General features: G+C 29.0%; 27 protein-coding genes, 1 tRNA gene and 1 riboswitch. Of the genes, 6 read left to right on the top strand and 22 right to left on the bottom strand.

The genetic code is table 11. The features are described from left to right. Nucleotides 1-884 precede the first annotated feature (884 nt). From E6771_RS10720 to E6771_RS10790, 15 genes are all read right to left on the bottom strand, one after another. The gene (locus E6771_RS10720) at nt 885-2000 is read right to left on the bottom strand and encodes an ABC transporter permease (RefSeq protein WP_316091324.1); all 1116 of its coding nucleotides are present in this window, start codon (nt 1998-2000) and stop codon (nt 885-887) included. Nucleotides 2001-2011: 11 nt separating this feature from the next. Then, entirely contained in the window at nt 2012-3139 is a 1128-nt protein-coding gene (locus E6771_RS10725; RefSeq protein WP_316091325.1) for an ABC transporter permease, read from the bottom strand. 23 nt (nt 3140-3162) lie between these two features. Continuing rightward, entirely contained in the window at nt 3163-4914 is a 1752-nt protein-coding gene (locus tag E6771_RS10730; RefSeq protein ID WP_316091326.1) for an ATP-binding cassette domain-containing protein, read from the bottom strand. A 5-nt stretch (nt 4915-4919) separates the two neighbouring features. Beyond that, nucleotides 4920-5957 carry an efflux RND transporter periplasmic adaptor subunit gene (locus tag E6771_RS10735; protein WP_316091327.1) on the bottom strand — a complete coding sequence of 346 codons (1038 nt, stop codon included), beginning with the start codon at nt 5955-5957 and terminating at the stop codon, nt 4920-4922. A gap of 35 nt (nt 5958-5992) precedes the next feature. After that, nucleotides 5993-7459: a TolC family protein gene (locus tag E6771_RS10740; protein ID WP_316091328.1), complete on the bottom strand. Its 1467-nt coding sequence runs from the start codon at nt 7457-7459 to the stop codon at nt 5993-5995. A gap of 780 nt (nt 7460-8239) precedes the next feature. Next, nucleotides 8240-9484: a glutamate-5-semialdehyde dehydrogenase gene (locus E6771_RS10745; RefSeq protein WP_316091329.1), complete on the bottom strand. Its 1245-nt coding sequence runs from the start codon at nt 9482-9484 to the stop codon at nt 8240-8242. 11 nt (nt 9485-9495) lie between these two features. Then, a complete protein-coding gene (gene proB / locus E6771_RS10750; protein ID WP_316091330.1) occupies nt 9496-10299 on the bottom strand; it encodes a glutamate 5-kinase in 804 nt (267 codons plus the stop codon). 166 nt (nt 10300-10465) lie between these two features. Then, nucleotides 10466-10551: transfer RNA gene (locus E6771_RS10755), tRNA-Leu, on the bottom strand. Nucleotides 10552-10654: 103 nt separating this feature from the next. Beyond that, complete coding sequence (hpf, locus tag E6771_RS10760) at nt 10655-11206, bottom strand: ribosome hibernation-promoting factor, HPF/YfiA family (protein ID WP_316091331.1); 552 nt, start codon at nt 11204-11206, stop codon at nt 10655-10657. 105 nt (nt 11207-11311) lie between these two features. Beyond that, nucleotides 11312-12004 carry an ABC transporter ATP-binding protein gene (locus E6771_RS10765; RefSeq protein ID WP_316091332.1) on the bottom strand — a complete coding sequence of 231 codons (693 nt, stop codon included), beginning with the start codon at nt 12002-12004 and terminating at the stop codon, nt 11312-11314. After that, nucleotides 11997-13160, bottom strand: coding sequence for an ABC transporter permease (locus tag E6771_RS10770; protein WP_316091333.1), 1164 nt, complete (start codon nt 13158-13160; stop codon nt 11997-11999). Before E6771_RS10770 ends, E6771_RS10765 begins: the two co-directional genes overlap by 8 nt. A 1-nt stretch (nt 13161) precedes the next feature. Further along, nucleotides 13162-15438 carry a penicillin-binding protein 1C gene (gene pbpC / locus E6771_RS10775; RefSeq protein WP_316091334.1) on the bottom strand — a complete coding sequence of 759 codons (2277 nt, stop codon included), beginning with the start codon at nt 15436-15438 and terminating at the stop codon, nt 13162-13164. Further along, nucleotides 15438-20297 carry an alpha-2-macroglobulin family protein gene (locus E6771_RS10780; RefSeq protein WP_316091335.1) on the bottom strand — a complete coding sequence of 1620 codons (4860 nt, stop codon included), beginning with the start codon at nt 20295-20297 and terminating at the stop codon, nt 15438-15440. The genes pbpC and E6771_RS10780 overlap by 1 nt, the downstream gene beginning before the upstream one ends. Before the next feature lie 18 nt (nt 20298-20315). Beyond that, nucleotides 20316-22232, bottom strand: coding sequence for a DNA helicase RecQ (gene recQ / locus E6771_RS10785; protein ID WP_316091336.1), 1917 nt, complete (start codon nt 22230-22232; stop codon nt 20316-20318). A 508-nt stretch (nt 22233-22740) separates the two neighbouring features. Continuing rightward, entirely contained in the window at nt 22741-25002 is a 2262-nt protein-coding gene (locus E6771_RS10790; RefSeq protein WP_316091337.1) for an adenosylcobalamin-dependent ribonucleoside-diphosphate reductase, read from the bottom strand. 311 nt (nt 25003-25313) lie between these two features. Here E6771_RS10790 and mnmH point away from each other — a divergent pair, with 311 nt between their 5' ends. Further along, nucleotides 25314-26342 carry a tRNA 2-selenouridine(34) synthase MnmH gene (mnmH, locus tag E6771_RS10795; protein WP_316091338.1) on the top strand — a complete coding sequence of 343 codons (1029 nt, stop codon included), beginning with the start codon at nt 25314-25316 and terminating at the stop codon, nt 26340-26342. 88 nt (nt 26343-26430) lie between these two features. On the opposite strand, the gene E6771_RS10800 is transcribed toward mnmH, so the two are convergent. Further along, the gene (locus E6771_RS10800; RefSeq protein ID WP_316091339.1) at nt 26431-27666 is read right to left on the bottom strand and encodes an aminopeptidase; all 1236 of its coding nucleotides are present in this window, start codon (nt 27664-27666) and stop codon (nt 26431-26433) included. Between the two features lie 14 nt (nt 27667-27680). Next, nucleotides 27681-28322: an alpha/beta hydrolase gene (locus E6771_RS10805; protein ID WP_316091340.1), complete on the bottom strand. Its 642-nt coding sequence runs from the start codon at nt 28320-28322 to the stop codon at nt 27681-27683. A gap of 160 nt (nt 28323-28482) precedes the next feature. Between E6771_RS10805 and E6771_RS10810 the strand changes: the two genes are divergently transcribed. From E6771_RS10810 to E6771_RS10820, 3 genes are read left to right on the top strand one after another with little or no spacing between them, the layout of a single operon-like run. Continuing rightward, the gene (locus E6771_RS10810) at nt 28483-31245 is read left to right on the top strand and encodes a M16 family metallopeptidase (protein ID WP_316091341.1); all 2763 of its coding nucleotides are present in this window, start codon (nt 28483-28485) and stop codon (nt 31243-31245) included. A 20-nt stretch (nt 31246-31265) separates the two neighbouring features. Next, a complete protein-coding gene (locus E6771_RS10815; RefSeq protein ID WP_316091343.1) occupies nt 31266-31595 on the top strand; it encodes a DUF1904 domain-containing protein in 330 nt (109 codons plus the stop codon). Then, nucleotides 31595-32335, top strand: coding sequence for a YaaA family protein (locus tag E6771_RS10820; protein WP_316091344.1), 741 nt, complete (start codon nt 31595-31597; stop codon nt 32333-32335). Before E6771_RS10815 ends, E6771_RS10820 begins: the two co-directional genes overlap by 1 nt. Nucleotides 32336-32487: 152 nt before the next feature. Here E6771_RS10820 and mgtA read toward each other — a convergent pair whose 3' ends face one another. The 3 genes from mgtA to recA all read right to left on the bottom strand — a co-directional run bounded on the left by mgtA (nt 32488) and on the right by recA (nt 38237). Beyond that, entirely contained in the window at nt 32488-35235 is a 2748-nt protein-coding gene (gene mgtA, locus E6771_RS10825) for a magnesium-translocating P-type ATPase (RefSeq protein WP_316091345.1), read from the bottom strand. A gap of 275 nt (nt 35236-35510) precedes the next feature. After that, nucleotides 35511-35672, bottom strand: a riboswitch (M-box (ykoK) riboswitch). 129 nt (nt 35673-35801) lie between these two features. Then, nucleotides 35802-36947 (bottom strand): N-acetylglucosamine-6-phosphate deacetylase, encoded by a 1146-nt coding sequence (nagA, locus tag E6771_RS10830; protein WP_316091346.1) that lies wholly within the window; start codon nt 36945-36947, stop codon nt 35802-35804. A 201-nt stretch (nt 36948-37148) separates the two neighbouring features. Next, nucleotides 37149-38237 (bottom strand): recombinase RecA, encoded by a 1089-nt coding sequence (gene recA / locus E6771_RS10835; protein ID WP_316091353.1) that lies wholly within the window; start codon nt 38235-38237, stop codon nt 37149-37151. Nucleotides 38238-38392: 155 nt separating this feature from the next. On the opposite strand from recA, the gene E6771_RS10840 reads away from it, so the two are divergent. Continuing rightward, nucleotides 38393-39802, top strand: coding sequence for an HTH domain-containing protein (locus tag E6771_RS10840; protein ID WP_316091347.1), 1410 nt, complete (start codon nt 38393-38395; stop codon nt 39800-39802). 18 nt (nt 39803-39820) lie between these two features. Continuing rightward, nucleotides 39821-40195, top strand: a complete 375-nt coding sequence (locus tag E6771_RS10845; RefSeq protein ID WP_316091348.1) for a hypothetical protein — start codon at nt 39821-39823, stop codon at nt 40193-40195. A 60-nt stretch (nt 40196-40255) separates the two neighbouring features. Here the strand turns inward: E6771_RS10845 and E6771_RS10850 are convergent, their stop codons facing one another. Together E6771_RS10850 and E6771_RS10855 are read right to left on the bottom strand one after the other, a co-directional pair. After that, nucleotides 40256-40765: a hypothetical protein gene (locus E6771_RS10850; protein ID WP_316091350.1), complete on the bottom strand. Its 510-nt coding sequence runs from the start codon at nt 40763-40765 to the stop codon at nt 40256-40258. 574 nt (nt 40766-41339) lie between these two features. Next, nucleotides 41340-41582, bottom strand: coding sequence for a hypothetical protein (locus tag E6771_RS10855; protein ID WP_316091351.1), 243 nt, complete (start codon nt 41580-41582; stop codon nt 41340-41342). Nucleotides 41583-42337 lie beyond the last annotated feature (755 nt).

Raw genomic sequence — 42337 nt, forward strand, 5'->3', positions numbered from 1 at the left:
AGCATCTTCAATGGCTTTTTGTTTAGCTTTTTCTTCAGCCTGTATTTCTCTTCTTATCTGTTCAAGAACTTTTTTTCCCTCTTTTTCACTTATTTCCTGCGAATAAAGTACTGTTGTCAAACAAGATAGAAAAAGAAATATCCCCAAAATTTTCTTCATACTTCTTTCCTCCTTAAAAATAAACTTTATTTTTTAATATTATAGTTTTATAAAGCTAAGATATAATCTACCTCCTTTTTTTATAATATGACAAACAAATATTTTAAAAACTTGATTTAAATATCACAATAGTTTATGTTTTTAAAAAATAATTAGTTGACATATTGTGTATTTAATCAAATTATATCACAATTATTTTTTACATACAAATTAAAAATAAATATATAATTTTTAATTGTTAACATACAATTAAAAAAATACCAAATATATCTTTAATCTTAAACTGTCTCTTTTTATATGATTTAAGACAGTAATAATTTATTAAATTTTTATATTCTTTAAATTATATTATATAAAAAAACGTAAAATAAATTTTTATATACAGTAAAAAATTTATAAAAAATTATCTTAAAGATATCAATTACAATACTAAGAAGTAATTGAAACAATTTTAATATAATTGATACATTAATAGTAACTGAAAATATTAAATAAATCATTGAAAAAAATTAAAGAATAGTAATGACTCTATGATAACTTGTTTGTAAATCAAATAAAAAAGAAGCTGCTCTTATTAGAACTGCTTCTTCCATATTAAAATGACAATCTATAAACAATCATATTTGTTTTAATCCCTTTGCATATTTATATTTTGCTATTGATTCTACCTTGATGTCAATAATTAACATTTTTTTCTTTGTATATAATCTTCTTACTTTATAAAATTAAACTAATCTATTTCTAAATAGCCATATGGCAAGAGGTAAAGTTAATACTGCAACTATTATCATAGGTATAAAGTTATGAGCAATTTGAGCTAAACTGCTGCCCTCTAAATAAATTCTTCTTATTGCTTCCACACCAAAACGTAATGGATTGGCATAAGTAGCAATTTGAAGAATTTTAGGCATATTATCTATAGGAGTTGCTAAACCAGATAATAAAACCATTGGCATTATAAGAACAAAAGTATATACCATAACCTGCTGCATATTTGTCGAAACAGCAGAAATAGATAATCCTATTCCAATACAGCTAGTCATAAATATAAAAACAGTAAAGTACAGGGTAAATAATGAACCACTCATAGGTATTTTAAACCAGAACATACAAACAAGTACAATAAAAGTTACTTGCAGGGTTCCTATAATCATTGGAGGAACAGCTTTCCCTATTAAAATTTCAATTGAAGAGAGTGGAGTAACTAGTAATTGATCAAATGTTCCTTGTTCTCTTTCTCTAGCAACAGATAAACCTGCAAGCATAAGTGTTTGTATCAAACTTAAAGCTGCTATCATTCCAGGGAGAAAACTCCATCTTGTTATAAGATTAGGATTATACCATGCTCTTGTTTTTATATTTATCAGTTGTTTGCCTCCATTTCTTTCACTATTGAATTCTCCAACAATATCATTGATATATCCCAATGCTACAGCTGCTGTCATAGTATTACGTCCATCTGTAATTACTTGAACTGAAGCTGTTTCCCCTTTTATTAACTTTTTTTCAAAATCTGAATCTATACTTATGACCATCATTGCCTTATCTGAATCTATACTTTGAGCTATTTCATTAGCATTCATTAATGTTTGTACCCGTTTAAAAACATTTGTTCCTTCAAGTTTTGAAATAAATTCAACAGAAGTTTTACTTTTACTATTATCAAGATAAGCATAAGGAACTTTATCAAGATTATATGTTGCCGCATATCCAAATAAAATACTTTGTATAATAACTGGAATAAAAAGTACTGTTCTTGTAGCTGGATCTTTAAAAGTACTCAAAAGTTCCTTTTTACATATACTTTTTAATTTTAATAAAAATGTCATAAAGTTATTCATATCATCTACTCCTATTCAAGACTTTTTTTAGTTACTTTCAGTGCTAAAGAAATAAAAAATATCGCATAAAAGAATAATATCAAACAATTCTTATAAATTAAATGCCAGTTATTTCCTGCAAGAAAAAGAGACTTAAGCAGTTCTAAATAATATGTTGCAGGTAATATTTGTCCAATATTACGAATAAAAGCAGGAATACTACGTAAATCAAAAAGAAAACCTGTCAGCATCATAGCAGGTAAAAAACTTACAAGTAAAGCTAGCTGACTAGCCAAAAATTGATTTTTGGTAATAGAGGATATAGTAAGTCCCATTCCTAAAGTTACAAATAAATAGAGCATAGAACACAATATTATAATAATCAATGAGCCATAGATAGGAACTTTATATAGAAAACGTGCTGCAATAAGACAAAAAATAAATCCAATCATAGCTACACTGAAGTATGGAACCATTTTTGATAATAATATTTCCAATGGTTTTACAGGAGAAACAAACAAAGATTCCAATGTTCCACGTTCCCATTCTCTCGCCATAACAAGAGAAGTTAAAAAGACTCCAACAATAGTTATTATAAGTACTATGAGTCCAGGAATGAAATACCAGATACTTGAATTTGCATCATTGAACCACATCCTATTTTCGACAGTTACATTTCCAACAGCAGAATCGTTTATAAATTTAGATTTATTTAAAGCCTCCCATTGTTTTATAGAACCTTCAATATATCCTTTTACAATTGTGGCAGTACTTGAATCTACTCCATATAGAATTAGTTGTATTGAACTTTCTTGTCTGTATAAACTTTCTGAAAAATCAGAAGGAATTCTTATAATTGCCTCAACATTTCGTCCATCTATCATCTTTTCTGCTTCATGCATAGATGTTACATAAGTTGGTGAAAAATATTCTGAACCATTTAAAAAACTTAAAACATCATAGGTTGTTGGTGAAGTATCTTCAAGAACTACTGCTATTGGAACTCTTTTTACATCAAGCGATACTCCATAACCTATAATAAATATTAGAAGAATAGGCAAAAATATTCCAATTAAAATACTACTGTTATCACGAACCAATTGGCGAAATTCTTTAGTTACCATTGCTGTAAGGCGTTTTATAAAATCATTTTTACTCATAACTTTCTCCTTAATTAATCTATTTACTCTTTTGAACGATTTTGTTCAACTATCTCAATAAAAGCTTGATTCATTGTTTTTATATTTTCTCCAGCACTTTCTCGCACCTCTTTTGGAGTTCCAATTATCAGCATTTTTCCCTGATCTTGTATCATAATCCGATCACAATATTCTGCTTCTTCCAAAAAATGTGTAGTGATAATTATTGTAGTTCCTCCAGCAGCTAAAGCTGTTATCTGCCGCCAAAAAGTACGTCTTGCTAAAGGATCTATTCCACTTGTAGGTTCATCAAGAAAAAGAATTTTAGGTTCATGTAAAAGTGCTACTGCCATTGACAAACGTTGTTTAAATCCACCTGGAAGTTCTCCACTGGTTTTAGTTTCTTGACCTATAAGATCAAATTGCTTTTTTACTTCCTCAATTCTATTTTTTAATTTGTCTCCTTTTAAACCATAAACACCACCAAAAAACATTAAATTTTCTTCCACAGTTAAATTTGAATATAAAGAAAATTTTTGAGCAACATATCCAATATTTGTTCTAGCATAAGTTCTTGAGTTTCGGAGATTGACTCCTGCTACAGATAAAAATCCACTTGTAGAAGGCAATAAACCGCATAACATTCTGAATGTAGTTGTTTTCCCTGCTCCATTCGGACCTAATAATCCGAATATTTCTCCTTTATATACCTGAAAAGAAGTGTTGCTGACAGCTGTGAAATCTCCAAATTTTCGTACAAGATTTTTAACTTCTATATCAACCTGTTTCGATATTTCAAATTTATCTGAAAATTTTATAGGAAATTTTTTTTTTTCTGTTTTTGTATGTTTACTTTCATATTCACGTAATAAAATCATAAACCCATCTTCTAAAGTAGAATCAACTTTTTGTATTTGCAGATTAGAATCAATTTCTTTTATATTATTAAAAGCTTCATCTAAATAAGTAATAAACCTTACTTCATCTCCTTCTGGAACAGCATCAATGATATTCTGTTTATCATCAAGTAATTTTGTTTGCAGAATACGAGAAGGCATTCCACTTGGTGGCTGAATCTTAAAACATCTGTCATCTCCTATTAAAGATAATTCTTTAGGTGTTCCTGTAGCCAATATAGTGCTTTTATGTATTACTATTACCTTATGACAAAGCTCTGCTTCATCCATATAAGCTGTGTTTACTAAAACTGTAATATTTTCTTCTTTAACAAGCTTTTGCAGGATTTCCCATAATTCTCTTCTAGAAAGAGGATCAACACCTACTGTTGGTTCATCTAATAATAAAAGTTCTGGTGAACGAACTAATGTACATATTAATCCTAATTTTTGTTTCATTCCCCCAGATAATTTTCCTGTTTGTCTTTCAGTAAAATCTTCCAATCCTGTCATTTTTAAAAGGCGTTCAAAACGTTCATTACGTATTTCTTTAGGAACTCCATATAGATCAGCATAAAGATTAAGATTCTCTTGAATACTTAAATCTTCATAAAGTCCAAAACGTTGAGGCATATAGCTTATTCTATTTTGAATCTCCTGTGGATTTTCTTTTGTATTTATTCCAAGCACTGTTATATTTCCTTCACTTGGCATCATAAGTCCACATACTAAACGCATAAAAGTTGTCTTCCCTGCTCCATCAGGACCAATTAATGCAGTAAGTTTTCCAACTGGAATTTCTATATTAATGTTTGTAAGTGCTTCTACTTTCTTATTTCCTGGTTTAACAATAAAATATTTATATAAGTTTTCTGCAATAACTACATTTTCATTATTCATAAAAATTACTCCTTGGTATTTGTTCTGCTGTCATCAATTTTTATTGTAGCTGGCATACCCATACGTAATATATCTTCACTATCATTTACATAAATTCTGATTTCATATAACAAAGATGTTCTCAGCTCTTCTGTTTGAACTGCTTTAGGTGTAAATTCAGCAACTGAAGAAATAAAACCAACTTGCCCATTTATTGTTTTGTCTGGATAACTGTCAATAGAAACAGCTACATCCATTCCAGGTTTAACAAAACCAAGATGCGATTCCTGAATATATGCCCGTATCCATTTTTTATCATTTAAAGCTAAGAGATAAGTCGCACGCTGAGGAGATGCCATATCCCCTGGTTCTTGCAAACGTGAACGTATAACTGCATCACTTGGTGCCATTAATTGAGTTTGACTTAATAAATATTCCTGTATTGCTAATTCTGCTTTTAATCCTTTAAGTTGAGCCTCTGCTTCTGCAATATCTTCTTCACGAGGTCCAATATTCGCTAATTGATATCCTTCATATGCTTCTTTTACTTGTGCTGCAGTTATTTTAACTTTTGATTCTGCTTCATCTTTTTCTTGTTTACTTATTGAACGTCCAGCAGAGTTACTATAAGCCTTTTGAATTCTTTGTAATTGCATTTTGGCATTTTTTGCTTCTGCTTCTGCTGCATTTAATTGTGCCAATTTCTGTGATATTTCTTCAGGTCTTGAACCATTCTTTAACCGTAATACCACATTTTCCTGTGTTTCTATTTCTGCTTTGTTTTTTTCTATCTGTAGTTTTAAACTTTTTGTATCTAAAGTTGCTAATAACTCTCCTTTTTTTACTTCATCTCCTTCTTCGAAATACATTTCTTCTATTCTTTCACTGGCATTAAAAGCTAAAGCTACTTGCCTAATATCAACATTTCCATACAATACTATGCTTTCATCTTTATTTATTTTATTATATATACATCCTCCACTAAAAATAATTGCAATTATAATTATCAATAAAATTATTTTATATCTACTTTTTAAACTTGAAAGAATCTTCTCTTTATTCATTCTTTATCCTCCTGATAAAAACTTCTATATTTAAGTTATTTTATTGCTGTTTGTTCTTGAGTTAATGGTTTCCACCCACCACCTAAAGCTTTAAATAAACCAACTAAATTTGAAATTTTCTGTCCTTTACTTATTGCATATTGATCTTCCAATGAAAGTAATGCTCTCTGTGCATCAAGAACATTTTGAAAATCAACCAATCCATTATCATATTTTTCTTGTGCTATCTCTAAAGCAAGAGATGCTGTTTGAACACCTTCTTTTAAAGAAATATTTTTTTCTGTTTCTTGACTTATTGCTGTTAATGCATTTCTTACTTCAGCTACAGCATTCAAAATTGTATTTTCATAAACAGCAAGATATTGTTCTTCTTTTGCAGATTGTACATTAATATTTTTTCTTATGGCACCTGCATGAAAAATTGGTAAAGTAATCTGTGGACCAATTGAAAAGCCTTTACTTCCAGCTGACAACAATGACCCACTGCTGATACTTTCTAAACCTATTGACCCAAATAATATTAATTTGGGTTTTAAATCAGCTTTTGCTGACTTTGTACGGGCAATTTGAGCTTCCAGCTGATACTCAGCTGCTTGTATATCAGGTCTTTGCCTTAAAGTTTCAGCAGGAATTCCTACATAAATCATTTCATTTATATTTGGGAGATCTTTTTTCTCCATTAGAATTTTTTCAAGACTTCCTGGCAACTGGCCTGTAAGTACTGCTAAATTATTTAATGTTTCTTCTATGCTTATTTTAATAGTAGGAATAGTAGACCTAGTCTGGCTTGCTGTATACTTAGCTTGATTTAGTCCCAATCCATCTATTAATCCGTTATCATATTTTGATTGTAATAACTGAACTGTATTCTCTTGTAAAGCTAGATTGGATTCAGCTATTAATAATCGTTCTTGTAAAGTTCTTAAAGATAAATAATTAATTGCAACTTCTGATGTTAAAGTTACCCATGCTGAATGAAACTGAGCATGTTGTGTTTGTAAATCAGCTGTTGCAGCTTCTACTTTATATTGATTTCCACCAAAAATATCAATTTCCCATGAAGCATCTATTCCTAGTCTATATACATTGGCTATTCCACTTTGATTTGGAGAATTATCAGATACTTTTTTTCTTTCCCAACTGTTATTGTTATCAAGCCATGGGAGTAATTCTGCTTGACTTACTCCTAATGCAGCTCTTGCTTCTTTAACTTTTGCTCTCACTTCTTGTAAATTTCTATTATTTTTTAAAGATAAATTTATAAGCTGTGTAAGAGTTTCATCTTCTAAAATTACCCACCAGTTAGCCAATACATCTAAGGAAATAGGTTTTTGAATCCCATTATCTAAATATGAATTTTCATATTTAGAAGATAATTCTGTCCATTTATATTGATTTAATTCTGATTGCCTTTTTGATACGGCAGTTTGAGAATTACTACAAGAAACAGCTAGTAAAATTATTGATACACAGTAAAGAGTTTTATTGTATAGTTTTTTCATAAATCCACCTTCCATTTTTCATTTTAAAACGTTTTTAAAATTTTTTTCCTTTCTGCAAAATAGTTTTAAATTTTATTTATAAGCCATTAAAATTTATTTTCATTTTATACTACCATATTACTCCTATTTATAATTTCATTTCAATATTTTTTTATAAATTAATTTTTGTATTCATACGTATATATAAATTTTTTTTAAAATCTTTAAAATAACTAGCACTTATTTCAAAATATCATAATATTTGAAAAAAGTAGATAAAATTAAAAATATCAATATTAATTTTTTCTTCTTTTGTTGATAGAATCCTTTTTAATAAGCTATTTTTCCTCACAATTTACTATATAATTTTATTATTTAAGTTAGAAAATATAAAATACATATTTCCTGTAATCCTTTCTTTTAGTGAATAAATTTTCTATCTTTTTTATTTATAATAAAATTCAATGGCAAAGGTTTAAAAGTTTCTTTTTATAATTTTATCTATAAGCTTCTATTCTTTGTATAATTGTTAATTTATAGTCATAAAAAAACTGCACTCTCTATCTTAAGTTTGTCTAAGATTTTGAGTGCAGCATAATTTCAAATGGTCTTCTTTCTTATTCATTTGATCTATTTTCACATTTTATTCATGTATTTTTTCTAGAAATTCATCTTTATTCTTTAATTTTAGATATTTATTTTTTTATTCTTGAAAATTTTTATCATCTCTTTTATGCTTTTTTCTATTTTTTGAAGAAAAAAGTTCTCTTTATTAATATTTTATTTTTAGTATTATTAAATCTATTTTCTAATCTGCCCATTACCAAATATTACATATTTAGTAGTAGTTAATTCTTTAAGCCCCATTGGTCCTCTTGCATGAAGTTTTTGAGTGCTGATGCCTATTTCAGCACCAAATCCAAATTGTCCTCCATCTGTAAATCTTGTAGAAGCGTTAACATATACAGCTGCTGCATCTATTTCATTTAAAAATCTCTGAGCATTTGAATAATCTTCTGTTATTATAGATTCAGAATGTTTAGTTCCATATTTTCCTATATGTTCTATTACCTCATCTAAAGTTTTTACAGTTTTTACAGCAAGTATATAGTCTTCATACTCTGTAGCCCAATCCTCTTCAGTAGCTTTTTTAGATTCGGTAATATACTTATTTACAGTTTCATCTCCTCTTATCTCTACATTTCTATCAATCAGCTCTTTTCCCATTACAGGAAGTAATTCTGCTGCTATATCCTCATGTACCAGTATAGTTTCTACTGCATTACACACTCCTGGTCTTTGAGTTTTAGCATTGATTATTATATCTACAGCTTTTTTCAAATCGCCAGTTTTATCTACATATATATGACAGTTCCCTATTCCAGTCTGAATGCAAGGTATAGTGCTGTTGTTGATAACAGTATTTATTAATCTAGCACTTCCCCTAGGAATAAGTACATCTATATATTCGTTAGCTTTCATAAGCTCCATAGCTTTCTCATGGCTTGTATCTTCCAATATTTGTACTGTATCTTCTGAAAGTCCAGATTCTCTCAATACTTCTTTAAATACACTCACAATAGCTATATTTGTTTTTATTGCTTCTTTTCCTCCTCTTAAGATAACAGCATTGCCGCTTTTTAAACAAAGTCCAAAAGCATCTGCTGTTACATTAGGACGTGATTCAAATATTATAGCCACCACTCCTAAAGGAACTCTTTTCTGCTGAATTATCAAACCATTCGGAAGTGTTTTTCCATATATATATTCCCCAACAGGATCATTGAGCATAGCTATATTTCTCAAACCTGCTGCCATATCTTCTATTCTTTTCTCTGTTAATGTAAGTCTGTCTATAAAAGATTGTTTTACTCCATTCTTTACAGCATTTTTTACATCCTCTTTATTTATTTCAATTATCCTTTCTTTATTTCTTATTAAAGCATCAGCTGATTTTTGAAGTATATCATTTTTTATCCCAGTAGAAAGCTGAGCCGTTCTTATGGAAGCCTTTTTTGCAGCTTCTCCTATTTTTGATATTTCCATTATATTTCCTCCTAAGCTATACAATCAAAAATTGTTCCTACATCTTCTCCTGATATCAATCTTTCTATCAGCAGAGGATTAGAACCATCTAATATAGCCATCACTACTTCATTATCACAACACTCTCTTGCTGCCAGAAGTTTTGTTTCCATTCCTCCAACACTGAATTCGCTTCCCTTTTCTCCACCCATTTCCATTATTTCATCAGTAACTTTCTCTACATATGCTATTCTTTGAGCATTAGGATTAGTTTTAGGATTAGAATCATAAAGTGCATCTATATCTGTAAGTATAATCAAAAGATCAGCCTTTAATAAAGAAGCTACACTTGCAGAAAGTCTGTCATTATCACTGAATTCTATTTCAAATGTAGATATAGTATCATTCGCATTGACTATTGGAATAACTCCATATTCTAATAATGTTTCAAATGTATTATTAGTATTAGTTTTTCTTTCTCCTTCTTTAAAATCATCTTTTGTCAAAAGTATTTGAGCTGTTTTCTGGCTGTATTCACTAAAAAAGTTTTGATATATATGCATAAGCTCAGCCTGACCCACTGCTGCTGCTGCTTGTTTTTCTCTAGTTTCCTTAGGTCTTGTTTTAAAATTAAGCTTTTTAGACCCTACTCCTATAGCTCCTGATGTTACAAGTACTACATCTCTTCCTTGGTTTCTCAAGTCGCTAAGTCCCCATACAAGCTTATTTAAAAGACTCAAATTAAGATTTCCATTTGTGTAGGTCAATGTAGATGTTCCTACTTTAATTACTATTCTTTTAGCATTTTTTATTCTTTCTTTTATATCTCTGTCCATTTCAGCTATCACCCCTCTTTAGCATTTCATTTAATGATATTATTATACTAAATATTTACAGATTTTGCACATTTATTTTTATTTTTCTTTTAAGATGATAATTTTTTTTTAAAATTCAAAAAATAAAAAAACAATATCAAAAGATACTGCATACTGACAAAAATAATGGTGCAGAAGAAGAGATTTGAACTCTCACGGGGGCACCCCCACTGCCGTCTGAAGACAGCGCGTCTACCATTCCGCCACTTCTGCACAACTACTGGTAGTATATACCTATTAATATAAAAATTCAAGTGTTTTTTCTAAAAATTTAAAACCCCTTTCATCTCTGAAAGGGGTAATAAGGATTATTTAATTATTTTTTAATCGCTGGTTCTACATGAGCATAGTCTCCATCTTTTCTCTTATAAACTATATTCATTTCTCCAGTTTCACAGTTAGTAAATGGATAAAATGCTCTATTCAACAATTCAAGTTGAAGTATTGCTTCTTCTATATCCATTGGTTTTGGTGGAAGATAAACTTTAACCACATTTACTGCTGCTTCTTTTTCAACTGTATTAGTTTCAGGATCATATTTTATTTTTTTTACCCTTGGAACCTGTCCGTAATTCATTGCTCTTTTCTCTTTGTGTTTTTTAAGTTGTGCCTCTATAATATCAGAAACTTGGTCAATAGCTGCATACAAGTCAGTATCTGTACAAGAAGCTTTTAAAGTACTTCCACTCAGATATGCTAATACTTCAGCTGTATGGCTGCTTCCAGTTTTAGTTCTCACTGCTGATAAGCTAACATCTAATTCTATAATACTATCGTGATACTTTTCAACCCTCCCTAGTTTAGTTTCCGCATACTTTTTGATTGCATCAGTTACAACTAATTGTTTTCCATGGATAGACATTTTCATAATACCACTTCCTTTTAAGTCCGCAAGTTCTCTTTGCTTTGTATAATATTATACTTCCTTTTCAATAAATTTCCTTTTTTTCTATAAAAAAATTTAAAAATTTTTTTAATTATCATCTGTTAAATGTAAAATACCTTTTTTAAGATACAATTTTTTATCTGAAATTTTTGCTAAATCTTTTGAATGTGTAACTACTATTATAGTCTGTTTTCTATTTTTATTAATATCCCTTAATATATCAAAAATTGTTTCACTTGTTTCTTCATCCAAATTTCCTGTAGGTTCATCTGCAAGGAGTATCTTAGGAGAATTAATAAGAGCTCTGGCTATTGCCACTCTTTGCTTTTCTCCACCAGACAATTGTGATGGCTTATGTTTTACCCTGTCTTTTAACCCCACTGCTTCTAATATCTCCATAGCTCTTTTTTCTACTTCTTTTCTGTTTTTAAATTCATTCACCAGAGCTGGGAGCATTACATTTTCTAAAGCAGTAAATTCTGGTAAAAGATAATGAAATTGAAATACAAATCCAAGCATACTATTTTTCAGTATATCTTTTTTTTCATCAGAAAGTTTCTCCACTTCCTGTCCACCAATATATATTTTTCCATTATCTATTTTATCCAATAAACCAATTATATTTAAAAGAGTAGATTTTCCTGATCCTGACCTTCCAAGTATTGAAATAAATTCTCCTTCTTCTACTGTTAAACTTAAATTTCTTATAATATGAAGCTTATCTATGTTACCACTATAATATTTTTCTATATTTTCTAATTTTAATATCTCTCTATTCATGTCTCAACGCCTCCACAGTTTCCATTCTAGCTGCTCTGTATGCTGGAAAGACGCTTGATACAAAAATTATTCCAATATTAGCTCCAATTATTACTCCTATTTCTTTAACTGATATTTCAACAGGTATCTTTGTTAGATAATATATAGAAGTTATAAAAGCTAATGTATAATTCTTTATATACCATAAGAAACATAGAGCAATGATTGTACCTATTATTATTCCTGCTATTCCCAAAAGCATTCCTTGAATAAGAAAAATTTTCATTATGCTTTTTCTAGAAAATCCCATTGATCTCATTATTCCAATATCTTTTATTTTTTCCCTGACCAACATATTCAAAGTTACCCATACTACAAATCCTGCTATTATTACTATTAAAGAAAATACCATTACCATAACGGTTTTTTCAAGTGACAAAGCAGAAAGAAGATTTCTATTAAGATCTCCCCATGTTCTAGAAAATATCTTTGTGTCAGCCATTATTTTATCAGCAATTTCAGGTGCTTTATATGGATCATTTAATGTTACATCTATCTTATTTACTGTGTCACCACTATATACAAGATATTGAGCAGCCTTCAAAGGAATTATTATCATATTTATATCATAATCATAATATCCACTTTGAAATACTCCCTCTATTTTAAATTTTATCTCTTTATTTTCTGATGATATTATAGTTACTTCATCTCCAAGAGAAGCTCCAATATTTTTAAATAGTTCTTTTCCTATAAGAACCCCATCCATTTTATCAGGAGAAATGCTTCCTTCTACAATTTTTTTATCTAAATCCATAGCTTTCTTAGCACTTTCTAAGTCAAAACCTTCTATTTTTACCCCTGATATATATCCTCCATATATTCCATTATATTTAAATATACCTTGAGTTTCTATACTGGGAACAGCTCCTTTTACTCCAGAGATTTTTTCTATTCTATCTTTTAACTCATTATAATCTGATAATTTATCTCCATTTTCTACCAAGACATGGCTTGTCATAGAAAGAATGCTGCTTATCATATTTTTATCTAATCCATTGGCTATTCCAATAGAGACTATTAAAACTATTATTCCAATTGCTATTCCTAAAGTTGAAATCAGACTTTGTCTTTTCCTTTCAAATATATGTTTCTTTGCTATAAAAAACTCTACCATTTTACTTCCTTCCTGCTCTATTTTTCACTATTTCAAATTTTACTTTTTCTGTTTCTCCATTTTCAGCTACTATTGTCAATTCATATTCTCCTTCTTTTAAAGAGAGACTTTTTTCTCTATCTTTATCTCTTCCTATATATTCTCTGTTTATATACCAATAAAGATTTTGCTTTTTTACATTTGCTACCTTTACTATAACACTTTTTTCTCCATCAAAGTCTTTTGGTATAACTATTTTTAATTTATTTATTGGATATATGAATTTTACACTTTTTTCTTTGATTTTGCTACTAAAAATATTTGAAACATCCATATTCTGTCTTATGAAATAGTTTATTATCTCAATAGGATAGTTAAGTACTACCTTTTCTTGTTTTTCAGTAAAGTCTTCACTTCTTGAATCTATTTCTTCTCCATCTTTGTTTAAAAAAACTTTCTTATAATATGGTGAAAATTTCAGTGGTTTAGCTCCCTTAGGATAAAGTATTTCTTTTGATGGCACATCAAATTTCATTCTATATCCTGTTTCTTTATCTACTTCTAATATTTCAAAGTCTTCTTGTGGAAGATTAAATAAAGCTGTTTTCTTTGGCAGGGTATTGAATACATTAAATAAAAGCTTTCCTGCACTGACTACCCCTGATAAATTGCTGTTGCTTTCCCCTGTAAAGTTTCCTACCCATACTACCACTGTCCAATCAGGAGTAACACCAGCTGCCCATCCATCTCTTCTTCCATAACTTGTTCCAGTTTTCCATGAAACAGGATTTTTTTCTCGATACATACTTTCAAGTCCTGGTCTTTCTAACTGCCTTATAGTATCCAATGTAAGATAAGCTGACCCTCTTGATATCAACTGATTTCCCTTTTCTTCCTGTTCTAGCCTTATATATCTCAATTCTTTAAAATTACCATAATTTCCCAGCCCAGTATATAGTTTAGCTATATTTTCCACACTGAGTTCCTTAGTTCCAAGTATAAGTGAAAGTCCATATCTTGAAGGATTATTATCTTTAAAATCTAAAACTTCTTTCAAAAAATAGAAAAATTTCTCATCTTTATATTCCTTCAATAAAGATACAAATGGAATATTTAATGATTTTATAAGGGCTTCTCTCATTTCAATCAAACCATAATATTTTTTGTTAGCATTCTGAGGACTGAAGTTTGAAAAATATAATGGAATATCAGGTATTTTTGATTCTGGAGCAGCTATTCCTTCATCTATTGCCAAAGCATAAAGAAATGGCTTTAAAACAGATCCTGGTGATCTTTTAGCTGTTATTCCATCAACTTGTCCATTGGTAGAAAAATCATAAAAATTTTGAGATCCTATGTATACCTTCACTTCATAAGTTTTATTATCTACTACCAATACAGCTGCATTTCCGATTCCTTCACTTTTTAAATATTCAGAATAGTCTTTTACAACCTTTTCTATTTTTTCTTGAAGTTGACTATTAATAGTACTCTTGATTATTTTTTCACTACTTTCTTGTGTTAATCTTCTTGTAAGATGAGGGGCAAGAGATTTAAATCTATATCTTTTTTCAGGAATAGGTTCCATTTTTGATAAAGCATACTGCCTTTCATCAATAACTCCTCTTTCAAGTAATTTTTTTAAAAGAGCATTCCTTTTATTTATAAGCCTATCTCTATTCCTCTCTACATGCATAAGTCCAGGCGAATTAGGGAGCACTGCTAACAGTGCTCCCTCTGCCCAAGTAAGTTCATTTGGATTTTTTTGAAAGTATAGAAGTGACGCTGTTTTATAACCTACAATATTTCCTCCATAAGGAGCATTATTCAAATACATTGATAAAATCTCATCCTTAGTGAATTCTCTTTCTATTTTCACTGCATGAATTATCTCTCTATATTTATTAAAATAGCTCCTTTTTTTTGGTTCAAGAACTTTTGCCACCTGCATAGTTACAGTACTTGCTCCTGTTCTTCTTCTTTGAAATACATTGTCTCTTACAGCTCTGACTATTGCTTTCATATCTACTCCTTTGTGAGAGTAAAAATTTTTATCCTCATAATTCAAAACTGCTTCTCTTAATTTTTCAGGTATTTTATCTGTACTTTTCAAATGCCATTGTTCATTTTTATTGAGATAGGCTCCTAGGATATCATCTTTGTCATCTAATATTACCTGACTGTATCTATCTTCAAATGTGCTCTCTATCTTTTTAGTATCATATTTCAAATATGTCCATGAAGTAAATAAAATTCCACTTAGAAGAATCCCTGAAAATACCAGATATCTTTTTTTCATTATTTAACCTCTACTTCAAATCCTTTCAGATAAGCTTCATAATTTTTATCATACATAGCCTCTGCCATAGTTCCTGGGAATTTATATTTTCCTACTGTTACAGTATTTACTTTGATAAAGAAGCTGTTTCCAGTTCTGCTGTAATTATTGAAATCAAAGAACCACATCACTCTGTCATCTCTGATATCTTCATAATCTATACTAGTATTTGCCATTCTAGTTTTTACCCATTCTGGATATTGTTGTTTCAATGCTCTTACATTTTCTATTTCCCATCCTGTAGGAAGAACTTGTGTCAATGCCACTTCATTGATATAAAAATATCCTCTTATATTGTCAGCAGGAAGCACTTTCACCTCTAACCAGAATGTTGTTCCTGAAGTTAAAGACTTAGGATCCAATTCTACTCCATTTATATCATAGAATTTTCTTTCTATTTGAATATTTTTAGCAATATTCTCTCCTTCATAATTTACAGGAACTCCTTCCCAATAATAATTAACAAACATATCTTTTGAATTACCAGAAACTATTTTGATATCTTTCACTTTATCAGAAATTGATTCTGTGTAAGTACCATTCTTAGTAGTAAATCTTTTTAACTGTCCATCTATTTCAATAGTTCCAGATACTTCCTCTTTAGCTCCTGATTTTACCATTTCAGCTATAGTCATCAAAGAGTATCCTGTACTTTGAGTAGACAGCCAGTTTTGTGATTGAAGTGCCTTAAGTATATCATTGTATAGTTTTTCTTCTATTTTTCCATATACTTTATAGTATGCACCAAGTACAATAGCTTTATCTCTCAAATTAGAACCATAAGAATATCTGTAATAATCATAATCATATTCTGGCACAGTTATTGAAAGTGAATTAGCAATATCTACTGCTATCTTATCTTCACCAATCAGCTTATATGCTGCTGCCATATACCACTTACTTGTTATAGAAAGGCTTCCCATATAGTTTTCATATATAAGATTCATTTCACTTATCTCAGGAGAACCAGCTGATGCCAACAGATATAAAGTATATGCTTTTCTATCCAAATCTGCTCCAGCTATTTTACTTTGTTTCTTACTGAAATCCAACCATCTGCTGTACATATCTTCAGGTACATAATATCCATTTTCTTTTGCACTTATTAAAAACTGTCCAATATAGTTAGTTACCCATAAATCTGCATCTCTATTTCCAGGCCAATATGTAAATGACCCATCATAAAGCTGGAATTTTGATAATCTAGTGATACCTGAATTAATATTTGCAGTTATTCTCTTTTTATCAAAAGTATTTTCAGAAGATAACTCTTTTATAAATAATTGAGGAAGTACACTTGATGTAGTCTGTTCTGCACATCCATATGGATATCTGATAAGCCATTTAAGTCTTTGATCTATAGCCAGTATAGGTGAACTTGATATAGTCAATGTACTTTCTACACTTCCTTCTATTGAATCCTTCGGTGCATTAAATACAACTTCTTTTCCACCTGATACAGTTTTTATATCATTCAAATAAATATATGGATTATTTGAATTTATATCTATATCAGTGACTTCTTCATAATTATATTTATTAGAATTTGCACTTATAATTATTTTATCTGCTCCTATTTTATTTGGAACTTTTTCTGTAAAATATACTGTCTTCTTCTCTTTATTTTTCAAAGTAAATTTTTCAGTTTTTATTTCTCCATTGAAATTAATATTTACAGTTATTTCTCCAAGGTCATCTTCTAAAGCAAAGATTTCTACTGGAACTTTAAATTCATCTCCAACTTTTAATGTTCTAGGAAGTGAAGCATTCATAACTATTGGAGCTTTTACAGTAATTGTAGATTCAGCTTTTCCATACATTCCTTTATCTGCTCCAATTACCATAACTCTTACAGAACCCATATAATTAGGCATTGTAAATTCTACTTCCCCTTCTCCTTTATCATTAGTAGTCAGAACTCCTTTAAACATTGCCACAGGTTTAAATCTTTGAGCCTCTTCAAGTCCCATCTGTTTATTTCTAGATTTATCCATTGCTGACATTTCAGCTAGGAATTCTCCCCCTCCAGTCTTTAATACTTGATGTACTTCTCCAAAAGTTTTCCCTATAATTTCATTATAGTTATCATAGGCCATTATTTGAAGAGCTTCTTTTTGATAGAAGTAATTCCAAGGATCTGGAGTTTTAAATGCTGTTATATCTAAAAGACCTTCATCTACTACAGCTACTGTATATTCCATTGGAGTACCAGCTTTATTTTTAACTTTTACAGTGAATTTTTCATTTGGTCTTAATTCTTTTGGTGTATTCAATTCTAAATTAAGTTTAGTTGCTTCATTTTTTACCATTAAAGGTACTGCTCCATGTAATCTCAATGGTCTGTCATTTGTAAAATTGTTATAGTCTTGGAATAAAGAAATACTTACATAGGCATTAGGGAACATTCCTTCAGTAACTTCTATCTCTTCTTCATTTTTGATGTCATTAACATCTTTCCAATATCTTTTTACTATTTGACCAGATTTTTCTATAGTTATAAGGGCTTTAGCTCCCTTTTCCCCTTCATATATAATCTTAGCTTTTTCTCCTATATTGTAAGATTTTTTGTCAGTTTCCATTTTAAGTTTATCCACTTTTTTACTTACACTAGGATCCATCCAAGTACTTACATAAAGATTTACCCCTGTACTTTGCTCAGTTTCCAAATCTTCAACTTCTACAAATATTTCTCCTGTTCCATCTATTGGATAATCTATGATATATGGCTTATCTCCAGATACAAACTCCTGCTCATGGACAAAAGTAGTATTAGTATCCGTTTTTATTGATTTCAAGAAACTTCCATAATCATTATAATCCCACCACCAAGAATACTCATTTTTATATATTCTATATTTCATTTTTCTTCCTGGAACAAGTTTATCTCCATCACTTGAAATTGCTATAACTTGAAGATTTACTTTATCTCCACTCTTCATATACCTATCTGATGGAATCTCCATTCCTACATATGTATCAAATTTTTTCAACGTAACAATACTTCTATCTAAAACAGGTCTTCCCCCTGTTTCCAATACTTTAGTAGTAATAGTTCCTGTCAAGTTTATATTTTTAGGAGTAATCTTAGCAATATCAAAATTGATAGTTCCCTTTCCTTCACTATTTAATACTCCTTCTTTATAATCTCTATGATAGAAATTATATGATGTAGGATTTGTAAAAGTATAATTTTTGAATTTTTCAAATCTTACATTTTCTTCTCTTATTTGCAGTTCGCTGTTAAATCTAAGATCACTTCCAGGCGCACCAAAGAGATAATCTGAAGCAACTTTTACTTCAAAATTACCAGTTTCATTTATGTCCACTACTTTAGGTGCATCAACATCAACTTTTATTTTATATGGAACTATAGTTTCTACAGGAATATCCTTTCTGAATGTAGTACTTCCCACTTGAGCATCTACTCTCCAGATACCAGTTTCAGAATCCAAATTAGTTTTGAAAGAATATGTATAAAATCCATTTTTCCCATCATTTAAAACATGATTTTCCACAAACTTTTTCCCTGTTGGAGTATAGATATTTAATTTAACTGGATGATTTTCAGGAAAATTATTATCTGCATTTCTAGCTATTATAGAAAGATATATATCATCTCCTGGTCTGTATATTCCTCTATCTGTGTACATGAAACTTTTTACACCTTCAGTTGCATATATACCATCTACAGCAAAACCATCATATGACAAACGAGAATCATTTAATTTCAATATAGATTTTTCATCTCCTGATTCACTGATAATATAAAAAATCTGAGCCTTTCCATCAAAAGTTACTTCTCCATTTTCATTGGTAGTTTTTTCTTCTATCAGTTGATTATTTAAAGTTATTGCCTTTACTTTGGCACCTTTTACAACACTGTTCTTTGCAACATTAGTAACAGTTACCAAATACTGATCTTTAGTTTTCTGTGCCAAAATTCCCATATCTGAAAGTAAAATTACTTTTCCTATTTTACCATTATTTTCAAAGAAACTATATTGCTGCCAACTTTCTACACCTTCAGGAAAAGTATAGTCTATTCCATCTTTATTAAATGATAGCTCAACTATAAAAAATCCCTTGTAGTCTACAAGACTTCCCAATTCAATTTCAGTTTGAATCCATTTATTTTTAAGATTATTTAATTCATACTCTTTTTCAAAAAGAACATCTCCTATTCTGTAAAAGTCTCCTTGAAGAGAATAATTAAATACATTTCCATTTCCATTAAATACAAAATTCTGTAAAAATTGAGTTGTATTATTTTCATAAACTTTTTTAACTTTTACATTTACTTTTTTTACATTGAGAGATTTAAAACTTATTCTCTTATCATTTACAGCTGGAAGTATTATTCCTTCATTTGAAAAAGCTATTTTAGGTTCTATTTCTTTAAAAGCTACTGTTGTATTAAAATTTTCTTTTAATATAATTCCATTTTTAGATTTCAATCCTTTCAAGATTTCTATTTGATAAGTTTCCCCAGTATGAAAATCTCCTCTTATAATTATTTTATTTTTCATTTTGATGATATCGTAACCTGTTTCTCCATCTACTTTTATGTATGCGTCTATATCACTATTAAGTCCTATTTCGTCAGAAAGAGTTATTTCTATATTGGGTTTTTCCCCTGACGAAGTTGATACCTCTAAAATCCTCAACTCTGCCTCTTTCGTTGGTGGAGTCACCACTACATTTTCTGTTTTTGGTGTCTCTGTTGTTTTTTCTGGTTCAGTTGTTTGTCCTCCTGTTGTCTTATCTCCCCCATTGCATCCAAGCATAGTCAATAAAACAAGAAATGCCAATATTTTTTTCATTGCAACCTCCTTAATGTTCTAACTAAATAATGACTTAATTAAAATTTCTCTTAATTTTTCTGTATTTATATTTATTTGTAATTTATTTTTTAAGTCTTCCAGTTTAGATTCTTCCAGATATTTATCTTCAACCATACTTTCCAGTCTGATAATCTCCATATCTTCATCTGAAAAACTATTTATAACTTTTAAAAATTCTTCTCCATAGTTTTTAAATTTTTGATTTCCTATTCCTCTTATTTTTAACATATCCCATCTATTTTTAGGCTTTTTCTCTGCTAATTCCATTAACGTCAAATCTGAAAACACTATATATGGAGCTACTTTTTCTTTTTCAGCTATTCTATTTCTTAATTGATTCAGATTTTCAAATAGTGGGTCTTCATAATAATCAAATGTTACTTTTTCGTCCATTCTTCTAAAAACAGCAGTTTCATTTTTTAAGACCCTTCTGGCCCTCTCATTAAGCCTGAGAACTGGAAAACTCCCTGCACTCTGTTCAAGATATCCATCTGATATTAAAAAATTTATAAATTCTTCAATCCAGTCTCTATCTCTTTCCTGCATTATTCCAAAAGTAGATAATTTATGATATTCTTTTTTATCCATTTTAGTATCGGATTTCCCTACAAGTATATTTGTCAAAGTTGATGTTCCTATGCTCTCCTTTGCTCTTCCTGTGCAAGAAAGTATCTTTTGAGCTTCTACAGTAAGATCTTCAACATTCTTAAAAGATTTACAATTTCCACATTTTCCACAATAATTTTTTATCCTTTTATCTCCAAAATATTTTAATATATATTCTCTATAGCAACTTTCAAGATATGCATATTCTACCATCTTATCAAGTTTTTCTCTTTTTTCTTTTTTCAAATTATTTTCAGTTTCTTCATTCATTTCTATAAGATATTCCTGTGTCCCTACATCTTCTTCAAAATACATTAAAACTGCTTCTGCAGGAGCTCCATCTCTTCCAGCACGACCAGCTTCTTGATAATAACTTTCCATATCCTTTGGAATATTTCTATGGAGCACAAATCTTACATTAGATTTGTCTATTCCCATTCCAAATGCATTTGTAGCTACCATTATTTTTATTTCATCTTTAATAAACTTTTCTTGAAAATCTTTTCTTTCTTTTTCAGTAAGTCCTGCATGATATTTTCCTACACTAAATTCTCTGAGTTCAAGATATGCATATAAACTATCCACTTCTTTTCTAGTAGAAGCATAAATTATACCAGATTTTTTAGGAGCTTTTTTCAAGTAATCTACTATATAGGCTTCAGCAACCACATTTTTTACTACCTTAAAAAATATATTCTCTCTATCAAATCCTGCAACATAGCTGAAGGGACTTTTCATCTCAAGCTTTTCTTCTATATCTTGTCTTACTTCAGAAGTTGCTGTTGCTGTAAGAGCCAGCATTTGTATTGGTTTTCCTATTTTTTTTACAAAATTAGGTATTTCCAAATAACTTTTTCTAAAATCATGTCCCCATTGTGAAATACAATGTGCTTCATCTACAGCTATCATAGCTATATCCAGTTTCCTTATAAAAGATACAAATTTTTCATTAGCAAGCCGTTCAGGTGCTATATATATTATCTTTGCATTGCCACTTCTTATCTTATACATTGCATCAGAATATTCTTCTCTAGATAGAGTTGAATTTATATATACACTTTTTATTCCTAAAAGTTTTAAAGTATCTACCTGATCTTTCATTAAAGAAATTAATGGTGAAATGACTATTGTTATTCCTCTAAAGAGAAGAGCTGGTATCTGATAGCATATGGATTTTCCTCCCCCAGTACTCATTACTCCCAAAGTGTCTCGCCTTTGAAGAACTGAATGTATTATTACTTTTTGTCCATCTCTAAAATCATCATATCCATATATTTCTTTAAGCAATTTTCTAGCTTCTTTTTTCATTAATTTTCCACCAACATCTATTCATTATTTGCTATTATTATACCATTGAAATTAGTAAAAAGTAAGGCATGAAAAAATACTGCAATTATATTATCAATTTTAAAGATATAAAATATTCTAATTATTTTTTTATGCCAGACTTCATAAATTCATCTTTTCAGAAGATATTTTATTTTATCCTTTTTTGTCTTTCCATGCTACCAACTATTTGATACTTTTTGTCTACCTATAGTTGCATAAAAAATAAAATTGTCAATTTATAAAAATAAAAGAACCTCAAAAGATTCTTTTTCTAACATCATATATTAAATCTACTAGGAAATTGTCTAAAACAATTATGCTTTATTTACATTTATAATTCAAATATTTTCTTCAATAAAAGATTTATATAAACTATAATCAAACTTTAAAACATAACTATCTCTATATAAAAAAATTAAATTTTTAAATTTAGTAAAAATAAAAGTGATTCAAAATTAAATTCTGAATCACTTTTATTAATTACCTATTATTCACATTTAGAAAAACCACAGCTTCTGCAAGTGTAACATCCTCCTGTTACATCTATTATTTCTCCACATTCAGGACAACGACTTACATAATCCGCTTCTCTTTCACTAATTTCTTCTATCTCTTTTCTTTCTTCTTCATCTATTTTTTGTATAGCTTTTTCATGAGCATCTAATCCCATATCTTTTTCAAAATTCTTAAGAATATTAAGTATAGCTGATGGGCATGTGTTTCCTTTGCTTATTTCCTGATTCTTGCTTCTAGCTACAGCAAATGATGTACATCCACTTACTCCTGCTATTGCTTTTTCAAGCATAAATAAATTTCCCCCTAATCTAAGTATTCCTGACATATATATTGCTACTGCTTGAATGTTCTTCTCACATCCACCTACTCCACTTCTTATTACATATAAGTCTTGAATAGCTCTCTCACTTGGTGAATAACCTATCATCACTTTTAATTTTCCACAACCTATTCTCATGGTAGTTGGATAATAAATTGTATCTGGAGCTATTGGCTTCAATTCTCCTCTAGGGATAGTTGGTAATACCAGTTCCTCTGCTTTCTTTTCCTTTGGTGCTACAGTAAGTATTCCTTCTCTGTCACAACCAGCTCTATATATTGTCATTCCTTTAAGACCATTTTTCCAAGCTTCTAAATATAACTTTTCCACTTCTTCAACAGAAACTTTATTTACAAGATTAATTGTTGAAGAGATACTTGCATCTATCCTCTTTTGCCATATTCCCTGCATTTTTATTCTATCATATGGATTCAGATTTTGAGCTGTTACAAAGTGCTCTGGCAATTCTTCTTCATCCATAAGATTATTTTCTTCCATATATTTTTTAGCAATTGGAATAAATACTTTATAAAATACATCTTCTCCATGAAGACTTTCTGTTTTTCTTACATAAGAAAATGCAAAATTAGGTTCTATTCCTGTACTTGTTTCCAGCATTGTTCCTATAGAACCTGTAGGAGCTATAGTCAAAAGCTGTGAATTTCTAAGTCCATATTTTTCTATTAGCTCAAGTGTTTCAACACTTGCATTTTCTAATAAAAATTCTGATTTCAATACTTTATCAGCTTTATATTTAGGGTATGCTCCAAAATCTTTAGCCAAAAGTGCACTTGCTTTCAGTGCATTATCCACTATAACTTTTGCTATATTATCACAGAATTCTAAAGACTCAGGTGCTCCATACTTCAATCCAAGTTTTATTAAAAGATCTCCCACACCTAGTATCCCTAACCCAATCTGCCTCCAATCTCTAACTGATTCTCTTTGTTCTTCCAGAGGATGCAATGGAAGTCCTTCATCAAGTACATCATTAAGAGCTTTCACAGATTTTTGTACAGCATATGCTAATCTGTCAAAGTTGAATTCCTTTCCTTCTACGAATGTTGGAAGAATAAGAGAGCCTAAAAGACAACTTCCTCCTGCTGGTAATGGTTCTTCTGCACATGGATTTGTTCCAGCATATTCAAATTCTTCATCTTCACTTAACAGATTCCATTTTGATATTCTATCCCAGAAAAGTATCCCTGGTTCAGCAAATTTCCAGTTTTGTCTTGCAAGTTCCTTGAAAAGTTTTCTTGCATCTATTTCTTTTGTAATTACTTCACCTGTATCTTTTACTAAGAATTCAGTTACAAATTGTAATCCTTCAATTACTGCTTTCATAAAATTAGCATCTACTCTTACAGATATATTTGCTTTCTGTATTTTATTAAGGTCAGATTTAATGGAAATAAATTCAGAAACATCTGGATGATTTATATCAATAGATATCATTAATGCTCCTCTTCTTCCTTTCTGCCCTATTATATCTGTAGTCAGATTATAAAGCTCCATAAAAGATATTGACCCTGTAGTATATTTTGCTGAATTATTTACTTCTGATCCTTTTGGTCTTAACTTGGAAATATCTACTCCACAACCTCCACCATAAGAATAAGTTCTTGCCAATTTTTTAGCTGTATCAAATATAGATTCTAAATTATCTTCTGGAGGTGCTATAACATAACAATTTGAATAGGTTATTTTTCTTCCTAATTTATATAACCCCCTATTTGAAAGAATTCTTCCTGCAAAGATGAATTCTTTATTAGCTATCATTTCTTTTAATTCCTGTTCTCCTCCAGAAACTCTTTCTAACCATTCATTAAATGTTTCTCCATCATATTTATACTTTTTTTCCCAAATATCCATTCCCAACTTATTATCTTTTCCTAGCCAACTTGTAATATCCATAACTACCTCCCCTTATGTGTTACCAAAAATATTATAGCACAATTCTTACAAAATATAGTGTTTAAATTTTCAAATAAAACTATATATAGTATGAATTTGATTTTTTTCTAACTTTAAATTATCTCAATTATATGTACTTTTTCTCTCCTTTTTTTCCTTTATTATTTTTTATAATTTATTTTTTCTAATATTTTAATTATAATATATACATATTTTTAATAATAACTTTTTATTAAAATTTTACTCTTTATTGACTTTAAGTCAATAAAAGGTGTATATTATATATATTATTAATTTGGGGAGGATTTTTTATGAATACAATTACCTATAGTGAACTTTTAAAATTGGATAACTACATTCTTGTTGATGTAAGAACTCCAAAAGAATTTGAAAGTGAACCTATTCCCAGTGCTGTCAATATTCCTGTTTTATTGGATGAGGAAAGAGCTATAGTTGGAACAGCTTATGTACAGCAGTCAAAGGAAATTGCTAAAGAACTGGGGATAAATTTTATTTCTAAAAGACTTCCTGAGATTTTTAAACAGGTACAGGAGCTTTCTTCTAAAAATAAAAAAATAGTATTTTTCTGTGCAAGAGGTGGAATGAGAAGTGGAACTATGTGCTCACTTTTTCAGGCTTTGGGATATAAATGTATAAAACTTGAGGGAGGATATAAGGCCTACAGAGAGTTTATATATAAAACAATACCTATTCTCAATGAAAAGTTTAAGTATGTCATCATTCATGGGAGAACAGGCATTGGAAAGACTAAAATACTTGCCAAACTTTATGAAATGGGATATCCTGTCTTAAATCTTGAAAAAATTGCTGATCATAAGGGTTCACATTTTGGAGCTATTGGAGAGAAAAGAAAACAAAGTCAAAAAAGGTTTGAAACAGAACTTTATGAATTTCTTGCTTCAAATGACAAAGGCTATATCCTTGCTGAAAGTGAGAGTAAAAGAATAGGAAATATTTATATTCCTGATTCTGTATATAATTCTCTTGTTTCAGGATATCATTTAATAGCTGAAACTACCCCTGAACATAGAATAGAAATTCTTATGGAGGATTATGCTGATGCTCCAGAAGAAGCTTTGAGAGAATGTATTATGAAAATCAGCTGTTATACTTCTAAAAAAAATATTGAAAGCTACTTACAACTACTTGAAAATAAAAAGCTTCCAGAGTTAGCTGCTGAGTTGATAAAAGAATACTATGACCCTCTTTATCAAAAAAGTATAGATAAATACCAATTTAATCACAAAATACAATATTCAACGACTGATGAAGGAGTAGAAAAGGTTATAGAATTTTTAAGAGAAAAAGAATTTATATAAAACAAAAATGAAGCTGATAATTGAATCAGCTTCATTTTTGTTTTGGTCTATACATTCCCCTGCCAAGGAATTCTATTTTATCACTTTATTACTTCTCAGTAAAGGCAAAATTTCCATTTTTCATTATTAAAGTTTCATTTCCTGAAGAATCTATTCCTATTATTTCCAAGTCAGAAGTTCCTACCATAAAATCTTCGTGTACCATTGAAATATTTACCCCTTTTTCTCTGAGCTGACTTTCGTTCATTTCACTTCCATTTTCTAAACATATGGGATAAGCCTGCCCTAATGCAAGATGACATGAGGCATTTTCATCAAAAAGAGTATTATAAAATATAGTATTTGAATTTGAAATAGGTGAATCATATGGAACAAGTGCTACTTCTCCAAGATAAGATGAACCTTCATCACTTTTTAAAAGTTCTTCAAGTATTTCTTTTCCTTTTTCAGCAGAAAAATCCACAACTTTTCCTCCTTTGAATGTAAGTGAAAATTTTTCTATTAAATTTCCACTATAACTAAAAGGTTTACTACTGTAAACTATTCCATTAACTTCATCTTTTTTAGGAAGAGTGAATATTTCTTCAGTTGGCATATTAGCCACAAAATATACTCCTTCTTTAGAAGTTTCTCCCCCAGCTGTCCATATATGTCCCTCTGGAAGTCCTATTTCTAAATTTGTTCCTAAGGAATTTTTATATATTAATTTCTTAAACTTCTTCTTATTTAAATAATTCATATTCTCTTTTAATGAATTTAAATGATTTTTCCACTCTTTTACTGGATCAGCTTTGTCAGCTCTTACTATTGAAAAAATAAGCTCCCATAATTTTTCTTTACTTTCTTTTTTAGATAATTCTGGAAATATTTTTCCAGCCCATGCATCAGTTGGAACAGATACTATACACCACTGATTGTAATTATTCATTATCCTGTCATAGTATTCTTTCAATGCTCTGCTTCTGGCTCTTTGATATTTTATTATTTTACTTTGTTCTACATTTTTCAGCAGCTCTGGATCAGAAGCATATATACTTAAAAAAGCTGCTCCTTTTCTCATATATTCCATAACAGATTCAACCTGCCATTGAGGATAACTTTCAAATAACTCCTCTACTCCATAGTCATATTTATATTTATTACATAATTCATCATTCCAATGAACAATTACTTCTTTTGCCCCATTTTTATATGCAGTTTCTACAACTTTTCTTGTAAAATCAGCAACTTCCACAGGAGAATTTATAACTAAAATTTGTTCTTTTTGAAGATTAATACCTATTTTTATAGTAAGTTCTATATAATTTTCTATCTTTTTTTCCATTTACTTCCTCCAAATTAGTCTACTCTAAACTGCCCCTTTGATATAAAATTATTTATATATTTTGCTGTTCCTATTTTTTTATGTATTTCATCATGAACAAGAGGAAGGAAAAGAGTATCTTTTGCATAATCCAACATACACTCTTTGGAATTTACCAGTCCATCATTATATTCTCCCAGCCATTTACTAAATATTCCCTCTGTCTCTGTTCCTATAATTAAACCAATTTCTATCTTTCTATCTATTTCATATCGCTTTTTTCTTTTGAAGAGTTTTAATGGTTTAAATATAGTATCTAATATTGGAAATATTCTTTTTAACCTTCTATGAACAACAGAATCTCTTAAAGGAGCAGCTATCAATACAATTTTATCTACAATATCCTCTGATTCCCTATCTTTTAAAGTTTCTTCAATAAGCAGTCCTCCAAGTCCATATCCAATTAAAACAATTTCTTCCTTCTCACTAAGTCCACCATATTTTAAATCTAAAAGGAAACCTTTAAGCATATCTACTGAAAATTTAATGTCTGGAAAAGTAAGAGGAAAATTCAAATTTTCTACTTTATATCCTATTGAAGTTAAATTTTGCTCCAAGGGCTCCATATCTCTATAATCTCTATGAAATCCATGAATCAATACAATTCTATAGCTCATCTTCTCACTTTCCTTTTTTAGAATTTTATCAAAATTATCTTTCTTTATTTATTATAACATTTTTTAGAGGAACTTGAAGAAAAAAAGAAAAAAATTTCTAACCTCTTTTCAGTAAAATTATGTTATTATATATTTAAAACAACTTTTGAGGTGATAATTAATGCAAAAATTTAAGAAATATATCTTTACTGCTCTACTTTTTATACTTTCTATAACTATTTTTTCAAAACCTTTGGAAAATAGTTCAAAACTGATCACTGGAAAACTTCCAAATGGAATAACTTATTATATATACAAAAATAAAAAACCAGAAAAAAAAGCTGAACTTAATCTTGTTGTAAAAGCTGGTTCTTTGTATGAAAAAGAGCAAGAGCAAGGTCTTGCCCATTTTCTTGAGCATATGGCTTTTAATGGCACTACAAAATATGAAAAAAATGATATGATTAAATATCTTCAATCTCTTGGTCTAAGTTTTGGTGGTGATCTCAATGCTTATACTTCTTTTGATAGAACTGTATACAAATTGCAAATACCTTCTTCTACTTCTGAGGATATAGAAAAAGGAGTTGAGGTTCTTAAAGAATGGGCTACTGAAATAACTTTAGCCCCTGAACAAGTAGAAAGTGAAAAAAAAGTAATAATAGAGGAATGGAGACTAAGACAAGGTCTTTCTCAAAGACTTGGAGATATCCATAAGAAAGCTGTATTTGGTGGTTCCAGATACTTTGACAGATTTCCAATAGGACTTCCTGAAACTATTAATGGAGCTACTTCTCAAATCTTAAAAAGTTTTTATGAAAGATGGTATCTTCCTGAAAATATTTCTGTAATAGCTGTTGGAGATTTTGATCCCATTCAGGTAGAAAACATAATTAAAAAATATTTTGATTACACAAGTGACAAAAAAGTTACAGTTCCTGAAGATTATAAACTTGCTAAACTTGAAAATAAATATATCGTCTTTACTGACCCTGAAATTACATATAATACTTTTTATATGACAAAAATTTTAAACAGGACTATAGTTAATACTGAAGAAGGTATTAAAGTAAGTATTATAGATCAGCTCCTTTTCAATATTCTCAATACAAGATTGTCTAATCTAAGTAAATTGGACAATTCTCCTCTTATAGAAAGTCTTGTTTATAAATATTCCATCAATAACCACAGTGACATTTTCAGTGCTGTTGCTGCTGTAAGAGATGGAAGAATAGAGGAAGGAGCAGCTCTTCTTAATGCAGCCTTAAAAACTTCTGTGGCAAAGGGAATAAATAAAACTGAATTTGAATTAGAAAAGAAAAATATCTATAATAGTTATAAAACTTTAGTTGCAAATAAAGAGAGCATACAGCATGGAACATATGTAGAAGCTCTTGTTGAATATGTCATGTCTGGAGATAGTTTCCTAGATATAGATAAGGAATTTGAATTATTTTCAAAAGAATTAGATGATGTAAAATTATCTGATCTTAATAAAAGAATGAAAGAGATATACAGTGCAGATACTCTTTATTTTCTCACTGCTCCTTCTAATGGAAAGGATATTCCAAATGAAAAACAACTTGAAAAAATAATGACTGAAAGCAGAGAGTCAAAAGATAATCTATTAGATTTTTCATCATCAAATGTAGAACTTCCTCCTATTCAAGTTATAAATGGAAAAATAATTGAATCTTCTGATGGAAATTTTACCCTCTCTAATGGAATAAAAGTATTATCTAAATCTACAGATTTTGATAAAGATAAAATCTATATAAAATTATTTAAGAAAGAAGGAAGTTCTGTTGATGCATATACTGAATATCTAAATTCTCTTTTTAGCAGTGATCTTGTAATCAGTTCTGGTGCAGCTAACATTTCCCCAAATGATTTAGAAAACTTTATGAAAGGAAAAAACTTCAGCCTTTCTCCATATATTAATGACTATGAACAGGGATTCTCTATTACAACAGATAAAGAAAATCTTATACCTGCCTTAGAATATATGAGTTATACTATAAAAGAACCTAAAATTGATGATATAATATTTAAAACAATGATGGAAAATACAAAAGAAGCTATACTTAACAGAAATAACTCTCCAAGAGCAGTATATAGCGATGAAATTTCTAAAATATATAGTGGAAATAACCAAAGGAGACTTCCTTTATCTCTTGAAGATTTAGAAAAAATTAATAAAAAGGATGCTTTAAATATATTTAAAAATAAATTTGATGATTTTAATGGATACCAACTATTAATAGTTGGTTCATTTGATGAAAATGAACTTCCAGAATTACTGAAAAAATATTTTGCTTCACTTCCCAATAGTGAAAAATTGATTTCTCCTAAACCACTTGATTTAAATATACCTAAAGGTATAGTAAAAAAAGAAGTGATAAAAGGTGTTGATAAAAAATCTACTGTAACTTTAATATTTCCATATAATGGTACTCATGGAGAAAAAGAAAGGATTTTATACAATGGGTTCTCAAGAGTTTTAAATATAGCTCTTATTGAAGATATAAGAGAAAAAATAGGAGGAGTTTACTCTATTTCATCAAAGGTTTCTCTTTCTCCAAATAATTTTGGTGAAGATAGAATGATAATAAGTTTCAGCTGCGATACTAAAAGAGTTGAGGAATTGAAAAGTGCTGTGTTAAAAACTGTTTTTGAAATGCTTAATAAAGATATTAATCAAAAACAGATAGATAGTATTATAAAAAATTATGAACTTTCATACAAAAATGAATTGAAAGAAAATATTTTCTGGTTAAATTATTTTTATCAAAAATCTACTGTTGACCCAGAATATAAAGTTCCTACACCAGAGGAATATGCCAAAATAATGCAGAAAAAAGATCTGATGGAATTGGCAAAAAAAGCAATAAATTTAAATAATTACATTGATGTAACTTTGATTCCTGAAAAGGAATCTTTATAATAAAACTTTAGGAGGAAATTATGCCGCATTTAAAAGTTAGAGGGATGGACAAAAAAGCTTTAATTGAGAACAGTAAGGAGATAATTGATGGTCTTACTGAAATAATCAAGTGTGACAGAACTTGGTTTACTATTGAACATACAGATACTGAATATATCTATGATGGAAAAATTATAGATGGTTATACATTTGTTGAGTTATATTGGTTTGAAAGAACTCAAGAAGTAAAAGCTACAGTTGGAGAATTTTTAACAAAAGCTATAAAAAAAATAAATGGTGATAAAGATTGCTGTATTATCTTCTTCCCACTTCTGGGGGAAAATTACTGTGACAATGGGAAATTTTTCTAATGAAGATTATATTTTCACCAAGTAAAGAAATGAGAGATAATGAAATATTATCTCTTTCCTCTTCTTCTGTATACTTTAAAGAAAAAAATCAGAAAATTCTGAAAAAGCTCCAAAATTTTTCAAAAGAAGAAATTGCAGAAATTATGAAAATTAAGGGTAAACTTTTAGAGAAAACCTTTGAAAATATAAAAAAATTTGATTCTCTTGAAGCTATCTCTGCATTTTCATTATATAATGGAGTTTCTTTTAAAAATTTAGAATTGGAAAACTATAATAAAGAAAGTATTGAGTATGCCAATAATAATTTACTTATTCTTTCTGCTTTTTATGGAGTTTTACATCCATCTAACTCAGTTAGAAAATACAGACTGGATATGACTATGAAACTCGCTTCATCATCTCTATATTCTTTTTGGAACAATGAAATTACAGATTATATCATCAATCTTTTGCATGATGATTCTGATAAAATTCTTATAAATCTTGCCTCAGAAGAATATTCTAAAATGATAGAAAGAAAAAAATTTCCTTATAGAATAATTGACATTGATTTTAAAGAAAATAAAAATGGAAAATTCCAATCTGTGAGTAGTTTTGCAAAACAAGGAAGAAGAAGCATGCTTAATTATCTCATCAAAAATAAAATAACTGATATTGAAAAAATTAAAAAATTTTCTGAATCAAGATATCTATTTAATGATGAATTATCTGATAAAGATAAATTTATTTTTACAAGGTAATAGTTGAATGAAGAGTATTAAATTTGATAAAAAATTTTTTTAAAGAAAGAACCTTGAATTTTTAAGATTATTCAGATTGAAGGCAAATAACCATTAAAAATAAAAAATTAATGACTGTTTATCTTCAATCTGAAATATATTTTTTCTCAGTTCTATAAAAGCTCTCCATAACGCTTTACATATATTTTCTTCAAAAATGTAACTAATACCATATAAAGAATGACTGTAATTATAAGGAAAGGCCAATATATAGCTGGTAGCACCGTAAGTCCTATCATTTTTCCAAGTTTCGTATACGGAATTAACGAAAGAAATAATATTCCACTGCAAGTAAGGAAAGTTACTGATAATGAAGCTCTGCTTTGAATAAATGGAATTTTTGGTGTTCTTATCATATGTATAACAAGTGTCTGTGTCCACATAGATTCAACAAACCATCCTGTTTGAAACAAAGCTATAAACATAGTTCTCATTGACTCATCTGATGCTGGAATCATATGATAAGGAAGCCCTCCTGATACAAACATTGGACATATAACAAAATATAACACAAGATATGTTGTTATATCAAATATTGAGCTTGTTGGCCCTATCCATAACATGAATTTCCCAACAGAAGATGCATTCCATTTTCTTGGTACTTTTAAAAATTCATCATCTACATTATCCCAAGGAATTGTTGTACAAGAAAGATCATATATCAAATTTAAAAATATCAATTGTACACTCATCATAGGTAAAAAAGGAATAAATGCACTGGCTGCAAGTACTGAAAACATATTTCCAAAGTTTGATGAAGCAGTCATTTTTATATATTTTATCATGTTAGCATATGTTTTACGTCCTTCTATTATCCCTTCTTCAAGTACCATAAGATCTTTTTCCAAAAGAATAATGTCTGCTGATTCTTTAGCAATATCTACAGCTGTATCCACTGATATTCCTATATCTGCTGCTTTCATAGCTGCTGCATCATTTATTCCATCTCCCATAAAGCCTACAGTATGCCCATTATCACGAAGCACTTTTACTATTCTAGCTTTTTGATCAGGTGAAAGCTTTGCAAATACACTTATATTTTCTGCTGCTTTCCCTAATTCATAATCAGTCATTTTATCTAAATCTGATCCCAATAGTATTTTTTCTACTTTAAGCCCTACTTTCTGACATATACTTCTAGTGACCTTATCATTATCTCCAGTCAATATTTTAGTTGCAACTCCATATTCTTTTAATGCCTGTATTGCTTTAGCTGTTGTTTCTTTTGGGGGATCGAGAAAAGCAAGATATCCTATAAGAACCATATCACATTCATCTTTTACTCCAAAAGCCCCCACTGGAGATGGATTCGTTTTTTGTGCTACTCCTATGACTCTCATTCCATCTTCATTAAAATTATTCACTGTTTTGAGTATATCATTTTTTAATTCCTCATTCAAAAATTCTACTTTACCCTTGTATTCTACATACTTACATATAGAGAGTATTTCTTCTACTGCTCCCTTAGTAATCATCTGTGTTTTTCCATTACTATCTTCAACAACCACTGTCATACGACGACGAGAAAAATCAAATGGTATTTCATCTACTTTTTTATACATTTCATTCAGTTTTCTTAAGGAAACCTCTTCTTTACTTTCCTCTTCTGTTCTTTGAATTATAGATACATCCATAAGATTTTTAAGTCCTGTTTGATACCAACTGTTAAGAAAAGCATGACGTAATACACGACTGTCCTCTTTTCCATGTACATCCATATGATATTCCAATACTACTTTATCTTGTGTCAAAGTTCCAGTCTTATCTGTACAAAGAATATCCATAGCCCCAAAATTCTGAATAGAATTAAGATTTTTTACTATAGTCTTTTTCTTTGACATAGACACTGCACCCTTTGCCAAACAAGTAGTCACTATCATAGGAAGCATTTCAGGAGTAAGTCCTACTGCTATTGATACTGCAAAAAGAAATGCCTGTATCCAGTTTCCTTTTGTCATTCCATTAATAAAGAATACCACTGGAACCATTACCAGCATGAAACGAATAAGTACCCATGAAACTGAATTTACACCCTTTTCAAAACTTGTAACCACTGGTTCTTCTGATATTGATTGTGCCATTGATCCAAATATAGTATCATCACCAACAGAAATTACTACTCCAATAGCCGCTCCACTGATAACATTACTTCCCATAAATGCCATATTGCTATATTCAGTAAGAGTTTGGCTCTTTTCTTTTGATGTCTCTGGGATCTTTTCCAGAGGCTCACTCTCCCCAGTCAAAGCTGATTGACTGATAAATAAATCCTTTGCTTCAATTATTCTCATATCTGCTGGAATCATATCTCCAGCTGCAAGATGCACTATATCCCCAACTACAACTTCTTCCAGAGGTATCTCTTTTTTTCCTTCTTCTATTCTCTCTACACATGTTGTAGTTGTAATCATCTCAAGAAGTCTTTCTGCTGCATTATTGCTTCTTGCCTCTTGTATAAAACGAAGTGCTCCTGATATCATTACCATAGCTAAAATTATTGTTACTGTCATAATATCTATATCTTCAGGGGCATTATGATGAATAGGAATAATAATATCAGTTATCCCTGAAACTATTGCTAAACAAAAAAGTATTGCTGTAAAAGGATTAATAAAAGCATCACATATTTTTTTTAATAAAGATTTTTTCTTTCCATGTGTTACCTTATTTTTTCCATATTTTTCTCTAGAAAATTTTATTCTTTCCTTCGCAATTCCTTTTGCTGAACTTCCAAACTTTTTTAATATATCAGCAATTTCATTATTTGCTGCATATTCCATTCTTAAATTTACTTCATCTTTTTGAATTACCTTTTCTACATTTTTTCTTAGGTAATTTTTTTTCATTTTTTCTTTCATCATTAGTCTGTTCCTCCTTTACTTTTTAAAATAAGCTTTTGAAGATAACAGAACATAGCTGAAAAAACAAAGATTTTATATTTTTATAGAGCAGAAGGACAGACAATCAGCCTTTCTTCTACTCACACTCTGCCCTTTCAGATCTGTACTGTTACTATTCTCCGTGTCCATCCTTCTCACCTCACTAGTTTCTAAATTATTATTAATAAAAAAATCCCATACCAAAGCAAAAACAATGGTATGGGATATATCCCAAAATACAAAAATCATCACTAACATGATCTATGCCACCGTTTGAGCTTTAACTCTGCAGGGCGGTGAAATTGCATTAGATGATACCTTGGTTTCGATATCGCCTGTTCAAACCAACGCATAGTGTCTCCACTATTTTGCGGCAGCAATCCATATCCCTGTAGTAGCCTTACCTACCGGATCTATTTTATTCATGTTCATTCTAGATGTTATTTTTATTTTTGTCAAGATTTTTTTTTATCATAAAAATCAAAACAATCTCTCTTTCTTCTATATAATTACTAAAAAAATTATAATTTCATATTAAATTTATTTTTTTAAGCTTGGTATTTTAATTTACCTTTTACAAAAGTCATATCAACAGAATAATCACTATTCAATACAACTAAATCTGCATCCTTACCTTCAGAGATTTCTCCAGTATTAAGTCCAAATTCTCTAGCTGCATTTGTACTTGTCATCTTAACTGCATCAAAAATACTATATCCTAATTCAATAACATTTTTAAATGCTTTATCCAGAGTAAGTACACTTCCTGCAAGTGAATCATTGCTTACAAGTCTGGCCTGACTATCTTTTACATAAACATCTAGCTCTCCAAGTTTATAATTTCCATCTGGAAGTCCAGTAGCACTCATAGCATCAGTAACACATTCTACTTTATCTACACCTTTTGCTTTCAATAAAAGTCTTACAGCCTCTGGATGAACATGGATTTTATCAAATATAATTTCTGCCGTTACAGCATCACTGCTTAATACAGCTCCTACCACTCCTGGCTCTCTGTGGGTAAATCCTCTCATTCCATTATATGTATGTGTTGAATGGCTCAATCCAGCTTTTATAGCCTTTTGCACATCATCAAAATAAACAGCTGAGTGCCCTACTGACACTATTACACCATTTTCCTTCAAAAATTTTATTGCTTCTAGTGCAGCATCATCTTTAGGTGACAAAGAAAATAATTTTACAAGTCCTGGTTTTATATTCAAGTATTCTTTTATCTCCTCTATTCCAGCTGATTTCATATATTTTTCATTTTGAGCTCCCTTATATTGTATATCAAAATATGGTCCTTCCATATGAACTCCAAATATATTTGCTCCATCTAATTCTTTATTTTGTACTTCTGCTACTTTTTCTAAAACATTTTTTAAAATTTCTTTTGTACTTGTAAGAGTTGTAGCAAGAAAATTAGTTGTTCCATGTTTCACTACAAATGAAGAAATAGTTTTTAATGCTTCTACTGTTCCATCCATAGCATCAGCACCATATGCACCATGAATATGAACATCAATAAATCCAGGCACTACATATTTTCCTTTTAAATCTATTCCATTTTCATATAAAGGATTTTCATTTTCTATTATTTTTTTTATTATACCATCTATTACTAATAAATCTCCTGAAATAATTCTATTTCCTATAATAAATTTCCCATTTTTTAAAAGTATTTTTTCCATATACCTCATCTCCTTTTGGGTTTTGAATTTTAAAAACATAATTTTTATATTATAATAATATTTTATTACATTTTCTGCTTTTTCTCAACCATTTTTTTATTCTTGCCCAAAGAGAGACTTCAGCATATAAATAATTTCCTCTGCCAGATTTAAATATTTTCATGAATCAGCTCCTATTTTTAATTACTAAAATTATATTTCTTATTCAGTAACTTCTTCATTATCATCATTAAAATCTAATGTGTCATTTTCATCAGATTCACTACTTTCTGTAGTTTTCTTTTTAGAAGGTTTAGTATCCAAACCACCTTTTTCTATTATTTCCAATACTTTTTTCTCTATCTGTCCAAATAATTCAGATTCTGTTTCGAGTCTTGCTTTTACATTTTCCTTACCTTGTCCCAATCTGATATCTCCAAAACTGAACCAAGCTCCTGATTTAGATACTATATCATTATTTAAGGCTATTTCCATTATTTCCCCTATTCTAGTTATTCCCTTTCCATACATTATTTGGAAAGCAGCTTCTTTAAAAGGAGGAGCTACTTTATTTTTAGTAACTTTTACTACAGTTTCATTCCCTATCACTTCATCACCTTGTTTTACTGACCCAATTCTTTTTACTTCTAATCTTACTGACGAATAAAATTTTAAAGCTTTTCCTCCAGTAGTTGTAGTTTGAGGTCCAAATCCAAATCCACCAATTTTATCTCTAATTTGATTGATAAATACCATTGTTGTTTTTGATTTATTCAATGTTGCAGTAAGCTTTCTTAAAGCTTTTGACATAAGCCTTGCCTGTAGCCCCATCTGTTGATCTCCCATTTCTCCATCAATTTCTACTTTTGGTACAAGAGCTGCTACCGAATCAACTACTATAATATCTACAGCATTTGATCTCACAAGCATATCTGCTATTTCAAGAGCTTGTTCTCCATAATCTGGTTGAGATATCAACAGTTCATCTACATCTACCCCTAAAGCTTTTGCGTATACTGGATCTAAAGCATGTTCTGCATCTATAAATGCTGCTACTCCTCCAGCTTTTTGTGCTTCTGCTACAATATGAAGAGCTATTGTTGTTTTTCCAGAACTTTCTGCTCCATACACTTCTATTATTCTTCCTCTAGGTACTCCTCCTACACCTAATGCCATATTAAGATTTAAACTTCCTGTTGAAATAACTTCTACATTCATACTTAGATTATTCCCAAGTTTCATTATAGATCCTTCTCCAAATTCTTTCGATATTTGTTTTATAGCTAGATCTAATGCCTTTTCCTTACTCATTTCTTCATTTTTTTTAGCTGCCACTTAAACCACCTCTTTTTCATTCTATATATATTTATATATAGATACTATCATATTTTTTTTCTTTTGTCACTCAATTTTCATAATTTCTTTCTATAATAATTTAAAATATAAAAAACTAGAGGAGTGTTATAATGATTTTAACAAAACGTTCTCTTAAAATTATTAACTTATTCCTCACTGGAAATAAGTTTACAATTGATGAACTTGCAGATTTTTTTTCTATAACAAGTAGGACTGTAGCAAACAACATAAAAACAATTAAAACTTTTTTGAAAAGCAATAATTTAAATTCATTAATAGAAAACAATGGTATTTACTATATTAAAAATAAAGATTCCAGATTAATTTCTCATCTGATTTCTAAAGAAATCATAACAGTGGAAGAAAGAAAAGAATATATTATACTAAAACTACTTACAGATAACCTCATAACATTAAACCCAATAGCCGAGGAACTTGGAATTACAAGAAGATCTCTTAATTATGATATGATAGATATTAAAGAATTCTTTTCTAAAAAAAATATAAAACTTGTTCCAATAGCTGGTAAAGGAGTTACTTTAGTTGGAAAAGAAGCTGATATGAGGCAACTTCTCAGTCAATTTATAGAAAAACTATTGATAAAAAAAGGTAATATAAATAAAATATTTCAAAAATTCTTAAAGGTATTTAATGAAAATTGCAGTATAGCCTTAATAGATAGAATACTCATGGAAGTCACAAGAGATTTAAATATTACTTTGCCTCCAGAAAGTTTCTATTATATCATAGGCATTATATTATCTGGAAAATTAAGGAAAAATTTCATGGATGATTCTTTAAAAATAGAAAATAATTCTCATTTTCAAAAATATCAAAATCTTAAAGAAAAATTATTAAATAATATACATATACCTATTGAAGACTATGAAACTGACCAGATCATAGGAGTTTTTCTTGATTCTGATATTGAAACTTATAAAGGAGATTACAAGCTAAAATCTAAGATTGAAAATTTTCTTTCTATTTTAAAAGAAAAATTAAATATTAACTTTACTATTGATGAAAATTTTTTGATGATACTTTCATATTCATTTAAGCTTTCTAATTATAAAGCTGAATTTAATATAAGTCAGCACCAGAAAAAAATTTCTCATATTCCTGATTCATGTGAAGATATTTTTGAAATTGTAAATGAATTCACTAAAAAAGCATTTAGACAGTTTCATGTTGATGATCTTCTTTTCATAACTTTATTATTAAAAAACCATATTTTGAAATCTAATAATTTAAAAACAAGCAGAAAAAATATTTTAATAATAGATAATTCTATTAAACATTTTCTTGGAAAACTTGTTTCAAAATATCTTCAAAATTTCTATAAAATAAATAATATAACCATCATTTCAAGTTATGAGCTGGATTGTTTCTTTTCATCAAATATTAAACCTGATCTAATTTTGACTCTTGATAATAGTAAAATAAATACAAATATTCCTATAATTAAACTTGATTTTGCAGAATTATGGCCTAATTTAAATTTTTTAGAATATTACTTTTAATTCTTTGGAGGTACATTTATGAAAAAACAACTTATAGGATTAATGTTGATTATGTCTTCTTTTGCTTTTGCTGGAGGAGATAAAACATTGGATTTATTAGAAGAAAAAATTGAATTGAAACATTCTTTTATCACTGATGGTACACATAAACTAAAGATTGAAGATATTGATATTGGTATAGTTAATGGAGTTCCTTTTGTTGTTATAGAAACAGAAAGCCTTTTCACTGATAGAGCATGGAAAGACTTTAATAAAAAAGCTTATAATGATTTTGCTAAGGATATAGCCGATGAAATAAGAACTGCTTTAGATACAAAATCTGAAGTTAATATTTCTCTTATTTTGGATAGAGAATTTGGAAAAGACATGGTTCTTTCAGAAGCTCAATATTAAAATATGCTAGATATACTTTCTTTTATAAGAACATATTAAAAATAAATTTTAATATGTTCTTTATATTTTATATTTTTTCTTATATTCCTTTAACCATTTAAATTGACGAAATACTTTACGAATATAATATTGACTTAAGAAAATTCCTGCTAATAAACTACTCACCGACCATAGGCTAACAAGCTTATTAATAAAAATAGTGCATAAACTTAGTAATGTAGTTAAAATTGACATAAATCCATAGACTATAGTAAAACCTACACTACTTTTTATTTCATATGAAGCATTTTCAAGTTCTTGTTTAATTTTTTCTTTTTGTTGCTCTTCAGTAAGATCTTCTAATTTTTCTTCAGGTTCTTCTTTTGAAACAATAAAAGCATAAAATAAAATTCCGCCAAGTAGGAAAAAAACACTTGTTGTGGACATGATAAACCCTATTTTATTCATCACATATTCTTTAAATGTTCCCTCAAAAAGAAAGAATGCAATTCCTCTAACTATCCACCCACCTACTAACAGAATACTTCCAATTATAAAGCCTAAATATCTCAATTTTGTTCTTTTTTTCATTTTTTCCTCCTTTAATTCTATGGTGTATACTATTCCAATGAAATAAATTTGTTAGTGATGTAAGAAAAAGGTTCCTTATAAATTATTATAACATATCTTTTATAGCCTTAAAAAATTGATCAATTATTATTAATTTATTACTTTTATTTATCTATTTTTCTTAGATAAATTCTTTTTAATTAATTTCTATATCTCATATAAAAAAGAACCAGAGAGCAGTCTGGTTCTTTTTCCTAAACAAAACTTGAAAAAGTGAATATAAAAAATCCTTAAAGAGACTTTTCATATTTTGATTGTATATTATTTAGATGAATTTTGTCAAGTATATTTTGAATATTAGATTTTAACAATACTTTTTTAATACTATTTATTTATATCATAATTTCTTATTTTAAATAGTTATTTTTATATAAAAAAAGGAAATTAAAAACTTATTAGTATAATATTAATAGAAATCTCTTCCCCGAGATGTTTTAATATATATTTAAAGGAGCTTTTCCCCAAAGCTCCTTTTTCCTTTATTTAGTTTTCTTTATTTCTTGCTTATTCCTAATATTGTTCTAAATATAATTTTTTATTTTTTACTATTTTTATGAGAATTTTTCAAAATTCTATTATATTTAATTACTCTTGTAATAAAAAAATATTCTATTAATAGAACTCCACAAACTAAAATTAGTACACCTGGAATAAAAATTTCAACTCCTGCAGAAAAATCTCTTACAAAAAGCTGAGCAAATTTTCCCAATGCAATCAATCCCAATAAAGATAAAATAACCCAGATAATTAAATTATAAATAACAATTAATTTTTTCATAGTTATTCCTCCATTAATATTTTTTATATCTAAAATTATTTTAACATAATGTTAGCTTTACATGCTACCAAATAAATTTTCCATTATGACAACTTTCTATTTCTTTTATAAATAAAAAAGGAAAATAAAATTATTAGAGAATAAACATAATATAAATCTTTCCCCAAGATGTTTATAATATAGATGAAAAAAGGAGCTCACTCTCATGGCTCCTTTTTCTTTTTCTACTTCTAAAAATTATATTCTTTCACTATAATTATCAATTTTTTAAAAAGGAAAATAAAAATTTTAGAGAATAACAATATATTCCATGAAAACTTTTTTCTCCAAAATATTTCTAAACATAGAAAAAGAGCCTCTGAAAAGAAGCTCTTTTTTCTATAACATAAGATTTCAAGAAGTATTTGTATAGTTAATTATAAACATCATTGTTTCTTTTGTTTGTCTTTTTATATCTTGTTTCTCTCTACACTGTTCTAAAGGTATTTTTAATTAAAAAAATACCTCTTCCTGACATTGCTGCATTTTCTAATATAAATAAAAATTTAATAGCTACATAAAATACTATTGCCCTTATTTCTACTCCTCATAATAGAGTATTTAAAGTCCTTGAAAAAAATATTATAAAACCATTTTTAATGACACCTCTACTAAAAATTGTTTCTGTTAACTTAAATTTATGTGAACTACTCCTAACCTTTTAAGGTATAATAATTTGCTCAAGATTATATATCCTCCCTAAAATGAAAGGAGCA

Origin of the sequence: Fusobacterium sp., assembly GCF_032477075.1 — a bacterium.
GTDB lineage: Bacteria > Fusobacteriota > Fusobacteriia > Fusobacteriales > Fusobacteriaceae > Fusobacterium_A.

Bases quoted from the DNA above. Each gene is read 5' to 3' on its own strand.
- E6771_RS10845 (WP_316091348.1), top strand. From the start codon at position 39,821: ATGAAAAAACAACTTATAGGATTAATGTTGATTATGTCTTCTTTTGCT.
- E6771_RS10800 (WP_316091339.1), bottom strand. From the start codon at position 27,666: ATGGAAAAAAAGATAGAAAATTATATAGAACTTACTATAAAAATAGGT.
- E6771_RS10790 (WP_316091337.1), bottom strand. From the start codon at position 25,002: ATGGATATTACAAGTTGGCTAGGAAAAGATAATAAGTTGGGAATGGAT.
- E6771_RS10780 (WP_316091335.1), bottom strand. From the start codon at position 20,297: ATGAAAAAAATATTGGCATTTCTTGTTTTATTGACTATGCTTGGATGC.
- E6771_RS10720 (WP_316091324.1), bottom strand. From the start codon at position 2,000: ATGAATAACTTTATGACATTTTTATTAAAATTAAAAAGTATATGTAAA.
- E6771_RS10745 (WP_316091329.1), bottom strand. From the start codon at position 9,484: ATGGAAATATCAAAAATAGGAGAAGCTGCAAAAAAGGCTTCCATAAGA.
- E6771_RS10840 (WP_316091347.1), top strand. From the start codon at position 38,393: ATGATTTTAACAAAACGTTCTCTTAAAATTATTAACTTATTCCTCACT.
- nagA (WP_316091346.1), bottom strand. From the start codon at position 36,947: ATGGAAAAAATACTTTTAAAAAATGGGAAATTTATTATAGGAAATAGA.
- E6771_RS10770 (WP_316091333.1), bottom strand. From the start codon at position 13,160: ATGGTAGAGTTTTTTATAGCAAAGAAACATATATTTGAAAGGAAAAGA.
- E6771_RS10820 (WP_316091344.1), top strand. From the start codon at position 31,595: ATGAAGATTATATTTTCACCAAGTAAAGAAATGAGAGATAATGAAATA.
- E6771_RS10855 (WP_316091351.1), bottom strand. From the start codon at position 41,582: ATGAAAAAATTAATTGTTATTTATAATTTAATTATCTGGGTTATTTTA.
- mnmH (WP_316091338.1), top strand. From the start codon at position 25,314: ATGAATACAATTACCTATAGTGAACTTTTAAAATTGGATAACTACATT.
- E6771_RS10740 (WP_316091328.1), bottom strand. From the start codon at position 7,459: ATGAAAAAACTATACAATAAAACTCTTTACTGTGTATCAATAATTTTA.
- E6771_RS10735 (WP_316091327.1), bottom strand. From the start codon at position 5,957: ATGAATAAAGAGAAGATTCTTTCAAGTTTAAAAAGTAGATATAAAATA.
- E6771_RS10815 (WP_316091343.1), top strand. From the start codon at position 31,266: ATGCCGCATTTAAAAGTTAGAGGGATGGACAAAAAAGCTTTAATTGAG.
- E6771_RS10810 (WP_316091341.1), top strand. From the start codon at position 28,483: ATGCAAAAATTTAAGAAATATATCTTTACTGCTCTACTTTTTATACTT.
- pbpC (WP_316091334.1), bottom strand. From the start codon at position 15,438: ATGAAAAAAAGATATCTGGTATTTTCAGGGATTCTTCTAAGTGGAATT.
- E6771_RS10805 (WP_316091340.1), bottom strand. From the start codon at position 28,322: ATGAGCTATAGAATTGTATTGATTCATGGATTTCATAGAGATTATAGA.
- recQ (WP_316091336.1), bottom strand. From the start codon at position 22,232: ATGAAAAAAGAAGCTAGAAAATTGCTTAAAGAAATATATGGATATGAT.
- E6771_RS10850 (WP_316091350.1), bottom strand. From the start codon at position 40,765: ATGAAAAAAAGAACAAAATTGAGATATTTAGGCTTTATAATTGGAAGT.
- E6771_RS10765 (WP_316091332.1), bottom strand. From the start codon at position 12,004: ATGAATAGAGAGATATTAAAATTAGAAAATATAGAAAAATATTATAGT.
- proB (WP_316091330.1), bottom strand. From the start codon at position 10,299: ATGGACAGAGATATAAAAGAAAGAATAAAAAATGCTAAAAGAATAGTA.
- recA (WP_316091353.1), bottom strand. From the start codon at position 38,237: ATGAGTAAGGAAAAGGCATTAGATCTAGCTATAAAACAAATATCGAAA.
- E6771_RS10730 (WP_316091326.1), bottom strand. From the start codon at position 4,914: ATGAATAATGAAAATGTAGTTATTGCAGAAAACTTATATAAATATTTT.
- mgtA (WP_316091345.1), bottom strand. From the start codon at position 35,235: ATGATGAAAGAAAAAATGAAAAAAAATTACCTAAGAAAAAATGTAGAA.
- E6771_RS10725 (WP_316091325.1), bottom strand. From the start codon at position 3,139: ATGAGTAAAAATGATTTTATAAAACGCCTTACAGCAATGGTAACTAAA.
- hpf (WP_316091331.1), bottom strand. From the start codon at position 11,206: ATGAAAATGTCTATCCATGGAAAACAATTAGTTGTAACTGATGCAATC.